The following is a 57,671-nucleotide window of genomic DNA, read 5'->3' as shown; positions in this document are numbered from 1 at the left end:
GCTGCAGCAGTGATTCCATGCGGGTCATTGAAGCCGCAATTAAAACCCATCATTTAAACCGGGTAGTGATCGGCGGCTGTTCTCCCAGAACCCATGAAACCAAGTTTCAGGATCTGATGCGCCGGGCAGGATTGAATAAATACCTGGTGGAGATTGTCAACTTAAGGGATCAGAATACATGGGTCCATATAGGGCAGCCCGAGGCGGCATTGGACAAGGCCTATAAACTGCTTCAAATCGGCATCAGCGGGGTTCGCAAAAATCGGTCCCTGGTGGACCATACCCTGCCCATGAACCAGAATGCACTGGTTGTCGGAGGGGGTGTCACCGGCATGACCGCAGCACTTCAACTGGCCGGCCAGGGCGTTAAAGTGTATCTTGTGGAACGCAATGCAGAACTGGGAGGGATGGCAACATCCATCAGACGCACCATTGAAGGCGATGATGTGAGGTCGTTTATCACTCAACTGGTAAAAGATGTGACGAAGCATAAAAATATCCAGGTGCTGACCCGGTCCATCATTGTGGATCATTCCGGCGTGCCGGGACTGTTTAAAACCGGTATCCAGACAGGCCTGAGAATGAACTACATGCAGCTGGCCCACGGGGTGACCATCTTTGCCACCGGGGCAGTGGCCAACCGACCGGATGTATATGGTCTGGGAACCCATGATAATATTACCACCCAGCTTGAACTGGACGCCTTGATTGAAGATGATCCGGAAAAGATCAAAGCCATGAACCAGGTGGTGATGATCCAGTGTGCCGGCTCAAGGGAAGCAGATAATCCCAATTGTTCACGGGTCTGCTGCCAGGCAGCCATGAAAAATGCGTTGCGCATTAAGGCCATCAGCCCGGATACCCAGATTTTTATCCTCTACAGGGATATTCGCACCTATGGATTTTATGAAGATTATTACAAACAAGCCAGAGACCTGGATGTGAAATTCGTCCGGTTTTCCGTGGACAATAAACCCGAGGTCTGGATTGAAAATGATCAGGTGTCCGTGTTTGTGGATGATGTGATCCTTGGCAGAAAGATTCAGATTGAAACAGATTATGTTGCCTTGAGTACGGGAATGGTTGCGGATGATGAAACCACGGAAGATCTGGCCATGATGTTTCACCTGCCCCGGACCACTGACAATTATTTTCTTGAGGACCATGTGAAACTTCGACCCGTTGACATGTCTGTCCGGGGGATTTTCATCGCAGGGACAACGCATTCGCCCAAAACCATCCGGGAGAGTATCACCCAGGCCTATGCTGCTGCAGGACGGGCACAAACACTGCTGGCCAAAAAGGAAATCAATCTGGGGGCAGCCATTGCCAAGGTAGATGGTACTAAATGTGCCGCCTGTCTGGTCTGTGTTCGTGCCTGCCCATTCGGTATTCCCTTTATTAACGAGGACGGCTATTCACAGATTGATCCGGCCCAATGTCAGGGCTGCGGCATTTGTGCTGCAGACTGTCCGGCAAAGGCAATCCAGTTGCTTGCCTTTGAAGATGATCAGATTTTGGCCAAATTAGACGGCTTGTTTGGAGGGTTGAACTAATGGAAAATTTTGAACCGGAAATCGTCGCATTTTGCTGTCATTATTGCGCGTATACGGCTGCTGATATGGCGGGCAGCAAACGAATATCCTATCCGCCAAATGTAAAAATTATCCGTGTGCCCTGCACCGGAAAAGTGGATGCCATCCATATGATGAAAGCCTTTGAAAAAGGCGCGGACGGTGTGTATGTGGCCGGATGCCTTGAAGGGGACTGCCATTTTAAAAATGGAAATACCCGGGCTGGCTACAGGGTTGCGTATGTACAAAAGATCCTGGAAGAACTTGGCTGGGAAAAAGATCGCCTGGCAATGATCACCATGTCTGCGGGAATGGGGGAACGCTTTGCCCGCACTGCGCGTGAATTTACGGAAAAGATCAAGGAACTGGGACCCAGTCCCATTAAACAGTTCAATACAGACACCCATCAGCAGGCAGCCGGCTGATGATTAAATCTTCGGAGATAAGAATATGATAACAGCAGAACAAAAACCATTAAAAGAAATCATAGAATATATTTCACCCTATAACCGGATTCTTCTGGTGGGTTGCAATGAATGTGTGACCGTATGTGCAGCCGGTGGTAGAAAAGAGGTTGGACTTCTGGCATCAGCCCTGCACCTTAATTGTTTAAAGCAGGGCAAGACCATTGAGATCAAGGAACTTACCCTTGAAAGACAATGCGATCCTGAATATGTAGAAGAACTCGTGTCTGAAATCGGCCGGGTGGATGCCATTGTTTCCATGGCCTGCGGATGCGGTGTCCAGAGCGTTGCGGCCCGGTACAAGGAAACCCCTGTGTTCCCTGCCGTCAATACAAAATTCATGGGGGCATCGGTGGCCCAGGGAATCTGGGAAGAGAGATGCAAGGGATGCGGCGACTGCATGCTGGGAATCACCGGCGGTATCTGTCCTGTGGCAAGATGTTCCAAGCATCTGCTTAACGGGCCTTGCGGCGGAACGTCCTATGGTATGTGTGAGATTTCCCCGGATGTTGAGTGTGCCTGGTGTTTGATCTGGGAAAGATTAAAGGCCCTGGGAATGGAAAAACGGTATGAAGAAATTATGGAAGCAAAAGACTGGAGACCGGCAGGTGGCGGCGGACCCAGAAAAATAATCAGAGAGGATTTGTCATTATGAAAACTGAAAGCAGACTGGAAAAAGTATTGGCATCAGGCGCCCTTGCGGTGACCTCTGAGGTTGGTCCTCCCCGCGGTGCACTTCCTGAAAAAGTACGGCAAAAGGCCACACTGATAAAAGATCATGTGGATGGTATCAATGTAACCGACAACCAGACCGCCATGGTAAGAATGTCCAGCTGGGCAGCGGGTGTGATTATCAAACAGATGGGACTGGATCCTATTTTGCAGATGGTCACACGGGATAGAAATCGCCTGGCCATGCAAAGCGATATTATCGGGGCTTATTCCATGGGAATCAATACCATGATGTGCCTGTCGGGCGATCATGTAAAATTCGGTGATCATGCCAATGCCAATGGGGTGTTTGATATAGATTCCGTTCAATTGGTCCAGACGGTTCGAAGAATGCGGGATGAAGGCAAATTCCAGGGGGGTGCAGACATTGATACCCCGCCGAAAATGTTTATCGGGGCTGCCGCCAATCCGTTTGCCGATCCGTTTGAACTCAGGGTCATGCGGCTGGCCAAAAAGATCAAGGCGGGTGCGGATTTTATCCAGACCCAGTGCATTTTCAATCTGGATAAGTTTGAAAAATATATGGAAATGATGTGTGACAGAGGTCTTGATCAGCAGGTGCATCTCCTGGCCGGGATCACCCCCATGAAATCCGTCGGTATGGCCAGATACATGAAAAACAAGGTGCCGGGCATGGATGTGCCGGATGATGTAATCAAACGGATGGCTGGGGTCTCTAAAGAAGAACAGCCCGAGGAAGGCATCAGAATCGCCATTGAATCCATTCAAAGATTAAAAGAAGTCAAAGGGGTACACGGATTTCATATTATGGCCATTGAATGGGAAGAAAAGGTCCCCCAGATTGTAGAAAAAGCAGGATTATTCCCGCGACCTGTGCTATAGGAATATAAAAATCCTTAAGACAATAAAAAGGAGTTAACCAATGAGTGAAAAAAAACTTATTTTAGTCGTAGATGATGATCCTGATTTGGTGGAAGCGGTTTCCATGAAATTAGAAGCCTCTGAGTACAGAGTTGCCAAAGCGTATGATGGTGAAGAAGCCATGGAAAAAATAGCAGAAGAGAAACCTGATCTGGTTATTCTTGATGTCATGATGCCCCGGAAAAACGGATGGGAAGTCTGTGAGGAGATTAAAAAAAGCGAGGCATTGAAAGATATTTCTGTTGTTCTCTTGACTGCGGTAGCTGATTCCGTGAAAACAACCAGTTATACCCATCATGATGGCAAAACAACCCTGGCAGATGATTATATTCCCAAACCCATTGATCTGGATAAGTTGATGGAAATTGTTGGGGATCATTGCGAGTAATCGTTTGAAGCTGTAATATTTTCGTTGAATTGAGACACTATTTTGGCGGGAGAGGTTTCCTTAATCTTTCCCGCCATTTTGATTCTTTTATGGTAAGGTTTTCGGATGATGGACCAGATTAAAATAAATGGGATTCGCCTGAATAAAAATTTTATTCAGATCACCCAGGGGGAATTTGATGTCCGGGATCAAACCGGCTACCCTCTGTATCAGACCATGGAAACCCATCGTCTGAACATGGTGTTTATGGTTTTGAACACCGTGGGCAGCCTGCCGTTTGTTTCAGGGTCTATTCCGTCTAAACATTTCAAAAAGATGCCCCGTCAGGCGGGGGACTGGACAAGTCACCCGAATGTCTGCACCGTGTCGATCTATCCCCACCATTACCGGTTGCAATTACTGGGGGGGCTCCTGTCATTTCTGGGCGGGCAGAAAATGTCATTTCAGCACATGGTGTCATCCAACGCAATGATCACATTTGTGGTGGATCAACACCATTGTGATGGGTTTGTAGAGATGATCTCATCCAATTTTGATCTGCCGGAATCCCACGTCCCGTTTGAACAGGAAGAAAATGATGAGCTGACACAGTTTTTGAAGAAAAAGTATCCGGAAACCCGGGCAACCTATGTTGAAGAGAAAATAAAGACCTATGGGGTGACCTTGGTGTCGGATTTGACGCTGGAAATGTATCCGTTATCATTTGATCAGGCGGTGGCGTTTGGTAAGCACCTTCAATCCCTGGAAGACAAAGCAGATACATTTTCCCATGTATCCGCCCATATGATGTATCCAGAGCAGATCCACCTGTTTCTGGTGACGGCAAAATCACCGGGTATGCCTGCCCGGCAGGCCTGCCCTGTTGAACTGCTCAGTTTCCACGGCCCTCATTTTGGGGACCGGCACAGTATTATCAGCCGGGCATTGAATTGTCTTGTCCAGAAATCCATTCCTGTTTTACAGACAGGGTGCACCGGTGCCAGTATCAGTATGGTGCTGCCCCGGGGGAAGGGGGCTGCAGCGAAACAGGCATTAATGGATGTGTTTGAAGGCCCATGATGCTGTAAACATAGCGGGTGTGGCAACAGCAGGATAATGAATGGCTGAAAGCGTGAATGGTGTGAGACGATGAAAAAAGAAGAGAACATGTCTGCAGAAGAAAAATACTGGCGTATGAGGGTTTTTGATTCCCTGCCATATCCCAGCGTTATCATTTCCCCGGATAAAACCCTGATGGGGGCCAATAAAACTTTTTATGAAGCGTTTAACCTTTCCTTTAAAGAGATTTTCGGGAAAAAATGTTATCATACGTTCCTGTATAAAAATACACCGTGTGACTCAGACCAGTGCACCATTTCAAAAGTCATCAGAGATAAAAAAAGCCACAGCTTTACCTTAAGACACCATTATCGATGGGAGAAGCGGGTGTTTTCGCCCATTTTGGATGAAAACGGGGACGTGGCCCATGTGATGGGGAGCATGCTGGATATCACCCAGACCAAATCCCTTGAAAATCAATTGCACGGCGTACAGGAATTTATCAGTCAGGTGATCCATTCGTCGGCCAGTGCTATTGTTGCTGCAGACCGTCAGGGCAATATCAATTTAATGAATTCGGTGGCCAAAGAGTTGTTTGGGGATTATAACGGCGGGGAAGGTAAAATCAGGCATACCGCCCAATTGTATCCACCGGGCAAAGCCCAGGAAGTCATGAGAATGCTTCGGGATGAAAAAGTCGGGGGCAAGGGAAAACTCCTGATTCCCAGGACCACCATCGTTAATTCCCATGGAAAGGAAATTGAAGTCGAGATGTCCGCTGCCATTATCTATGATGAAAAAGGCAATGAATCGGCTACAATGGCCATCTATAATGATTTGAAAGATAAAATCAAGGTGGAAAAAGAACTGGAAATGGCCCAGAAACAGCTTGCCCAGTCTGAAAAAATGGCATCCCTGGGTCAGCTGGCGGCGGGTGTAGCCCATGAAATTAATAATCCGTTGACGGGGGTGTTGTTTTATGCCAGTCTTCTGTTGGAGCGAAAGGATATTGATGAGGACATGCGGGAGGATCTGGGGTATATCCTTGAAGATGCCAACCGGTGCAAGTCAATTGTTAAAAGTCTCCTGGTATACAGCCGCAGTGCCGGTACCCAGAAAAATCTTGTTCAACTCAACGATATCGTTGAACAGAGCCTGACCTTGATCCGGGATCAAAAAAAGTTCAGGAATATTATCATTAAAAAAGAACTTTCCGATGAAATGATGCTCATTCAGGCCGATACCAGTAAGCTCAACCAGATGGTGATTAATCTGGTGATCAATGCCGCAGATGCCATGGACGGCGTCGGGACCATTACATTGACCACCTATAAAGAGAAGATGCTCAAACAGATTTATCTGGAAATTAAAGATACGGGAACCGGTATCCCCCCTGGAAATTTATCTAAAATTTTTGATCCTTTTTTTACAACAAAAGAAGTGGGAAAAAGTACCGGACTGGGACTGAGCATCGTTTACGGCATTGTTGAGGAGCACGGGGCAAAAATATCTGTGAAAAAAACCGGTTCCAAAGGGACAACATTTGTTGTTGAGTTTCCCATGTATGTGGCATCTCAAATCAATCCGTCTCTGTGTCAACCCTGAACCGATGAACAATGATATAAACAAAAAATGAAGTATAGGAACAATGACGAATCCATCCTTAGAGTCAATTAAAAATAGTGTGAAAGATATATTTTTTCAACCACGGGTTCTTGTCGTGGATGATGAAGTGCGTATTCAAAAGGCCTGTAAACGATTACTGACAGAAGAAGGCTGTGATGTTGAAGTGGCTGAAAACGGTATCAACGGGTTGAAAATGCTTGAAGAGAAACATTTTGATATTATTTTGCTGGATTTAATGATGCCCGGAATGTCCGGCCTGGATGTCCTGACAGATGTTAAAGCCCATCATCCCGACACCGTGGTGATTGTCGTGACCGGGTATGCCACCCTTGAACACTCCATCGAAACCATGAAAAAAGGGGCGTTTGATTTTTTATCAAAACCGTTTTCTCCGGAAGAGTTACGCCTGGTTATCGGCAAAGCCATTGAATTTTTACGGACACTTCAGGATATTGCAACGGAAAAATCCCGAATGCGGGTGATGATCAACACTTTGAGCGATGGCGTTTTAACCACCGACAACCAGAAACGGATTGCGCTGGCAAATCCCGCATTCTTAAAAGCCATTGGTTGCAGAAACACGTCGGTTCTCGGGCACCATGTATCGGAATTTATAACGGATCCCCGTTTGCTGGACATGATAGACCAGGCCATTAACCAGCCCGAATCCACCTTTGCAGAAATTACCGATGAGATCACCATGCCGTTTTCAAAAGAATCGGAAGGGGATGTCATCATTGGTGTCAGATGTCTTCCGTTTCGGGATCGCCTTAACCGGAACCTGGGATCCATTACGCTTCTCCACGATATCACGGCATTAAAAAAAGTGGATCAACTCAAATCGGATTTTGTTTCCATGGTGGCCCATGAAATCAAGAGTCCATTGAATTCGGTGTTAATGCAGTTAAATGTCATTTTAGACGGCCTGGCCGGGGACCTGACGGAAAAACAAAAAGAGTTGCTGCAACGCAGTTCGGATCGAATCAAATCCTTAACCACGCTTTCAACCGAACTTCTGGATCTGTCCAAGATCGAATCCGGATTGATCAACCAGGATAGAGAAGACCTGGACCTGGTTAAATTGATAGCCGATCAGGTGGCCGGCTACCAGGAAAAAGCCGGGTCAAAATCCATTGATTTGATCATGAAAGAAACCCTTACGGAAATTCGGATGATGGGAAACCGGACAAACATAGAAGAAGTGGTGTCCAATTTGATATCCAATGCCATCCGGTATACCCCGGAAGATGGCCAAATTACGGTCTGGGCATGTGAAAAGACCGATTGTGCCGTCATTAACGTGTTAGATACCGGTCTTGGAATTCCGGCAAAGGATGTGGACCATATTTTTGATCGGTTTTTCCGGGTGAAGAACGAAAAAACACGGTATATCAACGGGACAGGTTTGGGACTGGCCATTGTAAAAAGCATTGTCGAAGCGCATCATGGTAGTATTGAGGTGGAAAGTGAAGTCGATCAAGGCACTTGCTTTTCTGTTTATTTTCCCAGATCCGCCTATAAGATTTGAATCCGGAAAAACAGCGTAAATCCATCCATATTGTGTTTTATATGAAAATGCGACATCAGATCCCCCGGCGGTCCGGGGCCGATCCGATCGCCCGTCGGGGAACGATGTTATCTTGTTTCAGGTCAGAGGTCATAAACAAATGAGGTGGGTAAAACATCTGATGCCGGGTATCCTCGGATGCCCGCCATACACATGCCCGGATAGGCCAGAAACAGGGACAATCCGGCAATGGACAGAAGGATAAACACAAAGCCGATAGGCTGCGGTTTGCTCATATCAAATCTCCGGAAAATACCTCGTCTGATGTTTTTAGGGCCCTGGTGCCCTTGGTTGTTGTCGTATGTTTGTTCATGCCCTTCCACAATGGAATATGACCTATTTGCTGCAGATGGTCCCATAAACGGTTTTGACCTGTTGGGAAGGCGCCCTGTCCAGGTATAAGGCCATCATTTTTTTACAGCGATGATATGCTCTTGCGGCTTCAGTGTGTTGACCGAGTTTGCCATGGCACACCATCAGGCGGCAATAGAGCGTTTCTGCCAATTCGTCTTTATCGAGACCCCCCTGATAACACGCAATAGCCTTGTTCCATTGGCCCCTGGCCTCCCAGTGCTGCCCCAATCTCCATACCAAATCTAAAAATCGGCGTTTAAACTTCTCCCTTTGGGAAATAAAACAACCTGCCCAGGACTCATCGTGTAAAAAATGGCCCTGATATAGATCCAGAGCCCGTTGGGCAAGGCGAATTGTCTCGTTAGACCTGGCATCGTCCGATTTGATTTTTAAAAGCCTGTCCACTTGATGATAAACCTGTTCAAAGGCCCAGGTATCTATCCAGCAATAGTGCGGGGCAAGCGTGACCCGGTGCTCCACCAGCAAAATGGACCTGTGTGAGAAGTAAATGCAGCTTGGAAAAAGTTAGATGATAATGACGAATCATCCGGCGGGCTTTTACCAACTGGGATTCCGCCTCGACATGCCGTTTGGACGCGTATAATACCAGGGCATGTAAAATGTAGCAGTCAGATGTGCTAACCGGCATACCCAATTTTTTTGTCAGATCGAGAGTTGTTTCTACATTTATGGCAGCTTTTCTGAGTTCTCCGGTTATCAGTGCCATTCTCGCTTTCTGGAAATAGTAACAGATTTTATCGAAGGAATTGAAAAAACCAACAGACGAATTCATCTCTTGGATATATTTTTGAGCTGTTTTAATCTTATTGACGTTCAGCAGATCAGAGATGAAATACATTGATAAAGCGCCATTATATAGTTTAATGCCGCTTTCCCGTGCCAGTTCAAGTCCTTCTGTTACGGCTTGGCGGCACCTGATATGCTTTCCTGTTATCATATAAAAATAAGCTGCCATCACTTTAGCCACCAGGCGCAAAAAAGGTGTTTCAAAAGGAAAGTCAAGCAGTTGCCTTGCTTCTATCAATGTCTTTTCCGCTTTTTTAATATCTGAAGTGTGCAGCAGATAATGAATCATCTGTAAAAGTAATATATGGGCTGTAATATTGATTGTCAGAGAGTCACTGGGGGGAAGGAGCGCCCGTTCAGACCATTTTTCCAGATCAGGATGTTGAGGCTGCCGGTAAATGATAGCCTTCAGCATCCGGCTGGCCACTTGTGCCTGAATCTCCTGATTGGGAAGCGTTTGGTAAATATCAATCAATGCATCAAAATTTAAGATCAGGTTATCAAGGTGACGGAGATCTTCTGCCTGGCCCTCTATGGCATCGACGATACCCGCCCATGACATCAAGATACCGACAGGATCATTGTGTGTTCTGACTAACTTAATGAAATAGGGGATATTTTATATGTCTGAACCGTTACATTGATTTTGAAAATATGGAAGATTGAGGGTAGAAAATCGACAAAGATTATTTTGAAGTGATATGTTTTCTTGCTGAACCCTATCATACAAATACTCCGGTATGCGATGATTGAGCAAATTGAACTGAATTTAAGTGTCTATATCCGAATCTGTAGTTGTCCCTTGAAAAGAGAGTCGAAGCGACCATAAGAAAACGAGTGTTCGAGCATGATCAATTGACGGTTGAATGTGAAAAACTGGGTGCGGTAAAAATCAAAGGGTTTGTTCTCAATGAAATACACGAAAATAAAATGTACGAATGGGCTCGATTATGTCAGGGGGTCACTTGTGTTGACAAGCAATTGATCAGGAAGATTCCAGCTGTTTAATCGATGGAACCTGTTGTTTAATCAAGACCGGCGCTATATCAATCCCCAATCCCCCTGAGTTTTTATGGCTATCCCTGATATCAGGCTGATCAGACAGATGACAAGCACGACGTAATCTTTTGGCTTTAATGTTAATTCAGACAAAACCGTCCACTCATTTTTATATCCAAACCCCCTGTTTAACAGCCCCATTGTTAATTGATCCGCCATAACAATTGAATTGATGATCAAAGGAATCATAATTGAGATGCGGACTTTAAAATGCCTGAGCCACCCGCCGCTGTTCATATCGATTCCCCGGGCGCGTTGTGCCATGATGATAAGGTCTCTTTTTTTGTCCAGTTCCGGAACAAAGCGAATGGCTGTTGTGATGATAAAAGACAGGGAATGCGGCAGCTTCAGCTTGATAAAGAGATTGATAAAATCATCCAGGGCCGTGGAGTCAAGAACAATAACTGTCAGGACTACCATAGTCACCAATCGAAATAAAAAGGTCACCCCCAGCATCAATCCGCCCCTGGTCAGGTTCAATTTTGTCCAGGCGGTGAACAGGATGGTCCTGTTTTCTTCGTGTACCATTCCGTCACTGCCTGTAAATCCTGTAAAGATGATGATCAGGATAAATATCGGGAGCAGGGGTAAGCGTTTTGAAAATAAGCGCGACAAGGACATGCCCATCATGAGGCTTGTGGATATGACAACCAGTCCCATGGTTAAATGGCAAACCGGGTGGTTGAATAAAAAAGACCAGAGTGTAAATTGAATGAATACAGCAAGCTTGGTTCTGATATCCAACGATGAAACAAGATTCGGTTGCGTGTCAAAAGGAGGATTCATTGATGAGCAGTCCTGCATTTTTCAGCGGTTGTTTTTCCAGAAAAGCCTGTTCTGTGTTTTCATCCAGAATGATTTTTCCATGGGTGAGCACAACCAGGCGGCGGGCATAGGTTTTAACCAGTTCCATGTCATGACTGATGAGAACAATTGCCGTTCCATGGGAATGCAGTTTCTCAATAATATTCATGATTTTCTGCCTGCCGCTTGAATCAAGTCCTGTGGTGGGTTCATCAACCACGAGTATTTTCGGCTTCAGTGCAACGATTGAAGCAACTGCTATCATTTGCCTGAGCCCCTTACCCAAAGTAAATAGGTGATGTTTTCGCACCGCGCTTAACCCAATATATTCAATGGTTTCATCCACCCTTGTTTTTATCTGGTACCTGGAAAACCCTCTGTTTGACAATCCAAACGCGATCTCTTTTTCAACAGAGGGTTCAAAAATTTGATGATCCGGGTTCTGGAAAACAAACCCGACTGAGTGTGACAATTCTTTCGACGTCAGTGTTTTTACCTGTTTTCCATCAAGCAGAATTGAACCGGATGTGCAGTCAATCAGGCCGTTCAGATGTTATACCAGACTGGTTTTTCCCGCACCATTGTGACCCACCAGTGCCAGAAAATCATTGGGATAAATGCTCAGATGGATATCCGTTAAAACCGGTTCAGACGGGGTATAGGAAAAATTAAGGTCCCTTACCTGCAGGATGGGCTGTCTCATGTCATTGTCTTGGTGTGAATTTTCATCAAATCCCGGCTGTTTCGGATACATGGGAAAAACAGGACGGCTGAAAAAAGAGTTTTGGGAGGACATCTCTTCTGGTTTGCCTTGCCATTTCATGCACCCGTCATTGAGAAGAATGACGGTATCAATCATGTGAATGATATCGTCGATTTTTTGTTCAACAATCACCATGCTCAAACCTGTTTTCATACCCATTCAGACCGACCAGGGAAAGGGATTTGTTTGTCCGGTTGCGCCAATGAAAATTCGATATCCTTGAGCGCAAAAGTGTCTGCGGTTTTATATCGAAATGAAACATGACTTAGTTCAATGGCCTGAACCATTTGACGGCCTTTTCGGTTAGATGAGCCTTCCGGCATGGACCCCTTTATAGGCTACAACCGCCACCACAACGTTGATGAGTGATCCTGCAACCAAAAACGGCATAACGCCCAGAGCAGCTCCCATTCCGCCCACAAAGACCAGTGTGAATGCCGAAACAACGCCATTCAGCAAGACCGCAATCACAGTGCCCGGTATCATGCCGAATTTATGGGTCACCCAGCGAAACGCCACTGCCCACAGACCCATTTGTACCGCAATAAAAATATGCAGGGGAAGACCCAATGGGAAGCCCACGATACCCGACGTTAAAAGGTGCCCGATAAAGATTACACTGACCCCTTCAACATATCCGAAGGCCAGGGCACAAAAGTATCCCGGCGCAGCATCCAGGCCAATGGTTCCCGCTGGACTGGGGATTTTTATCATGGCGCCAACTGCACTGAGTGCAATAAAGATGGCAATATAAGCAACTCTTTTAACCGAGAGTATGTTGGGTTTTAAATCTCCTGCGTGTTCCTGTTCCATTATCGTTTCCTCCAAGAATTTTCCATTGATACATTCATTGATGTTAAATGAAAATACCCACCTCAGATAAAGGCAGATTTTCAAAGCAGGTGATGTCCTGCGCTATACGACAGGTAAAAATAATGCAGGTTGATGGCCCCCCTGATTTGTTCAAATCGACCAGGGGAGTGCTCGTGGCTTTAAATATACAGTGTACACTTTGCGCCAGTTGATTGGCTTCAACTTGTATGCCTTTTGATCCCACCGGCAAAATGTCATGGATATCTGTCCGGTTTAAAAGTAAATTGATATGGCCGGCAGTTACAACTTCCAATGCACCTGCATCCAGAACTTCCTGTCCGACTTTTGGCAGGCCCAGACAATAAACGCGATCCCCTGGCTGTGATAAGGCAATACCTGATCAAGGTCTTTCTCCCCGACTGCGCCACACGAATCACAGGCCACAATCAGGCAAAGATCATTCTCCAGCAAGCAGACTTCAACATCTCGACCCTTATATCCCATGCCCTTGTCCATTACGGTTTAACATTAAAAAAAAAGCTCACAGCTATTTTCCTCAGCAGAAAAATAACCATGAGCTTTACCATCGTTCATGATGCCATTGCGATATCATACAGGCAGGCTTCCTGACTTAGCTTCAACAAACGCGTACGCCTTCCCGTTAACCAGTGGCATAATGTACCGTTCTCAGCTTACAGTGGCGGGACCGTTCGGGATTTTAACCTGATTTCCTTTTCCCCGTTATTCCGGGCACCTGTATCGCATGCAGTCAAACATTTTTATACAAAATTGTATATTTCCAGGCACAAAATTTACTAGGATACGGCTTGAATGTCAATATGGTTTTACACCCTTTGTTTACATCCGGCACAGAGGATATGGACACTTGCTTAAAAAAAGATTATGAATCCTTCACACCCATGATCCGGTTCAGGCTGCCGGAACTCAGGGGAACACAGATAAGGAAACGTTAAAATGAAGAAAAATAGCATCACTCAAAAAATAATCGTACAGGGTATCCTGTTTTTGCTTTTTTCCTTATCCAGCACTGTTTGTTTTCCAGACACCCCATCAAACGATCCACTGCGCATTGGAATTATTGGCGACCAGACCGGTACCGATAATATTGAAGCCGCCTATTCTGCCCTTGAAAAAGGCGTTGATATCTTATCAAAACAACATATTGAGATGGCACTGCATTTCGGCGACATCGGAGAAAGCCGGGAACCGGAGAAAACCTATGTCCATTTCACTATGACCAATCTGAAGCAGCACTGGATGGGATCCGGGATTATAACCGGCGTATCCTGTAAGCAAATTTATGTTTACCGGTTTTGAAGATTTCATGGGAATGCTTGGGTGTGGTACCTATGGTATACCCCTGGTTTTTGATCTTTTTTATCATCAACGTCAGATCTGCCGCTTTAATTTCCTGAACCGCTTCGTTCAGGGTTATTTCACGATCCCGTTCATTGCTGTCAACCACGGGAAGTGACATCAGTCTTTTCTTTAAAATATCTTCCGTGGAAAAACCAAGGCCAAAGAGGACGGTCCGGGCAGAATTAAATCCCTGCTCAGAAAAATTACAGAGCAACTGAATGGCATCTTCATTGTCGAGAAGCATGGGCTTTAACAGGAAATTTTTTTTTGTGAATTTTGACAGGGAAAAAATGATCGCACGAATCAATTTGTGCCGGGTGGCAACCTCTTCTTCGTTAACGTTTACAGCAGTGCCGATATCGACAAGCACGTCCATTGCCTCCGGCCCCAGTTGATAAATCTCCCGGGCGCCTGAATGAGCGGTTTCCGGGTCTTTTTTTACATCCATTGAGTGGATGATGTTTTTGATTTTCTTGTGCATAACCGTCCTTGATGGGCAAATAAACTTTTACATATTCAACAATATTTAACTTGATCCGATCAAAATTAACGTGTTCACATAAATTGTCAAGATAAACTTTATTTGGCCGTAAAAATTAATCGGAACCGGATTGCCATCTGTGAGATATTCGTCCTTTTACTTTTTTTACTTTTATATTATTTAATTCTTAATGGGGGTGAATATACCCGTATGGATATCAGCACAACAGGCCGGTTTGTTTCGCGGGCAGTTTCAGCCGTCCGGCCGGAAAAACATAGAATCGGATATTTTTTTTAAAAGGAGCTTTTGTGAATCATATTAACGGCACTTTCAAAAGCGTACGGGACAGCAACATTTATTACCAGGCCTGGCTCCCCGAGGGGAAGATAAAGGCCGTATTGTTTCTTATTCACGGTCTGGGCGAGTACTGCGGGCGTTACACAAACGTGGTCAACTACTTTTTACCGCTGGGATATGCCGTATACGGTCTGGACCACATTGGCCACGGCCGGTCGGACGGGGAGCCGGAAGTCATTGAGCGTTTCAGGGATTACACGGACACCCTGGCCCTGTATTACGATATGGTCAAGGGCTGGCAGCCGGACACACCTGTTTTCATATACGGCCACAGCATGGGCGGGTTGATATCCTGTTATTACCTTTTGGACCATCCTGGGGATTTCAAGGGTGCCATTTTATCGGCGCCGGCCATCAAAGCCAGTGACAAGATTTCATCTGTGACCATCCTCATGGGCAGAATCCTCTCCTGGATCGCGCCCAGGACCGGCGTGATGGGGATGGATGCATCCGGTGTTTCCCGCGACCCGAAAGTGGTCGAGGCCTATGTCAACGACGACCTGGTCTTCCATGGTAAAACCCCGGCAAGGCTGGCAGTGGAATTGCTGAAGGCCATGGGCCGCGTCACAACAGAGACCCATAAACTCATGCTGCCGTTTATTGTCGTGCAGGGGGATGAAGACAAACTCGTCGACCCGGGGGGCGCGCAGATGCTTTATGACAATGCCGGTTCCAAAGACAAGACCCTTAAACGCTACAGGGGATGGTATCACGAAGTCCACAACGAGCCCGAGCGCGCCACAATGTTCAAGGATGTGGAAACCTGGCTTGCAGCACACCTCTGAACCGTCGGCACTTTTCCCGGCATCCTTGGTAGCCTGGCGCTGACTGTCATCAAAATATGCCGGCACGGTAATGACGGCATCGGTTATGGTTTCACCAAGGGATTCCTCTACGGATTTGCGAATTTCCGCCAGGATATGAGAGGATACCTCTGCCGGGTTGTATTGTTTTCCCCTTCTATGATTCAGGGCAACTCATACGCTAAAAGAGGAACCAATAATAAACGGCTCTGATAAACCAATATTGGGGACTTAGGACCGCAGATGAAATAACACTTGGATAAAAGAATCATAAGTTTTATTATTACAAATTATTTTTTTTTAAAGAAACAAAGCAAACTGTGTGGAATTGTCTGCAATATAACTCAGATCAATGAGGTTATTTTATGGAAAATCATATCCTTTTGACAGGACTGTTCGTATTTTTTGCCAGGATCTGTGATGTTTCTATTGGAACTATTCGTACCATAATGACAGTACAGGGGAGAACGGTTATTTCATTTGTTCTTGCGCTTTTTGAGATAACCATATGGGTATTGGTGGCAAGTACTGTCCTCAATCAGGTCAAGGAAAAACCGATTCTTGTCGTGTTTTATGCATTTGGATATGCAACCGGAAATGTCGTCGGTATTCTTGTTGAGAGAAAAATGGCCTTCGGTATCATAATTTTAAAGCTCTTGACAAGAACTGCAGGTCAGGAAATGGCCGATATTTTGAGGAAAAAAGGGCAAGCCGTAACGGTTTTCACCGGAAAAGGAATGAGAGGTCCGGTCAGCGAGCTGTATATCGCTTGCCGAAGACGTGATTTGAAATGGATTCTGCCAGAGGTTAAAAAACTGGATGAACAGGTTTTTTATATTCTTGAACAGGCGCGTGATATCAGCAGGATTTTAAAACCTGTATCTACACCCTTGGGGGGATGGAGAAGCGTGTTCAAAAGAAAATGAATACATGCGAGTGTAACTTAAGAGGAGAAAAAGTGTTGATACCCGAGACAACAACGTATAAACAGCTGATTCGAAAATTTGTTGAATATAATGCAGTTGCTGCATCCGGTATTATCGAAAGCCTTGAAAACAAAGAGGCTGCAAAGGTCCTTGAAGGATTGTCTTCTGATCTTGCAATCCGTGTAATCCGGAATTTACAGATAAATTTTTTGGCCACTTTACTGGAAAATGTCTCTGATGATTTTTTGCAGAAGGTTATCCCCAAAATAGCTCCCCAATTGCTGACAGCGATATTCATGAATGTGTCGGCTGAATCCCGTACTCGGTTTAAACAGCATATTAATGCCGCTATCGAAACACAAATAAGGGACCTTTTGGAATACCCGGAGGGGAGTGTTGGAAGAGTTGTATCAACAGATTTTTTATCCTTTGATAAATCCTTGACAGCAAAAGAAACCATCAGCAAAATCCGATCCCTGTCCAAAAAACGCCTGCCAGTCTCCTATGGCTATGTCGTCGATGACCAAAAGAGTCTTATCGGGGTATTGAACATGCGGGACTTAATGCTGGCAGACGCTAAAGACACTCTGGAATCCATCATGCGCAAGGACGTGTTCTCCCTTCACTGTTTTACTGATATCAAAGATGCTGCGAACGAATTGGCAAAAAGGAAATACTTTGCCGCACCGGTCGTCGATTCTGAAAATTGTATGATTGGGATTATTAAAGCGGAAAGTTTGTTGAAAGGTGTTCAGGAAGGGTCGTCACGGGACATCCAGAAAATGTTTGGATCTGGCATGGGAACCCTTACCTTGGCGTTGTCATCGGGCTGGGTATGTTTTTTAACTTGATTTTTGCAGGATTGTCTGGAGCGGCAATCCCGCTTGTCATGAAAAAAATAGGAATAGATCCGGCTCAGAGTTCAAGCATTATACTGACAACAGTCACCGATATCCTGGGGTTTTTTGCCTTTCTTGGATTTGCAGTTCTGTTCCAGGCGCGTTTGATTTAATATGAAAAAAATATATTTTTTAAGGATATGAAAAAAGATGTTTGAATTTGATTACTGGAAACTTCTGGCAGGATTAGGGATTTTTCTTTTTGGAATGCATCTCCTGGAGGCCTCTGTCAAAGACCTCAGTGGAAAAGCATTCAGAAGAATTATACGCGATTATACGAATACAAGGCTGAAGGCGATTGCAAACGGGACCTTTGTCACTGCATTGCTACAGAGCAGCTCGGCTGTATCTTTAATGGTACTGGCTTTTGTCGGTGCCGGCATCATGAATATGGAAAATGCCATCGGTGTTATTTTGGGATCCAATATCGGCACCACTCTGACAGCCTGGATTGTTGCCACTCTGGGTTTCAAAATTAAAATTGAAACCTTTGCTCTTCCATTTATAGGCGTTGCTGCCATCGGCATCATATTGTTCAAACCCGGGACTCGACTTTATCATATCACCCGTTTAGTGATCGGTTTCGGGTTTCTATTTCTCGGACTTGACTATATGAAAACAAGTGTGGAAAGTTTTTCTGAACATATAAATCCTGATCAATTTCAAAATCTCGCTCTCTGGATGTATTTGATTATAGGAACGATAATAACGGCACTTATGCAGGCCAGTGCAGCAACAATAGCCATAACGCTAGCGGCCTTGAACAGCCAGTTGATGTCTTTTGAAATGGCCGCTGCCATGGTTATCGGTGCCAATATAGGTACAACAGTTACGGTACTTTTAGGGGCCATTGGTGGAGCACCTGCCAAAAAAAGGGTCGCAGCAAGCCATCTGCTCTTTAACCTCGTGACCGGACTTGTAGCGTTTGTGGGACTGCCGGTTATGGTAATGATCGTGAAAATTTTCATTGATGTTACAACTAACGGTCCTGTCGGCCTGGCATTGTTCCACACGATTTTCAATATCACGGGTGTGCTGCTTTTTCTGCCGCTTGTTCATTACTTGACACAGTATCTTGTCCGGCTTTTCCCGGAGCAGAAGACGGATTTAACTGTCCATATTGTCAACACACCTGTAGAAGAGGTAGAGACTGCTGTGGTTGCACTTAAAAACGAGATCATCCATTTGCTGCAGGAGGTCCAGCTTTACACGATGAAATCACTGCAGATCGATAAACGGCTTGTCTTTGAAGATCTCCTGCCATTCGAAAAGAGACTCAAAAAAAAACGATTGTCAGTTGACGACCTTTATGGATTCATCAAGAGCCTCCACACGGCTATCATCGCATATTATTCAAGGATACAGTCACATATTCTGGACCCTGCCATGGCCCAGGATCTGGAAAGTGCCATTATGGCCTCCAGGAACGTCATGAATGCCGCAAAAAATTTTAAGGGAATCCGGTCGGACTTGGATGAATTTGATTCTTCGGATTCAATCTTTCTTAACCGCCAGTACGCTCGATTCAGAAAACGGTTGATCACTCTGTACCATGAGATTAACAATATTCTGCTGCTACCGGACATGGAGCTACAGAAAGAGGGCCTTTTAAAAGCCTTTCATCAGGTGGAACGATCGGATAATGATTTCATAAAAAGCACAGTGCAGGAGTCCTCGAGCGGCACCCGTGAACAACTGGACCTGTCTACGCTTTTTCTGGTGAACCGTCTTTTTACTCAGGCCTGCCGGATGCTGCTTTTCAGTGTGAAGGATCTGAAACTGTCAGAGGAACAATCCCGTAATTTTGATAAAGCCATCGAACCCTGATATTGATAGTCGCTAATTTTATATTGTTTTATTTATATAGAGTATTGACCTTAATATTTTAGATAAAGTTAATCCATAAGAAGGAATAAAAAGCATGGTGATTTCAGAATTGCTGACATGGCGAACCATACTGGACATACTGGTCATAGCAGCCGGCATGTTTTTTTTGTATCGCACCCTTATCCGATTGGGGACATGGAAAATCGTTTCCGGTATATTGGTTGCCGCTTTCTTCTTTATTGTTGCCAGTTTGTTGGATTTAAAAGGCGTTGAGTGGATTTACAAGAATGTCAGCCAAGTCGCTGTTCTCAGTCTTGTTGTATTGTTCCATCCGGAGCTGAGAAAATTTTTTGAAAGAGCTGCCTCAATCAGGCGGGCAAATGGTGGACGGTACGATGAACAATTTGCCAGATTGATGGCTGAAAGTGCATGGCGGCTTTCCCGGAACGGTATCGGTGCAATTGTGGTCATCCCGGGTCGGGAAAGGTTAGAGGAATGGATCAAGGGGGGATTCCCTTTAAATGCGCACCCTAGTATGCCGCTTATCTTGAGTATTTTTGATCCCAATTCACCGGGTCATGACGGGGCATTAATCGTACAAAAAGGTACTTTTGAATCTTTTGGTGTTCGGTTACCTATCTCCCAGAGCGGAAAACTTTCAGACGATTATGGGACACGTCATCAGGCGGGCATGGGGCTCAGTGAAAAAACGGATGCGCTGATTTTGGTCGTATCTGAAGAACGTAGGCAGGTGTCAATTTTTCATAAAGGATCAATGTTTCCAATGCAAGAGGAGAATCAGATATTTGAAAGGGTTCTTTCCTACTGCCGGATTCCAGGTTTTTTCCAACAGAGTACGCCAAAAAAGCAGATACGAAAGACGTTTGGTTTAGAACTGTTAGGAAGCCTGGCCGTAGCTGTTTCTCTCTGGATAACCATCATCGCGGGGCAGGGGGAACGGCTTGAAAAAGTGATTACAGTTCCTGTTGAATATACAGCGACGTCTGAGGATGTAGTGATGACTGGCGAAAAGGCAAAAGAGGCAAGGCTCCACCTTGCTGGCACAAAATCTGATCTTGACGCCATCTCCGCGTCAGCAATGAGTGTCAAGATCAATCTTGCCAAAGCTGTCATTGGAAAACAGACGTTTCTCATTAGTGAAGAAAATATCCGGCTTCCCAGAGGTGTCAAACTCGTAGACGTAGATCCGTCAAGTGTGGAAATCAGGATCTCGAAACTTACCGAAGTAGAACTCACGTTAAAACCGCAACTGATAAGTGCTCCTCCTGCGGGTTTCAAATTGGTTTCAGTCAGTACAAAACCGGAAAAAATATCCGTTTTTATACCGTCAGGAACAGACAATGCAGCCGTTAAAAGCTTGACAACCACACCTATCTATCTGGATGGTATACGGGAAAACACAACTTTGTTCTGCAAGATCATTTCTCCACCTTCAATCCAGCCGGTCGACAAGCGCTGGCCTGACATTGAGGTGTTTTTAACGATTCAACCGGATTCAAAATAGAAAATACCGGGTTCTCCTTGAATCGTAAATTTTATATATAGTACTCTAACTTAGGCATTTTTTGGCATAATTTGTGCTTTTATTTTCCCAATTTTAAATTAGGATAAGAGATACTTGTTGTTAAGAAAAGTAAAAAAAATTCTTAGAACCCTGAAATATGGCCCACCATCGAAAACCGGAATTCGAGAGACTGTTTCCTCACAGACTATCCAGACCCTCCCTTGACTAAGTTCAACAATCTATTTATAAATAAAGACATCACCTGAGGTCGATTTAAATTGCCGACCCTAAATGGATTTCACAAGGAGACTAAAGATTAATGCCAGCCTGGAGATTGAACTACCTGTTTTTGTTGATGCTCCTTATGATATACCTGCCATCATTGGTATGGGCGGAACCCCAGACACCAGCCCCCCTGGAAGATAAAACGGCGCTGGTTCAGTTTGTGCAAGCCGTTGATGCGGCAACAAAAAATCTGGCTTCCCTGGAAAAGGAACTTGCTGAAGAACGGCAACGGCTTAAGGAAGAATCAAATCAGCATCAGATATACCGGACCCAGATCAATTCCCTGGGAAACTTTCTGCTGGTTCCGGATATCAGTATTTCCATAGTTGAAAAAGGGGTTGAAGAAGTTGAGCTTTCAATCTCCACCATCAAGGCAAAAATTCAAAGAGTAGTTGAAAAAGAGGTTAAAACCAGGCAGACGATTTCCGTGCTAAAAGATAAAATTGTTTTAATTGACCAAAGAATTGAGGAATTTAATTCTTATAAAGACAAGACCGTCATCAGGGAACCCGGCATAGAAGAATTCAAATCCTACCGGGCAATTTTGGAAAAACAAAAAGGGATTATCCTGGGTATTTTGGACCTGTTGTCTGCAGACATAAAAACCAGTAAAGACTTGCTTCAATCGTTTGAAGATATCCAGATGACCTTGAAAAAGGAGATCAAAGATAAAAAAGGGACGTTGCTGTTTCAACGGAATGAAATTGAATTTAAAGCCTTTTTATCGAAAGATCTTCTCGTTGAAATGACCCGTTCCATCGGGATCGTCAGACACTTATTCACCCGTGAATGGGTAATGTTGAAATGGTCCTCGCTAAAAGAACACTTTAATCTCAGCGGGGGGATGGCCATTTTTGGGTTTGTGCTGTTCAGCCTTTTCCTGCTCAAGGGACTATTCCTGTTAAAAAAGAAAGACACCTACAAGCGCATCATCAGCAAGCGGACGGGGTATCCCCTCATTGTCCTTGAGGACTGCCTGTACCTCATCTTCTGGATACTGCTGGCGACGACACTTTCAAAAACCCAGGCATACCTGGTCTTCCCCGATTTTATCAAATTCATGAAAACATTTTTAACCGTCATCCTGATGACGAAGATTGCATCTTATTCCATCCGTCTGATTGTCACTGAAAAGGGACCGTTACTTTTTAACGCCTTGTACGGGTGGCGCAATGCCTTTGTCTGGGGAATCCGGCTGTATGCGTTTGTTTATCTTTTGATCTATAGATTTTTTTCGCTGGAGCCCATATTTTTATCATCCATTCGGATTTTCTCAGAAGCCGTGCTGGTGACCGGCATCTTTTTGTTCTGGAGGGCATATGAAAAAAAGGACAGTCAAAACAGAGGCATCGGGGTTAAACTGTTGAGTGGATGGTCTAAGGCAGTGGTGGGGCTGGGTCTTTTTGCCGATATCTCAGGATATGGACATTTTGCCTCCTGGTGGTACTTGTCCTGGGGGATTTCCATCGTGATTATCTGTATCTGCTTGCTGCTGGTGTACTCAATGAAAGACATTGACCGTAAGTTCAAAGAAAAATTTGAACCGGAATCACGAAGTTCCTATGGTGTATCCTACCCATTTTACTGGATTTTGTCCAATGGGCTCTACTTTTTTATTGTTGCGTTGGCCCTGGCAGGGCTCGCGGTTTCATGGAGTACAAGTGATGCGTTTTTTGTATGGCTTTGGACGGTGTTTCACAAAAAATATGCCATCGGCAAAATTGAACTGAGTATGGTCGGGTTTACCTTTTCATTTGTCGTGATCTTTTCGACCTATTTTTTCATCCGGTTGTGGGAAAAAATCATGACCGATCATGTGCTGAAAGACAGTGGATTGTCCACCGGGGCACGGGAGTCTGTCATTACCATTTCAAAATATGCCATCTGGGCCATCGGCATCCTGATCAGTTTGAGCGTTTTTGGACTGAACACCACCTCCCTGGCGGTTGTATTTGGTGCCATGAGTATCGGGCTTGGATTTGGCCTGCAAAATATTTTCAATAATTTTATCAGCGGCCTGATTCTCTTGTTTGAACGCCCCATACAGGTGGGGGACGTTGTCGAAGTGGGGGGCATATGGGGGGAAGTAAAAAAAATCAATGTCAGATCGACACTGGTGCAGACCTATACCAATTCGTCGCTCATTATTCCGAATTCCGAGTTTATCAGTGCCCTGGTTACCAATTGGAGCCATAAGGATCCTTATGTCAGAAGGGATTTGATGGTGGGTGTGGCCTACGGGTCTGATACGCAACTTGTCAGGAAGCTGCTGTTGGAGGCAGGAAATTCCGTGGCAGGGGTACGCCAATATCCCCAGATCCCCAGGGTTCAATTCATTAATTTCGGTGACAGTTCACTTGATTTCCGATTGAGGTTCTGGTCTGTTATTGATGATTTTGTGGAAGCTGAAAGCCAGTTAAGATTTGAAATTGACCGGCTTTTCAGGGTCCATCATGTGGTGATCCCGTTTCCCCAGAGAGATGTTCATCTTCCGGGCCGACAGCCGGATAGCGATAAAGATGGCCTTGACGCTGCCCCAAACAACGAGTGACCATTTTCAATGGATGTCTTGGGGAATTTTATTAAATTTAAGGGACTTGTCCGCATTGAGCCTGCAACATGCAGAAGGACCCGACCGTTGATACATAAAGGAGGTGCCTGTTGGCACGATTTTTAAAAAACCGGGAAGAAAGCAAGGGGCAAAGCCCTGGTGCGTTAATCTTCATCGGAGATCAGAAAGTGGAGTCGATAGAGATACAGGTTATCGATTACGACGCAGTGGCCCTGACGGAGCAGACATTATTGGATATCAAAGAGGTTTCCCACTTCAAAGAAACGGATACTGTGACCTGGGTCAATATACATGGCCTGCATGACACTGACATCATGAATGATGTCGGTCAGGTGTTTAAATTACACCCACTTGTGCTGGAAGATATTTTAAACACGGGTCAGAGACCCAAAATTGAAGAATTTGATACCTATGTCTTCATTGTTTTGAAAATGATCCGATTTGACATGGAAACACAGACCATTGTCAACGAGCAATTGAGTATGGTTCTGGGTGATAAATATCTGCTGACATTCCAGGAACAATCCCGGGATGTTTTTGAACCTGTCCGGGAGAGAATCAGAAGGCAGAGATACCGCATTCGAGGGTCTGGGTCAGATTACCTTGCCTATGCACTCTTAGATACAGTGGTGGACAATTACATGTTCACCATTGAGGTGATGGGCGAAAAAATCGAAGACCTTGAAGACGAGATCCTCTTTGGTCATGATACGTCTGTCATGGAACGCATCAGTGCATTTAAGCGGGAAATAAATTATTTGAGAAAATCAATCCGGCCGGCACGGGAGGCGATTCTCAAAATAACCCGGCTGGACAGCGAGTTGTTTCACGAAAACACCATCCCTTTTTTGAAGGATCTTCAGGATCTTATCAACCAGTCAACAGAAGCCATTGATACCTATCGGGATCTTTTGACCGACCAGTTGAATATCTACAACTCTGTGATGGGAAACAAGATGAACGACATCATGAAAACCTTGACCATTTTTGCGGCCATTTTTATTCCCCTCACGTTCATCGCCGGTATCTATGGCACAAACTTTGAGTATCTGCCGGAGCTGCACTATAAATACAGTTATTTTATATTCTGGGGGGTTATGATTTTTCTGGCCGGGGCGTTGCTCGTTTTTTTCAAACGAAAGCGCTGGATATAGACCATCGACGGCTGGAATTGTTATTAACTAACTCAACTTTCGGGGTTGACCATTTTTACATGGGGTCAGGCTTTCTTTATGGCACTTTTTACCCATCTGGTTATGAAATAGTGATAAAAAGCACAATAAAAAAAGCCTGACCCCGTCGATTAAAGCTAAAGTCCGAAAGTTGAGTAAAATAAAAACACATAAAGGGGAAAGGATTCATGTCAGACGCTTTTTTAATACCGATGACCTGGATGGGGATTGCTTTTTGTATCAGCCAGTCTGCCATGTTTTCAGGAATGAACCTGGCTCTTTTCAGTATCAGCCGGCTGCGGCTTGAAGTTGAAGCATCTTCCGGGAACAAACAGGCACAGAAACTTCTTCGAATGAGGCAAGATTCCAATTTTATTTTAACAACGGTTTTATGGGGGAATGTGGGGATCAATGTCCTGCTCACCCTTCTGTCCAGTTCCGTTCTGGCAGGTGTCAGTGCCTTCCTTTTTTCAACGGTGTTGATCACTTTTGTGGGAGAGATTATTCCCCAGGCATATTTCTCAAGAAATGCACTTAAAATGACTGCCATACTTGCCCCTGTCCTCAGATTTTATCAGTATCTATTATATCCGGTCACAAAACCCTCTGCAAAACTTCTGGACTGGTGGCTTGGGAAAGAGAGTATTGAATATTTTCGTGAGCATAACATGCGGGAGATGATCAAAAAACACATTGAAGCAGATGAGGCAGATATAGACAGGATTGAGGGGTTGGGTGCCTTGAATTTTTTGGCCATAGACGATCTTTTGATCACACAGGAGGGCGAATCCCTGGATTTGATGAGTATTCTTTCGCTGCCTTCAAAAAACGGCCAGTTGATTTTTCCAGAATTCAAGCCAGAGGCATCCGATCCATTTCTTCAGCAGATTGAGCGATCCGGCAAAAAATGGGTGGTGTTAACAAATGAAGACAATACGCCTCAGCTTGTCCTGGATGCGGACGGTTTCCTCAGGCATACACTCTTTAAATCCCCTGTGCCAAACCCCTTCTGGTATTGTCACCGACCCATACTGGTTCAAGACGCTGCCACTAAGCTGGGGAAGGTCTTCCCTCGTTTCAAGGTTCAAGGCAACCGACACCAGGACGATGTGATTGCCCAGGATATCGTCCTGCTCTGGGGGACATCAAAACGCATTATCACCGGGGCAGATATCTTTGGCAGACTGATGCGGGGAATTTCCAGAAAAGAGATGCTTGAGAGTTAAAAATGACTATTTTTGATTGGGTGGGAAAACGCCTTGCATCATATCTGTCCCAGGAAGTTGAACGGGATATTCAGGTGGCAACAAGCAAACCGGATGACCTTGCCGCAACGCTTAAAAAAGGGGATGTTTTATTGGTTGATGGCAATAGTCGTATCAGTACGGCCATAAAATTTCTGACACAATCCACCTGGTCACATGCGGCCCTTTATATGGGTCATGGGGTTACCCGGGGGGGGAAAAATAAGAACGAGCCGCTTCTGGTGGAGGCCGATGTCAATGAAGGCGTCAGGACAGTTCCCCTGTCGATGTATTCACGATTTCATACCCGTATCTGCAGACCCGTGGGATTATTTGAAAAGGACATTGATGCCGTGATTGACTATGTGGTCAGCCGTATTGGACACACGTACGATCTTAAAAATGTTCTGGACCTGGTCAGGTACCTTGTTCACTCTCCTCCGGTTCCAAGAGGGTGGAAACGAAAACTTCTGGCACTGGGGAGTGGTGATCCCACCAAGGCCATCTGTTCCTCGATGATTGCCCAGGCGTTTCAGTCGGTTCACTATCCGATTCTGCCGGAAATGCTGTTAAAGGATTCCCCGGACCGGTCCTGCAAAAGGTGTTACAGGGAAATCCTTTTGATAAAACATCACAGCCTTTTTACACCAAGGGATTTTGATGCATCACCGTATTTTGAAATCATAAAACCAACCCTGTCAAAGGGATTTAATCCATACCAGATTGAATGGTCATCACTTTCTACACAAGATAACACGGTGATGTCCGCTTACCGGAATAAAACCCAGTTCGCTGTAATCAAAAAAACGGGTGAGAGATAACCTGAAACCCCTTTATCCTTGGAGGCCACAATTATGTTAAACTTCAATCTCAGCAAATCGCAGTTAACCCTTCAGAAAAAAGCCAGAAAATTTGCCCTTGAAACGGTGTTGCCGGAAGCATGGGATTATGATGCCAGGGATGAGACCCCGGTCCATATATTAAAAAAAGCGTTTACCGAAGGACTGTCCCATGGAGATATACCGGTTCAATACGGCGGGAAAGGGTTTGGCATTGTGGACGGCGCCGTTATTACAGAAGAAATTTCCGCTGCCTGTCCAGGCATGGCAACCTCTATTTTTGATAATTCTTTAGGGATGGAGCCCCTTATCCTGTCGTCCAACGAAGCGTTGAAAGAGAAATACCTCACTCAGTTTGCAAAAGACTTCAAGCTGATCAGTTTTGCCACGTCTGAACCCACCATGGGGTCCGATGTTTCCGGTATCCGATGCCTGGCTCAGCCGGATGGGGACGATTATATCCTGAACGGCACCAAATACTGGGTTACAAACGGTGGGATTGCCGATTACTTCAGTGTTTTTGCAACGGTGGACCCCGAGCAGAAACATCAGGGGATCTGCGGTTTTTTCATTGACAGGAAATGGCCCGGGATAAGGGTGGGGCAACCCATTCCCAAGATGGGTCAGCGAAGCTCAAATACAGTGGGTGTCCATTTTGACAATGTCAGGGTGCCCAAAGAAAATGTCCTGGCAGGACCCGGGGAAGGATTTCTTCTGTCCATGAAAACCTTCAGCCGGACCCGTCCGGTCATTGGCGCATTTGCCATTGGGGCGGCGCGGTCTGCCATGGAATATGCCTTGGATTATGCAGGAAAACGACAGGCGTTTGGCCAGAAAATAGGCGATTTCCAGGCCATCCAGTTTAAAATAGCTGAAATGTACCAGAAGATTGAAACGTCAAGACTCCTGGTATGGAAGGCGGCCTGGGAGGCGGATAACGGGATTGACCCGACCTTGAATGCCTCCATTGCCAAATTTTATGCCACGGAAGAGTGCATGGCCGTGGTCAACGAGGCCATGCAGGTATTGGGAGGGTACGGATATACAAACATGTTTCCTCTGGAAAAGCTCTATCGGGATATCCGGCTGCTTAGAATTTATGAGGGAACCAGCGAAGTTCAGAGAATGATCGTTGCCGGCTATGTGATGGGCGGATATAAACCCGTTATGCCGCCGATGGAAGACCTGCCCCTGCATCGGGGCAGTACCCCGTTAGAAAAGCGGTCTGAAAAAGCAGGAAACCGAAGCGCCTGGCGCTGTCGTATTTGTGGACATGTCCACTATGGGAAGCAGCCACCGGAAGAATGTCCCTATTGTTTTTTTCCGGGCAGCGCTTTTAAACCGGCAGGGGCTGACAAGCAAAAATGAACCTGTCTTTTTTATATATATTATGGACAACGGGGGTCATCATTTGTTACGGCTAAAAAAAACAATGGCTGTCCTGGTCGGCACTATGGTTGGACTGGGTTGTCTTTTGGTCTTTTTCAGTATCTTGTACCTGGAAACAGACGCTGCACAGATGCAGCTGCAAACACAGATCAATTCAAGGATTCCCGGTGAAATGTCCTGGAAACGGTTACGCGTATCCCCTTTTTCCGGGCGTATTGCCCTGGAGTCGTTCCGGCTGAACGGACCGGATAAACGAGAGGTGGCCCGGTTTGAACGACTGGCCTTGGATATTGCCTGGGTCAAGCTGCTTAAAGGCGAGATATCCGTATCGTCCCTTGTGCTTGAATCCCCCCGGGTGACTGTCCAGTCCGGCAAAGACGGTTCCATCGACCTTGTGGCTGCCGTGCAGACACCGGGTGAACCGTCTGAAAAACCCGAGGCACCATCTGGTCCGTTTCCTTTCAATGTCACGGTTGACAGCCTGGTGATAAAGGATGGCCAGGGGCAGTACAGCAATCCCATGGAAAGAATGGTTGTCTCATTTTCGGGGTTGGATATCGGGATAAGGGATGTGGATTTACAGGCCAAAAAAGCCGTGGTGCAAGTCGGTCTATCGGGTGGATCATTTGTTACACCTGACGTATCTACCGGTCTGGATCAATTTAAGACCCATGCGGTTTTTAATGATGGATCTTTGAGCGCTTTATCCCTGGACCTGTCCGGGAAGGGGCTTAAGATGGCAGTTACCGGATCCATAACAGACCTGCTGGGAACCCCTGTGTTTGGCATGACTGTCGACGCGCAAGCCACACTGAAGGAAATATCCGGCATGCTGACGCATGACCCAAAATGGTCCGGCATCGCCCAGGTACATCTTAAGGCCAACGGCAGTCTTGACCACCCAAAAATAGAACTCAAGGCCGGGTTCGGCAACGGTGTGATCCAGGGTCAGGTCATTGACCGGATAGACCTTGGACTGGCCCTTGAAGACCGGCTTTTCAAGCTCTTTCCGTCCCGGGTGGAAACACCGCTGGGGCAGGTTGTCCTTAACGGGGAGATGGATCTTGCCCAGGCGTTTCCAAACGGGTTTTTCCATGCGCAAAAAAATTTAAATGCCCTGTCATACAGCCTTTTTATGGAACAAAAAGGAACGGATCTGTCAAAATTTTTATCCGGGGAAAACCAGATGGGGGGCAGTGTATCGTCCCGGGTCCGCTTGAAAGGCAAGGGAATTGATCTTGAAACATTAACAGCAGACCTGGCACTTGATGTGACGGCCAACGGTTTCAATATAAAGGGGCTTGATACACCTGTGGACATTGACATGACCGCTGACGCCGGGTTTGGGAATCAAACGGCGATCCTGAGATCCGTTTCCGTCGTTACACCAGGGATTCACCTGTCCGGGGACGGTAAATTTGAGCCCGGATCGGGAAATTTTGCCGGGAACATTGATCTTGTGGTGGCGGATCTCTCTACCACACCCGGATTATCCCCCTTAAAAGGGACAGGGCAGGTCACCCTTTCGGCTAAACTGGCCGGGCCGTATCTCTCCCCTGGGATCAAACTGGATCTCAGGTCCGACCACCTGGGGATGCAGGATATTTTCATCGGGAACCTGGATATGACGGCTTCCATGGATCGCCAGGGCCGGGTATTGATTGATCGGCTGGCGCTGGAAAACCAGGGTTCCAAAATATCGGTTACCGGCTGGATAGACCTGTTCGTGGAGAAGTTTAAAATCAACAAAGCGTTGCCCAGGGATATCCGTCTGTCGTTTACCGATGTTGAGGTGTCTGATTTTTCAGCCAGGGCCGGTTTGAAAGGCGTGTTCAACGGCAGTACTCACCTGACCGGCACCATGACCGACCCGGAAGCAGCCGCCCAGGTATCTGGAAAAGGACTTGTGCTGGCATCATCCCCGGTGGGAGATGCTGATGTGAAGTTGCGGTTTTCCAACCGGACAGTGTTTATCGAGTCGCTTGGATTAACCCATAACCGGTCATTACTGAAAGCCAGGGGCAGTGCAACGGTGCTCAAAGAGGATTTCTCCCTTATGGAGATGCCTGAATTTACGGTTTCCCTCACAGGCGATTCCCTGTTCCTGGATGACTTCCTGGAGGGGATGGCGGGACAAGTGTCTGTGAACGCAAATGTCCAGGGCACACCGGAAGCGCTGTCGGGAACGGTGAACCTGACGGGCAGCCGGCTTGACCTGGGTGTCCAGAAAGTTGACGGATTTTCCCTGGAAACAGTGCTGGACGGACAGACCATCACTATCAACGATATGGATATCCGGGTATCTCCCCAGGCGGTTTTCAAGGGACGAGGCTGGGCCTCTTTAGCAGACAAGCAGCTTGATCTTGGTCTGTCCACCCAAACGTTTCCGTTGATGGCCATTGACCTGCTCAAAGATAAGGCGCTGACAGGCGGACAGCTGTCCCTGGACCTGACGTGTACCGGTACCATTGAAACGCCTGTTGTCAAAAGTCAGGTGAATATTAAAGGCCTGGAAATAAAAAACAAGTCCGTTCCTGATATAGATCTCTTTGTTGATATAAAAAACAGGATTGCCAGGATGAAAGGCAACCTGGGGCCGGTGATTGACGGTGAGTATCATTTTGACGATAAAACATTCCTGGCATCCGTTGACATGAATTCCGTTGACCTGTCCCCTTATTTCATTGTTGCCGGACAACCGGATTTTTCAGGCATGGTAAAGGGGTCCATACGGTCATCCGGGAGCCTTGATGATCTTCCCGGAATTCAGGGAATAGCGAATTTTGAAACGCTGTCCCTGCGGTTTCGGAACGATGAGATGGTCCGCATACCCGGTTTGAACCTGTCCCTGGAAAAGGGTAAAATACGCCTGCCTGAAACACGCATCACCCTTTTGGATCAAGGAGAAATTACCCTGAAAGGAGAGGGGTCCCTGGACTCGGATATGGACCTTCAACTCAAAGGGATGCTGCCCTTTCAAATGATCCGGCCGTTTGTGGAAGAGATACATCAAGCCTCGGGAAAGATACTACTATCGGCTGCATTAAAGGGGTCTGTTGCCGAGCCCCAATTTACCGCCGATGTGAAACTGGACAAACTGGGGATGTCTTTATCCGTCCTGGAACAAAACCTAAAGGGCATTGACGGTATTATTCGAATAACCCCTGAACGTATTGAAATCATTGACGTCAAGGGCAGCCTGGATGACGGAACCTTCGATCTTGCCGGACAGGTCGGGCTGAAAGGGTTTACACCGGACACGTATGACGTGCGTTTCAGGGGACAACAGCTTGCCCTGGATTTCCCGGAGATGATGACCCTCAGCCTGAACAGCAGCCTTTCCCTTATTGGAAATGCCGCCAGGTCAGATCTGAAAGGGGAAATCGTCTTGCTTGACGGACGATATTACAAGGATATCCAACTGGATCTGTTCAGTTCTTCCCCCAAAAAAAGACAGACTCAGCCGATTCAGGAAAAACAACCGGCCGGTTTACTGGAAACCATCCATCTGGACATTGATATCCGTCATCGAGATCCCTTCTGGGTGGACAATAACCTGGCACTCTTAAGCATCGGCTCTGACCTGAATGTTTTTGGAACAGCCGCAAAACCCTTGATCAGCGGTCGCGCCCAGGTCGATTCAGGAACCCTCTCGTTCCAGAAAAAAGAGTTTGAAGTCAGAAAGGGCATCATTGATTTTGTCAATCCTTATAAAATAGAGCCGTTCATTGATATACAAGGCGACATGGAGGTCAGTTCCTGGACCGTTTCTTTGAGCGTTTCAGGCACCCCGGACAACCTGGATTTCAAGTTGACATCAATCCCGGCGGAACAGCATGCCGACATCCTTTCCCTGATGGCATTCGGGAAACCCACCCGGGAACTTCGACAGTCAGACGGGGGCACTGGGTTTTCAGCCGGTGACATCCTGGCAGGATTTGTAGCAGAAACGCTTCAGAAAAATATGAAGGATGCCACTGGAATGGATTATCTGGAAATCAAACCCAATAGCACTGATAATAAAGGAAACCCTGGGGTTAATGTCGTTGTGGGAAAGGAACTGTCCCGGCAGATGATGGTTAAATACGGGGTGGATGTGAGGGACGGTGAGACGGTACAGCGGGTCACCACGGATTATAAAATATTGGAGAACTTTTTGATGAGTGGGTTTCAAGATACCGGAGGTGCGTTTGGTGGAGAAATTAAATACCGCCTGGAATTTCGGTAACACAGGGTTGAAAATAGCGGTAATATTAATACTGCTGGGGTGTTTTTGGGAAAACGGGTTGTCGCAAGCAGAACAACCCTTTCTTTCAGAAGAGATCATTTCAGGGATTGATATCCGCATTGACGGTGTCAAAGGGGATACCGGCATGTGGGAAACCACTGCCAGGGATCTGATTCCCCTTGGAAAAGGGGATGTGTATTCTCCCCAAAAGGTATTGGAAACCATTGGTCTCCTTTCTGAATCCCGGCTGTTTAGCCATATTGAGGTTCCGGATCCCCAAAAGACGGCGGACGGCAGGACACTTGTCTTTTTGCTGACCCCTTTTGGACGGGTCAAGGACATTCTGGTGGAAGGTGCGTTTCCGGTTTTTAAAAAAGAAGTGTTGCGGGTGATGACCCTTTATACGGGGGATGGATTTTCAGAAGACCGGCTTGATGAACAAAAATCCAGGGTTGAAGCATTATTTAAAAAACGCGGGTATATTGATCCAAACGTGATGGTGTCCGCCCAACGAGACCCTGGAGACGGCCATACCATTGTTCAGGTTCGGATTGAAAAAGGAGAGTTTTACCGGATCAGGACCGTGTCTGTGGAAGGAAACAACCGGTTTTCCGACACGCGATTGAAACTGAGAACAAAAACATGGAAATCCTCTCTATTGTTCGGCAGTGCCACCCGATTTGTTAAAAAAGACCTTGATGCGGATGTGAAGAATCTCGTCCGGTTCTACAGAAGCAAGGGATTTGCAGAGGTTACGGTTTCTGCAAAGGCCCCAAAAAATGACCGGACAAAAACCGTGGATGTGCTATTTCATATAATGGAAGGCCCTTTTTATACCATCGGGTTTGAAGGCAATAACCGGTTCTGGGATCGTACCCTTAAACGAGAAATGACCCTTTCCAAAGACGGGAACAAGAATGATTTTGCAGTGAGAAAAGGGGCTCGCAATATTCAGAAAAAATATAACCGAATCGGATATCTGGATGCTAAAATACAGACGCGCATCAATGAAACCAAGGCAGAAAAAAAATCAGTCCGGGATGTGACCCTGGAGATCAATGAGGGAAGCCCCACCCTTGTTTCAAAAATTATCATAAAAGGAAACCATGGGTTAGATGAAAAGAGGATAAGGGAACAGATGCTGACCCAGCCGCCTGGTTTTTGGGTGGACGGCGGATATTACCCGAAAACCCTTGATGAGGATATCACTGCCATCCGGGCGCTGTATTTAAAGGAAGGGTATGCCAATGCCCGGATTCAAAAGAAGATAACCATCAGTGATCCGCCGTCTAAAAATGGAGAAAATCTAAAATTTCTGGAAATAGAGCTGACAGTGGATGAAGGCCCCCGAACGCGCGTGGGAACGGTTAAATTTCAGGGACTTTCGGTGATGAATCCTGAATCGGCAATGAAAGTGATCGCTCTTCAACCGGGCCAGGTGTTTCGTGACTATATGATTGAAAGCGATGAGAACGCGTTAAAAAAATACATCTCCGAGATGGGATATCCCAATATCCAGGTGAAAGGAACCGTGTCTTTTAATGAAGACAGATCACTGGCTGATATTGCCTATGGTGTGGATGAAGGGACTTTTGTCACCGTTGGTCAGATTTATTATACCGGTAATTTCAGGACAAAGGAAAAAATTCTCAACAATGAGATGGCATTATCCCCCGGAGAACCGCTTTCCCTGACAAAGCTGCTGGAGAGTCGGCAGAACATGATGAATATGAATGCCCTTGATTCTGTTCGCTTCAGGACACTGGGTCTTAAGGAAAAGTTTGAGGAAGTGGATCTTGTCCTGGAAGTGGAAGAGAAAAAGCCCTATTTTTTTGAAGTTGGCGCCGGATATGACACGGAACGGCATTTTTATATCAACAGTACAGTGGGGGATCATAATTTTCTGGGAAGAAATCTTAATCTTGAAACAAGTGCTGAAGTCAGCCAGATCGGTTATAAGGGCATCATTTCATTGATGGAACCGCGATTTTTCAGCACCCGGATATCTTCCACCACAAAACTGGCTGCCGAGAAGCAGGAAGCGTTTAATACGGATTTTGGTATCCAGACCTATAGCCTTTCCCAGAGTTTTTACCAGCAGTTCCTGGAAAAAAAATTGACAGCCAATCTTGGATTCAGGTATGAGTACCGGGAGCAATATTTAACCGATACTACCGGTTCGACGACAGAAGTATCACAGGTGTATGATCCCCGGACCATCTTTGTGACAAGCCCTTCCCTTATCTACAGGACCACGGATTCCTTTGTCCGTCCTACGAAAGGGGTCTTTTCAGCCGTGTATACCGATATTTCAAAGGGGGTTGACAATACCCTGGATGATTATGTGAAGTATCGTTTTGATACTCGTTATTACTATACCCTGTTTGAACCGTTAACCGTTGCCATCAGGGGGAGATACGGGGTTATTCAACCCTATGGGGGCAATGAAACCATTCCCGAGGATCAGCTTTTTTTCCTTGGTGGTACGTCCACGGTTCGGGGGTTCGACGAAAATATGCTGGCTTTTGATGATTCCGGTAATGCAGTGGGGGGGCGGGAAGCCATCCTTGGCAGTCTTGAGGCGCGATACGATCTGGGATTGAACGTTGAGGGAGCCCTGTTTTATGATATGGGCCGGTTGCGGAAAACAAGTGAAAGCATCAGTTCACAGGATTTCCGCTCATCCGTGGGGGTGGGACTTCGATATATGACCCCCATCGGTCCCATTGGTCTTCTTTACGGCTGGAAACTGGATCCGCTGCCCGGTGAGAGCAGCGGCAGTTTACATTTTTCCATGGGGTATACATTTTAAAAGCGATACATTAAACCTGGTCAAAATATTTGGGACTCCAGCGTATCTTATCTACAATCGTGTTCAATCGTTCCGGATCATTCTGGTGCTTGAATTTTGAGAAAGCACAATCTTTTTGAGCAACATTTGCCTTAATGGCTTCTGCACCGACTCTTTTTGCAACTTCCAGGGAGACCTCTCTTAATTGATCCAGGGGGGGAAACAGGATACCGTTTTTAAAATCTTCTTCGCTGATAAATTCGGCAAGCGCATGGGCGGCGGCAGAAAAGAATACCGGAAGGACTTCTGTGGCACCCGAGGCCACAATACCCAGTCCGACGCCCGGGAAAATAAATGCATTGTTCATCTGTCCGATTCGATATGCCTGGCCGTTGTGATGGACCGGATCAAAAGGAGATCCTGTTGCCACAAGGGCTTTACCATCCGTCCATTCATAGACGTCTTTTGGCAGGGCTTCTGCTTTAGTTGTCGGATTGCTCAATGGCAGAATAACCGGTCTTTCCGTATTATTACCGACGGCGTCAACGATGTCTCGTGTAAACAGCCCGGCCTGCCCTGAGGTGCCGATCAAGACGGTTATTCGTTCATTTTTAACCGTGTTCAGAATGGTATTGTCCGCTGGTGATGTTAGCCAGGCAAGGGTTGCCGGATCCTTTGCAAATTTCATTTTATAGGGCTCAAGCGTTCTGTCAGAGGTGACAACGCCTTTTGAGTCCATGGTGAAAATTCTGGCGATGGCATCGTTTTTATCCATGCCCTGTTCCATGAGTTCCGTCTGGATCTGTTCAGCAATACCGACACCCCCGGCCCCGGCACCATTGACCAGGTACACCTGATCCGTCATTTTTTCTTTTTTTACTCGCATGGCGGCAAGGATTCCGGCCAGGGCCACTGAACCGGTTCCCTGGATGTCATCATTAAAGGAAATCAGTTCTTTAAGATAGGTGTCCCGGACCGTAAAGGCCTTTTGTTTTGAAAAATCCTCCCATTGACATAACGCCCGGGGAAAAACCTTTTTAAACGCCTTTACAAATTTTTCAATAAACGTGTCATATGCTTCCCCGCTGAGACGTTTGTGCTGCCATCCCAGATAGTTCGGATCGTTTAACAATCCTTCATTATCTGTTCCCACATCAAGGGAGATGGGAAGACAATGCCAGGGGGCGATGCCGGCACCCTGGGTGTAGAGCATCAATTTTCCAAGACAGATGGGGATACCGCCGGCTCCCTGGTCGCCAATACCGAGAATTCCCTGGTTGTCTGTGACAACTGCGATTCCGATTTCCTGGTCCGTATAGTTCCGCAAAATATGTTCTGCATAATCAATATTCCCCGGATAAAAGTGGATACCATTCGCCCTCCGGAACATTGAAGAATACTGTTGACAGGCAAGGCCCACTGTCGGGGTATAAATAATGGGCAAAAATTTTGTAACATCACTTGCAATGACGGCATGGGCAAGGACGACATTCCTGTCATACAGGCTTCGGATATAAATAAATTTTTCGATATCACTGGGTTTTTTTTCAACGATATCCAGGCTTGATTTGACTTGATCTTCAAGGGTTTTTATCCTTGGGGGCAGAAAACCGCTGAGTTTAAGTTTACGTCTTTCATCAATGGTAAAAGCCGTACCTTTGCAGATATAATTGTAGCGAAGGACATCAAACCCCCTCAGGTTAATGCGTGCCCCGGTTGTTTCTCCAAATTCGCCATAACTAAACTCGTAATGATTGATTTCCATGACTAAAAAAAATTCCTTAATTACAATTTAATAAAAAAGCTGTGAAAAAACAGCAGTGTAAATTATATCATAAATAAAGGCAGAAAGGTAAAATAAAACTGAAGGCGTTTCATCAATTGAAAAATATTCATTCTTTTGCATGACGGTTTCCTGCCATGCAAAAGAACATTGAAGTGTTAGTTTTTAATCATTTGCCGCAAAACATAGTGAAGGATCCCGCCATTTTTAATATAGTCGATCTCGATATCTGTGTTGAGTTTAGCAATGACGTCAAACCTTATCTGTTTGCCATCTTTTAGCGCGCTAACCGTTAAAAGACCATTGGGTTTAATTTGATTTACCTGTCTGATGTCAAAGATTTCATCCCCTTTAAGCCCCAATGATTCAAAGGATTCCCCTTCTTTGAAGATCAGTGGCAGAACCCCCATGCCCACAAGGTTGGATCGGTGGATTCGCTCAAAGGAGGTGGCAATGACTGCTTTTATCCCTAAAAGGCGGGTCCCTTTAGCGGCCCAGTCCCTTGAAGATCCGGTGCCGTATTCTGCGCCGCTGAAAACCACCAGATCGGTGTGTTCATCCCGGTATTTTTGGGAGGCATCAAACACGTAACACTGCTCATTTTCCGGAAATTTAACCGTGAGCCCACCCGTATCAGAGACCAATCGGTTTTTTATCCGGATATTGGCAAAGGTCCCTCTCATCATGACGTCATGGTTTCCCCGGCGAGATCCGTAGGAGTTGAAGTCCCAGGGTTTTACCCCGTTTTCAATCAGATACTTTCCTGCCGGGTAATCCACAGGAATGGCACCGGCCGGAGAGATATGATCCGTGGTCACGGAATCGCCTAAAACAAGCAGGGCTCTGGCGTCTTTGATATCCTCAAGATCCGTCAGATCCAGGGAAAAGTCCTGGAAAAAGGGGGGATTGCGAATGTAACGGGACGCTTCATCAAACTTGAACGTGGTGCTTTCCTCAACTTCAAGTTCCTGCCAGAGTTTGTCCCCTTTAAAAATATGGGCATACTGGTCTTTGAAGAACTTTTCGTGGACATAGGTTTCGACAAAATGATTGATTTCATCGGCTTCCGGCCAGATATCCGCCATAAAAACCGGCGTTCCCTCTTTTGAAATCCCCAGGGGCTCTGTTTTAAAATCGATATCAATTCTTCCGGCTATGGCATAGATGACAACAAGGATAGGTGACATTAAAAAATTGCCCGTGACATCCTGGTGTATTCTTGCCTCAAAATTCCGATTCCCCGAAAGAACCGACATGACATCCATCTCATTGGTTTTAATGGATTCTTCAATAAACGGATCAAGGGGGCCGCTGTTCCCGATACAGGTCATACACCCAAAACCGGTATTGTTAAACCCAAGCGCCTGGAAATAGTCCATTAACCCGGAGCCTTTCAGGTAATCCAGGACCACCCTGGAACCCGGGGACAGAGACGGTTTTACATACCAGGGTATGGACAGGCCTTTTTCAACGGCTTTTTTAGCAGCAAGGCCGGCACCGATCATGGTATAGGGATTGGAAGTGTTGGTGCAGGAGGTAATGGCCGCGATGACGACACTGCCGTTGGTGAGGGCCTGGGGCTTATTTTCAGGATTGATTTGAAGGGCTTTTCGATTCCCAAGGTCAAATATCTTTGTGGCCCTTTCTTTTACCCCGGAAAGGGAGATCCTGTCCTGGGGTCTTGAGGGGCCTGCAACTGAGGTTTCAATCAAAGAAAGATCCACGTCGATTCGTTTGGAAAATTGAATCTCATGGTCGTGGGTGTTAAATAATCCGCAGGCCTTGCAATAGGTTTCAACCCGGGCGGCTGTGTCCGACCGGTTTGTTTTTCTCAGGTAATTTAAGGTATGCTCATCAACCGGAAAGAAACCGGCGGTGGCCCCATATTCCGGTGACATGTTGGAAATGGTGGCCCGGTCCGTCAGTGTCAGATACCTTAACCCTGGGCCGGTATATTCAACAATTTTTTCCACCACATTTTCTTCACGAAGGATATGGGTCACATACAGGGCAATATCAGTTGAAGTGATTTGTTGTTTGGGTTTACCAATGAAATTGACCCCGATAATTTGGGGAAGGTTCATATAATAGGGTTGGCCCAGCATGACGGCTTCCGCCTCAATCCCACCGACGCCCCACCCCAGCACGCCCAATGCATTGATCATGGTGGTGTGGGAATCGGTGCCCACAAGGGTGTCCGGAAAGGCCTGGAGACCCTCCGGGGTCTGTTTGGTTGAAACAACCGTGGCCAGGTATTCAAGGTTGATCTGGTGACAAATTCCGGACTCCGGCGGGACAACCCTGAAATTGTCAAAGCTTTTCTGGGCCCATTTTAGCAGCTGATATCGTTCTTTATTCCGTTCATATTCTTTCTGGGCATTTAGGAAGAACGCATTTTTTTCTTTAAAATGATCCACCTGGATGGAGTGGTCAATGACCAGATCAACAGGGACCAGGGGATTTATTTTCCTGGGATCATCGCCGGCTTCATGGACCGCATTCCGCATGGCGGCAAAATCAACCACAGCCGGAACCCCTGTGAAATCCTGCATCAGGACTCTTGCCGGATAAAAGGGTATCAGTTCAGAGGTTTGCGCACAGGTGCCATAAAAGTTTGCCGCCGCGACAATGTCTGACCATTGAATAATGTTTGCATCCATATTTCGAGCCAGGTTTTCAATCAAGACCCTGGCTGCAAACGGAAGGGTGTTGATTTTTGCCAGGCCCATTTCTTCGAGTACATTGATATTGTAAACGATAAACGCCTGTTGGTTCATCATAAGGGTTTGCTTTAAACTGGGATCGGTCATTTGTCTGCTCCTTGGTGGTTTAATTTTTTTCTTGTGTTCTTAAGTCTTTTTTTAAAATTTTACCCACATTGGATTTGGGCAGCTCATGGCGGAACTCAACCTCAACCGGTAATTTGTATTTGGCCAGTTTTGTATTGCAGTATTCAATGACCTCATGCGCTGTCATTTCCTGATCTTCTTTGAGCACAATAAAGGCTTTTGCCGCTTCTCCGCGTTTTTTATGGGGGATACCCACACAACAGGCCTCAAGGATTTTGGGGTGTTCAAACAACACTTCTTCGATATCCCTTGGATAAACATTATACCCCCCGGAGATAATCATATCTTTAATGCGGTCCACAATATAAAAATACCCGTCCTCATCCATTTTGGCCACATCCCCGGTGCAGAGAAATCCATCCGGGGTCAGGGTTTTTTTCGTTTCCCCGGGGTTTTTGAGATATCCTTTCATGACTTGGGGACCCCGGATGAGAAGTTCACCGGATTCGCCAATGGGCATTTCCCGGGTGTTATCTTCCAGGTCCACAATTTTACAGTCGGTATTCGGAATTGGAACACCAATACTGCCGGGTTTCCTCACCCCGTTAAAGGGATTGACATGGGTGACCGGTGTGGATTCTGTCAGACCAAATCCTTCAACGATGATTGAACCGGTTTTTTCCTGGAAATTGTTGATCACATCCAGGGGCAGGGGGGCACTGCCGGAAAAACAGCCTTTGATACTGGTCAGGTCTGTATGGTCCAGATCAGGGTGGTCCAGGATACCGATATACATGGTGGGAACCATTGGGGCGAAGGTCACCTTGAATTTACTGATGGCTTCCAGCAATGGCTCCGGCTGGGGTTTGGGGACCAGGACGTTGGCCCATCCCATTTTAATGGCCAGGTTCATTGAAATTGACATGCCGAACACATGAAAGATCGGCAAGGCTCCCAGCATGACTTCAGCACCTCTTTTAAAGGTTGTAAACCAGACTTCACACTGCTGGATCTGGTAGCTGATGTTTCTATGGGTCAGTATGACCCCCTTTGACACCCCTGTTGTACCGCCGGTATACTGGTACATGGCCACATCATCCATGTCCACGTCTGCCTGGGTATAATCCGGCGGGGTTTTGGCGATGAGTTCTTTGAATTTATATAGATCCGGTGCCGGTGATACCTCTGCTGCCAGGCCTTTCCTTTTGGCCACCAACGGGAACAAAAGCCGTTTGGCAAAGGGCAGATAATCGCCGATTGAGGTATAAACAATGGTTTTAATCGCTGTTTTTCCCCGAAGTTTAACCATCCGGTTGGCCAGAAGATCCAGTGTAATCAAAAACGTGGCATTGGAATCAGTAAACTGGTGTTCCAACTCCCTGTCAGAATATAAGGGATTATTCAACACCACAATACCACCGATTTTAAGGGTGGCATAATAGGCCACAACACAGGGAATAACATTGGGCAGCAGTATGGCCACACTATCGCCTTTTTCCACCCCGAATCCCTTTAAAGCAGCAGCAAATTTTGCCACCATCTCATTGAGTTCTTTGAATGAAAGGGTAAACCCCTGGAAAATCAAGGCCGGGTGATCCGGGAAGGTCTGGGTGGATTCTTCCAGATATTGAGGCATCAGCACCTCCTGGAAGTCCACGGAATGGGTTACCCCTTGTTCATATGCGTTGAGCCATATCTTCTGTGCGTAGTCATTTCGGTCGGACACTTTCATTTCCTCTCTATTCTATGGTTTAAAAGCGATCTTTCATTTTGCGGGGGGATTAATCCAGCAGCGAAGATCCGGATTGACGTTTTTTTGACGAGATATTCTGCCCGATAATCCATCCCAGGAGCAGCACACCCACTCCGGCAAGGAACCATTTGATCATGTCTCTTTTAAACTGATCTTTATGGCTTTCCTCCAGTTGCGCAAGGTGGGCAGACAGTCGGCTGTTTTCCTTCTGAAGGTGGGTGTTTTTTTTCATCAATTCCTGAACATTTTTGGGTGGGTCCATCCGGAGGGGAGGGCTTCCCGGTTTGTCAGCGCTTTTTTTTAAATCAGCTTCAAGGGATTTGATGGTCTCTTTCAACGTCTGATGGGTGGATTCCAATTGTGAAATTTTATTTTCAAGTGCTTTGTTTTTTTGCTGTAATTGATCTATAATAAGGGTCTTTGGCGGTTCAAAAACAACAAACTTTTTATCGATCCAGCCGATTTCCCCGGATTGAAGTTCTACCTTGTAAAATCCGTTTTTTTCCTCCAGAATCGTCACCGGGGTATTGCTTTTTAATGTTTTTATCACCGCCTGGGTGTTGCCGGGGCCCTGTCGGAAACTTAACAGCAGCATATCCGAAACATATCCGGTTTCAGCAGGAGAGGGGGGGGGAAACAAACAAAGGATCATGGCCCCTATCATCAAATGAAAAAGTAATTTTTTCATATTTTTTGTGCCTCCATTGGTTTTTCTTGTTTCAATAGCAATCCCTGCCCCATTTTACAATAAAAAACTCTTGCAAAGAGTGGCATAACCGGAGTATCAATCAACCCTATGGTATAAAAAATTGAAAAACAGAGCCAAAAATAAATGAATCAGGCCTTTTATTATAAACTGTGTATCACCAATATCCTCAAAGGAGTTGAAGAGGGACTTTCCAAGTTTTCAAATCCCAGCAAGGTGGCATTAATTTATGCTGCACGAGAAGAGGACCCAATCTCTGTTCTGGATCCCCATAATATTTTGAGAGGTCATGAAACAAGACTAAAAGAAATTTATTATGATAACTGGGATGAGTGTCGTCAGGCAATCAAAAAAAAAATTTCGGGTCAGCCCCAGGGATATATACTGCCCGAAGAGAATCTGGCATTGTCGGGATTGATCTCTTATGGTGGATGCGCCAATGAATTCTTTTATCAGATGTGGTTGACAGATCATCATCCGGACATGTGTTCGATCCATCCCACGGAAAGGTGGCTGGAGCAGGCGGCATGCTTACTGGCCAATGATTATAAGTCCGGAATAGCAGCCATGAACTCCTCTGATTATGTTCTGAAAAATTATTCCCTGCAGGCGATTGCCGATTATATTGTGGATGAAAGAGATAAACATCTTGAATTTGACAGTAAAATTCAGATTCCGCCCATTTTAAACGATATTCTCAATATTTCCAAAACCCGGGAAGAGGGCGCGTGGGCCAGGGGGACGCTTTTTTTTACAGATCCGCAAAGAATTAATGACGTCTCTTTTATTACCCGGATACAAAAGCACGAACGTCCTGTTATCAGCAATGTAAAGCATATCCGGAAACTTCTGGTGGCAGTTGAAAATTCAGACAGAAAACTGGTATCAGATGGGTGTACCATTATCGGAATTGCAGACAGTGATATCCCTGCCTATGCCATAACCGCTGATTTCAGGGGGGATCATGGGTTTTTGAAACTGGGAAATGAAAAAATTGCGTCTTTTTTTGACGGCAGCTTTCATTCCACCACCCGGGAAGCAAAAATGGTGGAACTTGAGGAACTTCTGCTGGATTCAAATATTGATATGGAAAGTCCCATGCACCTGTTTCAAATTGTTTCACAACTGGTTCACAGTGCCGGGAGCGGGCGGTATGGATGCACCCTGGTGATCGACCTTAATGAAACACCGGTGCCGTTATCCGGTCATGTACTGGAGCCCTCCCTCAGCCTTCTGGAACCCAAGAATTTTAAACTTGCCAGGTCTCTTTTAAAGATCGATGGTGCTGTTCATATTACATCAAATCTGCGTATTCATGGATTCGGATGTTTGCTGGATGGAAAAACCATCAGCTGGGAAAACATGGCAAGAGGGGCAAGGTATAATTCTGCGTTAAGATTTTCTGCTGCGCACAACCATATCATTATTGTGGTTGTTTCGGCAGACAGGCCGGTATCCATTATTTATAATGGAATTGAAATAAATGCTTTCAGTCATTGGCGGCCGGTGTATCAATTTACACCGGAACCGGTGAGGCTGGAAAAATATTTGAATGGAGTAATATTATGACACATGACCACGATCACAACCACGACCACACGCATTCCCACGACCATGATAAAGACCACGGTCACGGTCACGACCACGACCACGGTCACGACCACGGGCATTCCCATGATCACGGCCCGGGTCATTCCCACAGCCATGACCATGGTCCCGTCCATGAATTGACCTTTGAGCAAAAACTGGAGACCTTGTTTGCGCATTGGATTGATCACAATGAAAGCCATAAGGATACGTTTTTTACCTGGGCCGGGCGGGCAAAAGAAGCGGGATTGGAAGCGGTTGCCGCAGATATTGAACAGGCAGGACAATTGTCTGAAAAAGTGACCCTTCTGCTCCGGGATGCATTGGAAAAGGTTAAAAAGATCGTTTAGGTGATTCTTTTTGAATACAATTGTGATATCAGCATACCCGCCATCATCAGTGCGCATCCCATAATGGCACGCCCGGACAGGATTTCATTTAAAATGAACCAGCCGCCAATGGCAGCCACAACCGATTCAAGACTTAAGATAATGGCTGCATGGGATGCCGGGCTGTTTTTTTGTCCGTAAATCTGGAGGGAATATGCCACGCCCACAGACAAAACACCGCCATACAGGAGCGGGATGGACACCCGTAAAATATCTGAGATCACAAACGTTTCAAAAATACCGGCTGTCAAAAGGCTTAAAAAAGCACACACCATGCATTGAACCAGTGAGAGGTGTGCCACGTTAAACCGATTGGACAGCCTGCCGATAATGATCAGGTGAAAGGCGAAGCAAACAGCTGAAAACAGGACCAAAAGATCTCCAAGACCCATGGTCATATTTTGGGTGACACTTAAAAGATACATGCCGATACTGGCCAGAACGGCTCCGATCCAGCTGGCCGCAGTGGTTTTTTCGTTTTTGATAAACAGGCTTAAAAAGGGGACAAAGACCACGTAAAGCCCGGTGATAAATCCTGCTTTGCCGGCGGTTGTATACACCAGGCCCACCTGCTGGAAGGAGATACCGCCAAATAGAAAAAGTCCTGAAATGATCCCTGACTTGATCAGGCCGTCAGTGTTTTTGCCGGATACCCTGTTGCGGGGTAAAAAAACAATGGGCAGTAAAGAGAGGCATCCTAAAACAAACCGGATACCATTAAAGGTAAACGGACCGATATGCGCCATCCCGATTCTTTGGGCCACAAAGGCCAGTCCCCAAATGGTTGCCACAAACAATAAAATAAAATCTGATTTAAACGTGTCTGATTTCATGGTATCCAAAAAACTAGGTTGTTCCGCAGTGGTTGCGGTATTAAAAAAAAGCATGTTCTAATATTAAAAACAAGGGTTCGTCAAGAAAATAAAATGAATACCGACGGGACAGATCAAAAAGAAATGGCCGGACAGAGATTGATGCTGGGATTTAATGGGATTGAATTGAATCAGGAGTTAAAACATGTGATCGGGGATATCAAAGCCGGCGGGATCATTTTGTTTAAACGAAATATTGTGTCTCCGCAACAGGTGACGTCCCTTTGTAACGACTGCCAGGATTATGCCGGGTCCTGCGGCTTGCCGCCGCTGTTTATCGCCACAGACCAGGAAGGCGGGACAGTGGCAAGACTGACAGAACCGTTCACGGTTTTCAAGGGCAATCCGTTTATCGAATCTGTCCGGGATGCTGAAAATTTTGCCGCCATCACAGCACAGGAACTGAACCAGGTCGGGATCAATATGAATTTTGCCCCGGTTCTGGATGTTGCGCCGGAAGGGGGGAGCAGCATCATGACCGACCGGGCTTTCAAGGGGACTGCCAACCGCGTGTCCCTGCTGGGCAGGCAAGTGATCCATACCCTGCAGGGCAAGAATATTATGGCAGTGGCCAAGCATTTCCCGGGTATCGGCAGGACGGTAAAGGATTCCCATTATCACCTGCCGGTGCTGGACATTGATCTTGAGACCCTGAAACGGTCTGACCTGGTCCCTTTCAGGGATGCCATAAATGAAGGGGTTTCAGGGATTATGATGTCGCATATCCTATACCCCTTGCTTGACCATCAGTGGCCGGCAAGCCTGTCTCCGTTGATTGCCCGTGATTTGCTGCGCAACCAGATGGGATACGACGGGCTGGTGATGACCGACGACCTGGACATGAAAGCCATTGTCCATGATATGACCACCTGCATCCGACAGATTTTGACCTCAGGGATTGATATGGCCCTGATCTGCCACAAGGGCCCTGATATTGATGTGGCGTATCATGAAATCATACGGCTGCTCACTGAAGATGAATCCCTTTTTTTGATGGGCAAAATATCTGTGGAGAGAATATTGCGATACAAGAAAAAATTTCTGGGAAAATGGGCTTAATCTATTCGTGTTCTTGAAAATACATCATGGTCAAGGGCACACAATGCCCCTTGCTGAATCATGGTATAGCCCCTTGCTGCGATCATGGCGGCATTGTCTCCGCACAGCGCCACAGGCGGGGCAAAGATGCTGATGCGGTTGTCTTTTGCTTTACCGGACAATTTATTCACAAAGGTCTGGTTGGCAGAGACCCCCCCGGTAACCCCAATGCGCCGACATTTTTTATGCAGGGCAGCATTGATGAGTTTTTGTGACAGCACATCAATGACCGCTTGTTGAAATGAGGCGGCGACCTGTGCCTTTTCATCGTCCGTGGTGATGGAATGATCGTGTATATACCGTGCCACGGAGGATTTAAGACCGCTGAAACTGAAGTCAAAGCTGCCTTTGTCCAGCATTGTCCGGGGAAAGGAAATGGCTTCCGGGGATTTGGTTTTGGCAAGGGCTTCAATGATCGGACCGCCGGGATAGCCCAACCCCAGCATTTTCGATACTTTGTCAAAGGCTTCTCCGGCCGCATCATCCCTTGTTTGTCCCAATAGTTCAAAGTTATCATGGGAGGTGACATGGTAAATATTGGTGTGTCCGCCGGAGACCACCAGGGCGATAAACGGGAAATCCGGTTTTTTGTCCATGAGAAATAAAGAATAGATATGGGCTTCCAGGTGATTGACGCCGGCAAACGGAAGTTTTCTTGCCCAGGCAAAGGATTTGGCAAAACAAAATCCCACCAGAAGTGCGCCGATGAGTCCGGGTCCCCGTGTTGCAGCTACGCCGTCTATATCCTCAAGGGTGATGCCGGCCTTATGTATGGCCTCATCCACCACCGGTGTAATGGCTTCAATGTGCATGCGGGATGCAAGTTCCGGTACAACCCCACCATATTTGTGGTGCACCTCGATCTGGGAGGCGACAACTGAAGATAAAATAATGGTGCCGTCCTGAACAATTGAAGCAGCCGTTTCATCACAGGAGGATTCAATCCCGAGGACTATCATGACACCTTAAAGGATCAGACCCATTGGACCTGGGGTTCATCGTTTTCCCGGGTTTCTATTTCACCGATAACATATGCGTTTTCGTTCATTACCACGAGTCTGTCCATGACATCCTGGGCAGATGTCTCAGGTACGGCAATCACCATGCCGATGCCATTGTTAAATGTCCGTTGCATCTCTTTATCCGATACAGACCCCTCTCGTTGAAGGATTTTGAAAACCGGCGGGACATCCCAAGCATCTTTATGGATAATGGCTTTACAGGTTTCAGGGATCACCCGGGTGATATTTTCATCAATGCCGCCACCGGTGATATGGACCAGGCCATGAACGGGCAGGTCTCTTAACAGGCTGATAATGGTGGGAACATAAATGATGGTTGGCTTTAAGAGTTCTTCGCCAAGGGTCGTGCCAAGGTCATCAAGCCTCGTGTGAATATCATACTTGCATTTGTCAAAAAATATCTTTCTGACAAGGGAAAATCCATTGGAGTGAACACCGTTTGATGCAAGCCCAATGAGTTTATGATTGTTCCTGATGTAGGATCCATCTATGATTTTATCATTGTCCACAAGCCCCACGGCAAATCCGGACAGATCATATTCCCCATTCTGATACAGTCCCGGCATTTCAGCGGTTTCACCGCCGATGAGGGCGCATCCGGCTTGATTGCATCCTTGTGCAATGCCCAATAGAATTTTTTCCGCCACCTCATTGTTTAATGTCCCCATGGCCAGGTAATCAAGGAAAAACAATGGCTTGGCACCTTGAACAATGATATCGTTAACACACATGGCCACAAGATCAATCCCAATGGTGTCATGTTTGTCCATCATGAAAGCGATTTTAAGCTTGGTGCCAACCCCGTCGGTTGAACTGACCAGAACCGGATTGGCAACATTGGAAAGATTCAAGGAGTAAAGGCCTCCAAATCCCCCTATCTCACCCATCACACCGGTTCGGGGAGTGGATTTTGCAATGTCTTTAATCCGATCAACCAGCTTGTTTGCTTTGTCTATATCAACACCTGAATCTGCATACGTCAAGGGGTTGCTCATTTATGGTCACCTTCCTCAATTTCATTGATTAAGCCTTCTAAAACCCTGCAATAATAACCAGAATCGCCTGAAAAGTCAAAAGCTTTTTGACATCGTCTATCGAATATTGTATTTACACTCATTTTAAACTTTAAGTGAATATCGGAGAATCTAAAGCGAATGAAAACAATCAATATTGGAATTTTAGGATATGGTGTTGTTGGCGCTGGTGTGGCAAAGCTTTTAAAACAGAAAAAACAATTGCTGGAATCACGAACCGGAGCTGTTTTAAACCTTAAGACCATTGCTGATATTGATATCACCACCGACCGAGGGGTTGACCTTGGCACAACAGCCCTGGTTTCCGATGCAAATGAGATTATCCATGACCCTGCCATTGATATTATTGTGGAAACCATTGGGGGCGACACCATTGCCAAAACCTTTATTTTAAACGCCCTGGAAAATAAAAAGCACGTGATCACCGCCAACAAAGCCCTTTTAGCCAGGTTTGGAAATGATCTTGTCAAGACCGCCAGGGAGAATCAGGTTGACCTGGCCTTTGAGGCCAGTTGCGGCGGGTGTATGCCCATTATCAAATCGTTGCGGGAATCCCTCGTGGCCAATGATATCAATGTCATGTCCGCCATTTTAAACGGGACCTGCAATTATATCCTGACGAAAATTTCCAAGGATGGTTCTTCTTTTGAAGACGCGTTAAAGGATGCCCAGGACCTGGGGTTTGCCGAGGCTGAACCGTCATTGGACATTGATGGATTTGATACCGCCCATAAACTTGCCATTTTAAATTCTCTTGCCCACGGCATGGAAATTAATTTAAATGACATTCATGTGGAAGGCATCCGCAATATCACACCAATGGATATTGCATTTGCAAAGGAATTCGGGTACACCATCAAACTTCTGGCCATTGGAAAAATTCATGGAAACCATGTGGAAGCAAGGGTGCACCCCACCATGATATCTGATTCAAATCCCCTGTCCCACGTTGATCAATCCATGAATGCCATAGCCATTGAGGCTGATGCCACGGGACAAACCATGTTGTACGGTCATGGTGCCGGCATGATGCCCACGGCCAGTGCGGTTTTAAGTGATATCGCAGATATTGCACGCAACATTATTTCAGGCATCAAAAGGCGGGTCCCGATTCTGGGATATCCTGAAGATAACATCAAATCGATACCCATTCTTCCCATGGAAGAGCTCCATACCCGATATTATCTTCGGTTTGAAGCCCAGGATCATCCGGGGGTGCTGTCTAAAATATCCGGCATCCTGGGAAAAAACAATATCAGTATTAAATCGGTCCACCAAAAAGGCCGAAACACCAATGGTAAAGTGCCGATTGTCATGATCACCCATATTGCAAAGGAAGCATTAGTGCAGGCGGCGCTGAAAGAAATCTCAACAGCCGATTCAGTTGTGGGGGATCCTGTTGTGATTAGAATCGAAGAAACGGACCAGGAGTAGCATAGCGTATGAAAATTTTAGTGGCAGATTTGGAAGGGGTGTTTTTACCGGAAATATGGATTAATGTTGCAAAAAAAACCGGGATAGAGGAGCTTAAACTGACCACCCGGGATATCAGTGATTATGATGTGCTGATGACCAAACGGCTATCCTTATTAAAAGAAAACAACTTAAAAATCCAGGATATCAGGGACGTCATTGCCACCCTGGACCCCCTGGACGGTGCACTGGAAACGTTAAACTGGATCAGGGAGCAGTCCCAGATTATCATTTTATCGGACACCTTTGAAGAGTTTGCCAAGCCGTTAATGGCAAAGTTGAATTTTCCCACGCTCTTGTGCCACAACCTGACCATTGATAAACAAGGCAATATCACGGATTACAATATCCGCATCGACCACCAGAAAAAAGAGGCGGTAAAGGCCTTAAAAGGATTGAATTATCATGTGATTGCTTTTGGAGATTCCTATAATGATATCGGGATGATCACCGAAGCAGACCAGGGATTCTTTTTTCGCCCGCCGGATTCGGTGATCACAGATTTTCCTGAAATTCCGGTGACAAGAACCTATTCGGAACTTAAAACCATGATCGGCACATTGTTAACTTCATGATCATCAATATTGACGATTTTAAAACGGTAAAAGTCCTTGTCATCGGTGACCTGATGATTGATGAGTACCTGTGGGGCAGTGTGGACCGGATTTCTCCGGAAGCACCGGTCCCGGTGGTGTGCGTACAAAGAGAAACCCATGCGTTAGGGGGGGCGGGAAATGTTATCAATAATCTTGTCTCCATGGGAGCAGAGGTTCAGGCCATTGGCACGGCGGGAACGGGCAGGGCCGGCCAGATGATATTTGAGAAGCTGGAAGAACTGGGGATTGAAACCGATGGCATCATCAGCGAGCCGGAACGGCCCACCACCCGGAAAACACGGATAATTGCATCCAATCAGCAGGTCCTGCGAATTGACAAGGAAATAAAGAGGGATATCAATGGTACCACCCTTAAAAAGCTTTTAAACATTATTGAGAGCAAAATTTCAGGGGTGAACCTGATTATTATTTCAGATTATAATAAAGGGTTGGTCACCAGAGAACTGGTCCAACAGACGGTTCAGCTGGCAAAGCCATATAAGGTCATGACCCTGGCCGACCCCAAATCGCTTGATTTTTCCAAATATGAGCAGGTCTCCATCCTTACCCCCAATAAAAAAGAGGCCGGTCTTGCCGCACATATGGATATTCAATCGGACCGGGATCTTGTTGCTGCCGGTTGGAAAATCATGGATCAGGTTCGGTTGGAAAGACTGCTCATCACCTGCGGCAAAGACGGTATGGTCCTGTTTGAGAAAGGAAAGGTCCCCTATACCATTGAGTCCAAAGCCCGACAGGTATTTGATGTTTCCGGTGCCGGGGATACCGTCATCTCGCTTCTGGGACTGGGGCTTGCCATCGGTGCCACCTTTAAAACCAGTGCACGGGTTGCCAATTCCGCAGCCGGAATCGTTGTCGGAAAGGTCGGAACGGCAACGGCATCCGTTGATGAATTAAAACAAGCCCTGGCAAATTAAAAAATATCCCCATTAAAAAATTAAAAACTTGACAGCAATAAAACTATTCTATATATTGCCTTTTGTTGATGCGGGGTGGAGCAGTCTGGTAGCTCGTCGGGCTCATAACCCGAAGGTCGTTGGTTCAAATCCTTCCCCCGCTACCAAAAATATTCAAAGCCTTGCCACGCAAGGCTTTTTGTATTTTTAGACCCCCGTTTTTTGATTTTGTGGACAACTTGTCCACAACGCTTGTCCACAAAAATCAGAAAATGGGGGTTTTATGATTCCAAAGTCACCATCCTATCTCAAGCGTGTAGGCACAAAATACCATTTCAGGTTTCGTTTCCCAAAAAAATACTGTAATTATCTATCCGGTGAACTTATTTTAGGTTTACGGACAGGGAACTTATTCAGGGCCAGAGCCTTGGCATCCATGCTTGCCAATGAAACGCAATATTTTATTAAAAAGGAGGCCGCACACATGGCAGCCACAAAAAAAGAGATCAAAGCGGCTTTGGGTGCATATCTAAGGGCAAAGCTTGACTTGAATGAAGACGACCGCAGTACCCGTGATTATGTGGTGCCCGGAAGACCAGAGAAACTGCAAAGCCCGGATGGACAAATATTACACATATATCCCCCTGGTGCTGTAATCCCTGAAAAAGAAGGCTTAGAAATTACAGCCCTGACCTATCAGGATCATTTAACGGGAGCTGAAACCATCCCCCAGGATGAGGCGATACAGTCTTTTTTGAAGGCATCAGGTATGCCTGATATAAAAAAAGATGATCCGATATATCAGTTTGCAGGCCGTGAACTTATAAAGGTAAAGCAGGCCATGAATAGAATCGAGCAGGAACGTTCACAAGGCCTTTATAACAGCCCCACAGAGCTTTCTATTCTTTCAGCATATCCTGAACAGCCACAAGGCCCGGTTATTGAAGAAAAAAAAGAAACACGGCTTATTTCGGAAGTGGTTGAACAATATATTTCTGAAAATGTTTCAGATGGCAATTGGAAGGCTTCAACCCTAAAGGAATATAAAGCCCATTTGATCCAATTTACAGAAATGGTGGGGGATTGCCCTTTGGTTGACATGACCCATGAAACCACCAGGGCCTTTTTTGATGATTTAAAGAAAATTCCTACCAACCGGAAAAAAGCAATAGCTTATCGTGATAAATCCATTATGGAATTATTGGAAATGGAAATTCCCAAGGAAAAGTTAATTTCTGGAAAGACGATCAATAATATTATGACAAGCCTTTCAGCTTTTTATAATTGGTGTGTTGTCCGGGAATACATGCCCCAGGATTACACCCGGAAAATGCGGATAAAAATTGAAAAAAGAGCAGACGAACTGAAAGACTCCTTTACCGAATCGGATTTAAAACAGCTTTTTGCTAATTTAAGCCCTTACAATGACAATCCCGGCCAGATCCACAGATGGTGGATACCCATGATAGGGCTTTATACGGGGGCCAGGCTTGAGGAAATATCACAACTTCATGTCAGCGATATCAGGCAGGAACGCGGTGTGTGGGTTTTTGACGTTAATGATTTGGATAATAAAGAACTCAAGAACAAATCTTCAAGGCGGCTTATTCCCATACATAATTCTATAATGAAATCCGGTTTCCTTGAATATCATGATAAGATAAAGGTTGAGGGCCACAAACGCTTGTTCCCGCATTTAAAACCAATGAAGGGTAAATGCGGGCATTACATCAGCCGATGGTTCAGCCCATATCTTGAAAAGTTGGGGATAAAGACAGCAGCCCATAATGTTTCGTATCATTCTTTTCGACATACCTTTATTACCGGGGCTAAACACATAGGGCTTGAGGAAAGCCATGTGAGTCAGCTTGTGGGTCATGCTACCACATCAATAACCTTTGGCCGTTATGGGAAAGGTTATGATGTGGCCAGACTCAAAGAGATTATTGATCAGGTTGTTTTTTCGTTATAGACCATTCCCGGCCCTGATACATCCATTCAGGGCCGGGAATGACCTTGGTAATGACCTATTCATACACAATCCACCCCGAACTAAAAACAAGCAGAACCCTATCAACAAAGCCTTTCAGCCCATTATACCCCCCCTTATACTGAAAGGTGAGCGCAGGCGAACCCCTCTATTATTTACAGCAGGATATAAGCCCCTTCTATAGACACATGTTCCCTTGGAGATCAAAGAACGCCTACTCCCTAATAAGCCCCTTTTCTATATCAACCTGGGAGCGGAGCGACCAGGGGCACACTTTACTGTGATTCCCCATGTGCTGGCTTTCTTTTTCCCTTTGGAGATCAAAGACGCTATCCATTTTTCATAACCTGATATTCCCTGTTTTTATTTCCCCTGTTTATTCAAGTGGTTAGAGCAGTTAAAATTAACGGCTCTAAATTCCTCACTGCCGGGGCCTGCATCAGGGCTTTTTCCATGGCGTTAAAAACTGCAATGAATTGTTCCATAAATAAACCGGCCTTCTTTCCGGAGAACCTTGAAACCAGAAAGGTGAAGCCGTCTTTTGTGATTTCATAACTTGGCCTAAGTTCCCATTTTTTATCAATATATTCAACGCCCCTAAAATTAGGGAGGTGAAATTTAGCATTGCAATTAAGGTTTTTAATCTTTTTTAATACATCATCATGCCGTTTCCCATACACCTCGGCAACCTTCAAACTGGTGGTAGTGAGCCTGCCGTCTTCGTCCAAGGTAACAAGGCCTTCCGGCAATTCAATGGACGGTATCGGCATGGATTTATTTTTCCCTGTTTATCCAGATAGTTAGACACCTTAATTTTAAGGTGTCTAACCACTTTTACTAAAAAGTCGAATAAAGTGTTGACACTTTGACAAAATATAGTAAAAGTTTACGTATAATTTTAGAATGTGTCAACATTTTTTTAAACTTTTTATTATTTATTTCAGTAGCTTATAAAAAATAGTGCTTTACATAGTATTTCGAATAGATTACTTTTCTAACATGGTTAAGATCAAATTTTATTTATCCAAAAAGGAGAAAAGTATGAAACGTATTCAGATCGTATCAGATGAAATTGTGTCCTTAAAAGAAGACTTTGAATCAACCTCAAACCCTGACACCTATGTCCGCCCAAACGGTGATACAGCGGTGCTTATGGGCGACGGGCATTGCCTTCTTATTAGAAATGATGACAACCCGGTGACAGTCATGTAACACAAAGCACCATATTTTAATTTATCAATGGCCCTGGAAAGTAAAATCCAGGGCCATTGATGTTTTTAAGTAAAAGTTAATTAGTTGTTTTTTTATACAAAGATATTTTGGAGGGAATCTAAAATTTTTATTAGGCACTTTAAAAAAAACCATTTCCATAGAAGCCCGTCATTAAAGGGCTTGAGATTTGACCACCTGGAAAAATTGCCTAATAACCCCGTTTATATAGGGATGTTGAAAAAATAAAAGAAATTTAACACATGAAAGAGGTTCCCCAAAATGAAACCAGAACAGAATAATGAGACGGTGCAAATCTTCACAGCGGGTATGACTTCCATTAGCCCGCCGGATGAACTTACCGCATCAAAAAAACAGATGGATGGTAAAATGAAAATACAATCTGAACACAAAAGAGGGATCGTTGATTGCTTTTCAAAATCGTCACAATGTAATTTCAAAGTGGTTCTGACAAAATCAGCACCGTTTATGGCGCATTTTATAAGCCTGAATCCACATGACGCATTCTTTTTCGGTCATAAAGGGGCTAAGGCCAGGATTAAGCGTTTTGATACCATTAGAAAGAAGGTAATGGCATGGCTTGAGGAAAGAAATATTTCAGGATTTGTCAAGGTCGAGTATGAATGTCGAAAATCAGGATATTTCATAGGCCAGACCTTGCCGCATATGCACATTGTAGCCACCAAAGAATTTGAAAAATACGATAAAGAGTTTAAAGATTTCTGGTTGGGGAACCAAGAACTGGAAAAGCCGGGATATTATAGTTATTTGGATAAAGCAGCCGCCAAAAGCTATGATTCCCGGCCTATTCAGACCAATACAAAGGCATGGATACCCTACTTTTGTAAACCCCACGATAACCGGGCACTTTTGGCCCTGGACGGCTATTACATAGAAAAGGGCCGTAGAAAAGAATACCACGCCGGTTTCTCAATTGGTAGAGCATGGTTTAAAATCGGTATCCCGCCCGTAGAAGTAGTGCCCAAACAAGAATTGAACCCAACCGAAGGCAAAATATTTAGACGGCTATTAAAAAATTATATAGCAGCCCAGGTCAAAAATCACAGCAACGGGAAGCGCACCATTTCCACCGGTCGAAAACTAAGCATTATGAATCAGGGAAACGGAGTAAATGCGTTTATCGGTAAAGTCGATGCCTACCGGCTGCTTGATTTGGCCAGGGAGCTTGCAAGGACAAAAGCAGCCCCTAAACGGTGTGCATTGCATACCCACCATAAATGCCATGGGTTTGCAGCAGAAGGGCAAGAGTTCTGCCCCGACTGTTTGCGTAAATTGGGCACTTACATGGCCGCCATTTGGTTGAAATTTTATGAAGACAGAAAAAAGGCAGCATAAGGAAAAAATATGAAACAACAAGCGATTGAAATAATTATTAAAACCACTGAGAAGAAACTTAAATCCGATAAAATTAAAAAGCAGATTATAATTACACAGCTAAACCATTCCCCCGGTGAAACTCCATGTAAAATGGCCGATTTTGGGTGTCAAAGGCTTGCAGCCGATGGAGAGTGGTTTTGTCCTGCCTGCCTGCGGAACATTGAAAAGGTGATTCCATCAGAGGAAACAACCGAATAAAATGGCCCTTCCCACAAAAGGAAAAGTGTCACCTGGCTTAGTCAGGGATAAAAGCGGTATTTTGCGCTCCAAATTGCTTTTGCAAGCCGAAGAAAACAGCCCGGCAGGTTTTATGGCATGGCTGAAATATTTTGAACCCAGGGTTTTAAATTTAAAAAACAAATATGAAGTCTTCAAGCCCACAGCCCACCAGCAACTTTTAATAGACAAATGTCTTGCTGCAAAGGGCCGTGGATTTATTTACAATTTGGTTTTGAATATCGAACCACGCCGTCATGGGAAAAGCACCTTGTTCATGCTGGTTGTTCTATGGCTTTTGACCACAAGAGACAATTTCACTATTCAGTTACTTGGAAACGAAGAGAGTCACAGCCGCCGCACCCAGTTTAACCGGCTTGTGAAAACGATTGAACGTAGTCCTAAATTATGGGCGCTTGTGGCCGAGAAGAAGACTCTTGAGATATCAAAAGTTGAAATTCGCCGGATTCATAAAAAGAGAATTACAAGCGTTATCCAATCAATGCGGGGCTTAAATATGGCCGCCAGCTTTGGCGACAGGTGCAACCTGTTATGGGTATCCGATTTCCATGCCTGCCCTGATACATCAGTATTCAATGCATGGCAGGCCAGCCTTTTGGATAGCCAGGACACACTTATTTTGGTGGATTCCAACACCGATGGTTTCGGCGGTCATGTCCATAACCTGCAAGAGGCCTGTGAGATTGACCCGGATATGGTCTGCAATCACCTGTTTTATAAAGATTGGGACGATTACAATAAACGGGCACCCAAATGGATTGATAGGAAAAAAGCAAAGGCCCTTGAAAAAACCTTACTGCCCGACGAGTTCAAGCGGGATATTTTGGGCATCAGAACCCAAAGTATTAACAATCTGTTTTCCCATAACATTATCACCGGCATTCAGAAGGATTACCCGTTACCTGTAACACCCGAACAGGTTAAGGAATTGACTCAGGGCCGTGAATATTTTGTGGGTGCTGGTTTGGACAGGGCAAAGAATTTGATTCAGACTTCAAAATCCGATGCCAGTATATGGACGGTTGTTCTAAAAATTCAAAATCCAGGCAAAGAGTCGCAGTTTGTAACTTTGAATCAAGTCAATTTTAAGGTCAATACGGAAAAACTGATTGTAAAACAAATTCTGAAAGACCATGAACGCTACAATCTAAACGCCGTGACCCTGGAAAATTATGAAGTATCCGGCCTTTACCACCGCTTAGTGGAGC

The 57,671-nt window shown here is 45.7% G+C and carries 51 protein-coding genes, 1 tRNA gene, 1 pseudogene and 1 riboswitch (1 of these 54 running past the window's edge); of the genes and pseudogenes, 34 read left to right on the top strand and 19 right to left on the bottom strand.

Translation table 11 applies throughout. The features are described from left to right. From Q1Q15_RS19145 to Q1Q15_RS19110, 8 genes are all read left to right on the top strand, one after another. A protein-coding gene (locus tag Q1Q15_RS19145; RefSeq protein ID WP_300463626.1) for an FAD-dependent oxidoreductase crosses the window boundary here: on the top strand, nt 1–1,556 show its 3' portion. 1,483 nt of this gene lie to the left of the window's left edge; 1,556 of the gene's 3,039 nt are visible here — the last part of the coding sequence; its start codon lies off the left edge, out of view; its stop codon occupies nt 1,554–1,556. Beyond that, on the top strand, nt 1,556–1,999 hold the full coding sequence (locus Q1Q15_RS19140; protein ID WP_300463623.1) for a hydrogenase iron-sulfur subunit: 444 nt from the start codon (nt 1,556–1,558) through the stop codon (nt 1,997–1,999). The genes Q1Q15_RS19145 and Q1Q15_RS19140 overlap by 1 nt, the downstream gene beginning before the upstream one ends. Nucleotides 2,000–2,024: 25 nt before the next feature. Beyond that, complete coding sequence (locus tag Q1Q15_RS19135; RefSeq protein ID WP_300463620.1) at nt 2,025–2,693, top strand: methylenetetrahydrofolate reductase C-terminal domain-containing protein; 669 nt, start codon at nt 2,025–2,027, stop codon at nt 2,691–2,693. Continuing rightward, the gene (locus Q1Q15_RS19130; RefSeq protein WP_300463617.1) at nt 2,690–3,613 is read left to right on the top strand and encodes a methylenetetrahydrofolate reductase; all 924 of its coding nucleotides are present in this window, start codon (nt 2,690–2,692) and stop codon (nt 3,611–3,613) included. Before Q1Q15_RS19135 ends, Q1Q15_RS19130 begins: the two co-directional genes overlap by 4 nt. A 40-nt stretch (nt 3,614–3,653) precedes the next feature. Continuing rightward, nucleotides 3,654–4,040: a response regulator gene (locus Q1Q15_RS19125; protein ID WP_300463614.1), complete on the top strand. Its 387-nt coding sequence runs from the start codon at nt 3,654–3,656 to the stop codon at nt 4,038–4,040. A 105-nt stretch (nt 4,041–4,145) separates the two neighbouring features. Next, on the top strand, nt 4,146–5,099 hold the full coding sequence (locus Q1Q15_RS19120) for a hypothetical protein (RefSeq protein ID WP_300463612.1): 954 nt from the start codon (nt 4,146–4,148) through the stop codon (nt 5,097–5,099). Nucleotides 5,100–5,168: 69 nt separating this feature from the next. Beyond that, entirely contained in the window at nt 5,169–6,683 is a 1,515-nt protein-coding gene (locus tag Q1Q15_RS19115) for an ATP-binding protein (RefSeq protein WP_300463609.1), read from the top strand. A 43-nt stretch (nt 6,684–6,726) separates the two neighbouring features. Further along, complete coding sequence (locus Q1Q15_RS19110) at nt 6,727–8,232, top strand: response regulator (RefSeq protein ID WP_300463607.1); 1,506 nt, start codon at nt 6,727–6,729, stop codon at nt 8,230–8,232. A gap of 122 nt (nt 8,233–8,354) precedes the next feature. Here the strand turns inward: Q1Q15_RS19110 and Q1Q15_RS19105 are convergent, their stop codons facing one another. The 9 genes from Q1Q15_RS19105 to Q1Q15_RS19065 all read right to left on the bottom strand — a co-directional run bounded on the left by Q1Q15_RS19105 (nt 8,355) and on the right by Q1Q15_RS19065 (nt 13,375). Beyond that, nucleotides 8,355–8,507, bottom strand: coding sequence for a hypothetical protein (locus tag Q1Q15_RS19105; RefSeq protein ID WP_300463605.1), 153 nt, complete (start codon nt 8,505–8,507; stop codon nt 8,355–8,357). A gap of 100 nt (nt 8,508–8,607) precedes the next feature. Then, the gene (locus tag Q1Q15_RS19100) at nt 8,608–9,105 is read right to left on the bottom strand and encodes a bacterial transcriptional activator domain-containing protein (RefSeq protein ID WP_300463604.1); all 498 of its coding nucleotides are present in this window, start codon (nt 9,103–9,105) and stop codon (nt 8,608–8,610) included. Continuing rightward, entirely contained in the window at nt 9,047–9,994 is a 948-nt protein-coding gene (locus Q1Q15_RS19095; RefSeq protein ID WP_300463602.1) for a hypothetical protein, read from the bottom strand. Before Q1Q15_RS19095 ends, Q1Q15_RS19100 begins: the two co-directional genes overlap by 59 nt. 479 nt (nt 9,995–10,473) lie before the next feature. Continuing rightward, nucleotides 10,474–11,277 (bottom strand): energy-coupling factor transporter transmembrane component T, encoded by an 804-nt coding sequence (locus Q1Q15_RS19090; RefSeq protein WP_300463599.1) that lies wholly within the window; start codon nt 11,275–11,277, stop codon nt 10,474–10,476. Then, a complete protein-coding gene (locus tag Q1Q15_RS19085) occupies nt 11,261–11,833 on the bottom strand; it encodes an ABC transporter ATP-binding protein (RefSeq protein ID WP_300463645.1) in 573 nt (190 codons plus the stop codon). The genes Q1Q15_RS19090 and Q1Q15_RS19085 overlap by 17 nt, the downstream gene beginning before the upstream one ends. A gap of 15 nt (nt 11,834–11,848) precedes the next feature. Beyond that, nucleotides 11,849–12,217: a hypothetical protein gene (locus Q1Q15_RS19080; RefSeq protein WP_300463596.1), complete on the bottom strand. Its 369-nt coding sequence runs from the start codon at nt 12,215–12,217 to the stop codon at nt 11,849–11,851. A gap of 144 nt (nt 12,218–12,361) precedes the next feature. Continuing rightward, nucleotides 12,362–12,871 (bottom strand): ECF transporter S component, encoded by a 510-nt coding sequence (locus tag Q1Q15_RS19075; RefSeq protein WP_300463593.1) that lies wholly within the window; start codon nt 12,869–12,871, stop codon nt 12,362–12,364. A gap of 43 nt (nt 12,872–12,914) precedes the next feature. Next, nucleotides 12,915–13,184: a hypothetical protein gene (locus Q1Q15_RS19070; protein ID WP_300463590.1), complete on the bottom strand. Its 270-nt coding sequence runs from the start codon at nt 13,182–13,184 to the stop codon at nt 12,915–12,917. After that, nucleotides 13,172–13,375, bottom strand: coding sequence for a hypothetical protein (locus Q1Q15_RS19065; protein ID WP_300463587.1), 204 nt, complete (start codon nt 13,373–13,375; stop codon nt 13,172–13,174). Before Q1Q15_RS19065 ends, Q1Q15_RS19070 begins: the two co-directional genes overlap by 13 nt. A gap of 94 nt (nt 13,376–13,469) precedes the next feature. Then, nucleotides 13,470–13,644: riboswitch (cobalamin riboswitch) on the bottom strand. Between the two features lie 202 nt (nt 13,645–13,846). Between Q1Q15_RS19065 and Q1Q15_RS19060 the strand changes: the two genes are divergently transcribed. After that, nucleotides 13,847–14,209, top strand: a complete 363-nt coding sequence (locus Q1Q15_RS19060) for a hypothetical protein (RefSeq protein ID WP_300463585.1) — start codon at nt 13,847–13,849, stop codon at nt 14,207–14,209. On the opposite strand, the gene Q1Q15_RS19055 is transcribed toward Q1Q15_RS19060, so the two are convergent. Beyond that, nucleotides 14,163–14,732, bottom strand: a complete 570-nt coding sequence (locus Q1Q15_RS19055; RefSeq protein ID WP_300463582.1) for a hypothetical protein — start codon at nt 14,730–14,732, stop codon at nt 14,163–14,165. The two genes, Q1Q15_RS19060 and Q1Q15_RS19055, sit on opposite strands and share 47 nt — an antisense overlap. Before the next feature lie 308 nt (nt 14,733–15,040). On the opposite strand from Q1Q15_RS19055, the gene Q1Q15_RS19050 reads away from it, so the two are divergent. After that, nucleotides 15,041–15,874 carry an alpha/beta hydrolase gene (locus Q1Q15_RS19050; protein WP_300463580.1) on the top strand — a complete coding sequence of 278 codons (834 nt, stop codon included), beginning with the start codon at nt 15,041–15,043 and terminating at the stop codon, nt 15,872–15,874. 12 nt (nt 15,875–15,886) lie between these two features. Here the strand turns inward: Q1Q15_RS19050 and Q1Q15_RS19045 are convergent. Next, nucleotides 15,887–16,048: pseudogene (locus tag Q1Q15_RS19045) on the bottom strand (Hsp70 family protein); the annotation flags it as partial. Between the two features lie 209 nt (nt 16,049–16,257). On the opposite strand from Q1Q15_RS19045, the gene Q1Q15_RS19040 reads away from it, so the two are divergent. The 12 genes from Q1Q15_RS19040 to bamA all read left to right on the top strand — a co-directional run bounded on the left by Q1Q15_RS19040 (nt 16,258) and on the right by bamA (nt 35,610). Then, nucleotides 16,258–16,818: a DUF5698 domain-containing protein gene (locus tag Q1Q15_RS19040; protein WP_300463577.1), complete on the top strand. Its 561-nt coding sequence runs from the start codon at nt 16,258–16,260 to the stop codon at nt 16,816–16,818. Nucleotides 16,819–16,853: 35 nt separating this feature from the next. Further along, nucleotides 16,854–17,669: a CBS domain-containing protein gene (locus Q1Q15_RS19035; protein ID WP_300463575.1), complete on the top strand. Its 816-nt coding sequence runs from the start codon at nt 16,854–16,856 to the stop codon at nt 17,667–17,669. Continuing rightward, the gene (locus tag Q1Q15_RS25550) at nt 17,654–17,830 is read left to right on the top strand and encodes a magnesium transporter (protein WP_363321018.1); all 177 of its coding nucleotides are present in this window, start codon (nt 17,654–17,656) and stop codon (nt 17,828–17,830) included. Before Q1Q15_RS19035 ends, Q1Q15_RS25550 begins: the two co-directional genes overlap by 16 nt. Before the next feature lie 37 nt (nt 17,831–17,867). Then, nucleotides 17,868–19,544: a Na/Pi symporter gene (locus tag Q1Q15_RS19030; RefSeq protein ID WP_300463572.1), complete on the top strand. Its 1,677-nt coding sequence runs from the start codon at nt 17,868–17,870 to the stop codon at nt 19,542–19,544. A gap of 94 nt (nt 19,545–19,638) precedes the next feature. Next, entirely contained in the window at nt 19,639–21,069 is a 1,431-nt protein-coding gene (locus tag Q1Q15_RS19025) for a diadenylate cyclase (protein ID WP_300463569.1), read from the top strand. Between the two features lie 319 nt (nt 21,070–21,388). Continuing rightward, nucleotides 21,389–23,905, top strand: a complete 2,517-nt coding sequence (locus Q1Q15_RS19020; protein ID WP_300463567.1) for a mechanosensitive ion channel domain-containing protein — start codon at nt 21,389–21,391, stop codon at nt 23,903–23,905. 110 nt (nt 23,906–24,015) lie between these two features. Then, entirely contained in the window at nt 24,016–25,080 is a 1,065-nt protein-coding gene (corA, locus tag Q1Q15_RS19015; RefSeq protein ID WP_300463564.1) for a magnesium/cobalt transporter CorA, read from the top strand. A 206-nt stretch (nt 25,081–25,286) separates the two neighbouring features. After that, entirely contained in the window at nt 25,287–26,324 is a 1,038-nt protein-coding gene (locus tag Q1Q15_RS19010; protein ID WP_300463561.1) for a CNNM domain-containing protein, read from the top strand. A 2-nt stretch (nt 26,325–26,326) separates the two neighbouring features. Next, nucleotides 26,327–27,163, top strand: a complete 837-nt coding sequence (locus Q1Q15_RS19005) for a YiiX/YebB-like N1pC/P60 family cysteine hydrolase (RefSeq protein ID WP_300463559.1) — start codon at nt 26,327–26,329, stop codon at nt 27,161–27,163. A gap of 33 nt (nt 27,164–27,196) precedes the next feature. Then, nucleotides 27,197–28,549, top strand: coding sequence for an acyl-CoA dehydrogenase family protein (locus Q1Q15_RS19000; RefSeq protein ID WP_300463556.1), 1,353 nt, complete (start codon nt 27,197–27,199; stop codon nt 28,547–28,549). Then, nucleotides 28,464–32,798, top strand: a complete 4,335-nt coding sequence (locus tag Q1Q15_RS18995) for a translocation/assembly module TamB domain-containing protein (RefSeq protein ID WP_300463553.1) — start codon at nt 28,464–28,466, stop codon at nt 32,796–32,798. The genes Q1Q15_RS19000 and Q1Q15_RS18995 overlap by 86 nt, the downstream gene beginning before the upstream one ends. Next, nucleotides 32,764–35,610: an outer membrane protein assembly factor BamA gene (bamA, locus tag Q1Q15_RS18990; protein WP_300463642.1), complete on the top strand. Its 2,847-nt coding sequence runs from the start codon at nt 32,764–32,766 to the stop codon at nt 35,608–35,610. The genes Q1Q15_RS18995 and bamA overlap by 35 nt, the downstream gene beginning before the upstream one ends. Nucleotides 35,611–35,620: 10 nt before the next feature. Here bamA and Q1Q15_RS18985 read toward each other — a convergent pair whose 3' ends face one another. The 4 genes from Q1Q15_RS18985 to Q1Q15_RS18970 all read right to left on the bottom strand — a co-directional run bounded on the left by Q1Q15_RS18985 (nt 35,621) and on the right by Q1Q15_RS18970 (nt 42,602). Further along, nucleotides 35,621–37,354 carry an NAD-dependent malic enzyme gene (locus tag Q1Q15_RS18985; RefSeq protein ID WP_300463550.1) on the bottom strand — a complete coding sequence of 578 codons (1,734 nt, stop codon included), beginning with the start codon at nt 37,352–37,354 and terminating at the stop codon, nt 35,621–35,623. 176 nt (nt 37,355–37,530) lie between these two features. After that, nucleotides 37,531–40,182: an aconitate hydratase AcnA gene (gene acnA, locus Q1Q15_RS18980; RefSeq protein WP_300463548.1), complete on the bottom strand. Its 2,652-nt coding sequence runs from the start codon at nt 40,180–40,182 to the stop codon at nt 37,531–37,533. 19 nt (nt 40,183–40,201) lie between these two features. Then, nucleotides 40,202–41,887 (bottom strand): long-chain fatty acid--CoA ligase, encoded by a 1,686-nt coding sequence (locus Q1Q15_RS18975; protein WP_300463545.1) that lies wholly within the window; start codon nt 41,885–41,887, stop codon nt 40,202–40,204. 55 nt (nt 41,888–41,942) lie between these two features. Continuing rightward, on the bottom strand, nt 41,943–42,602 hold the full coding sequence (locus Q1Q15_RS18970) for a TIGR04211 family SH3 domain-containing protein (protein ID WP_300463542.1): 660 nt from the start codon (nt 42,600–42,602) through the stop codon (nt 41,943–41,945). Nucleotides 42,603–42,746: 144 nt separating this feature from the next. Here Q1Q15_RS18970 and Q1Q15_RS18965 point away from each other — a divergent pair, with 144 nt between their 5' ends. Then, a complete protein-coding gene (locus Q1Q15_RS18965) occupies nt 42,747–44,189 on the top strand; it encodes a DNA integrity scanning protein DisA nucleotide-binding domain protein (protein ID WP_300463539.1) in 1,443 nt (480 codons plus the stop codon). Then, on the top strand, nt 44,186–44,557 hold the full coding sequence (locus Q1Q15_RS18960) for a hypothetical protein (protein ID WP_300463537.1): 372 nt from the start codon (nt 44,186–44,188) through the stop codon (nt 44,555–44,557). The genes Q1Q15_RS18965 and Q1Q15_RS18960 overlap by 4 nt, the downstream gene beginning before the upstream one ends. On the opposite strand, the gene Q1Q15_RS18955 is transcribed toward Q1Q15_RS18960, so the two are convergent. Then, complete coding sequence (locus tag Q1Q15_RS18955; protein WP_300463534.1) at nt 44,554–45,429, bottom strand: DMT family transporter; 876 nt, start codon at nt 45,427–45,429, stop codon at nt 44,554–44,556. The genes Q1Q15_RS18960 and Q1Q15_RS18955 overlap by 4 nt on opposite strands. Nucleotides 45,430–45,522: 93 nt before the next feature. Between Q1Q15_RS18955 and nagZ the strand changes: the two genes are divergently transcribed. Beyond that, nucleotides 45,523–46,527, top strand: coding sequence for a beta-N-acetylhexosaminidase (gene nagZ, locus Q1Q15_RS18950; protein WP_300463531.1), 1,005 nt, complete (start codon nt 45,523–45,525; stop codon nt 46,525–46,527). Here nagZ and tsaD read toward each other — a convergent pair. Both tsaD and purM read right to left on the bottom strand, forming a co-directional pair. Further along, complete coding sequence (gene tsaD / locus Q1Q15_RS18945) at nt 46,524–47,525, bottom strand: tRNA (adenosine(37)-N6)-threonylcarbamoyltransferase complex transferase subunit TsaD (protein ID WP_300463528.1); 1,002 nt, start codon at nt 47,523–47,525, stop codon at nt 46,524–46,526. The two genes, nagZ and tsaD, sit on opposite strands and share 4 nt — an antisense overlap. Before the next feature lie 14 nt (nt 47,526–47,539). Further along, a complete protein-coding gene (purM, locus tag Q1Q15_RS18940; protein ID WP_300463525.1) occupies nt 47,540–48,583 on the bottom strand; it encodes a phosphoribosylformylglycinamidine cyclo-ligase in 1,044 nt (347 codons plus the stop codon). A gap of 159 nt (nt 48,584–48,742) precedes the next feature. Here purM and Q1Q15_RS18935 point away from each other — a divergent pair, with 159 nt between their 5' ends. From Q1Q15_RS18935 to Q1Q15_RS18915, 5 genes are all read left to right on the top strand, one after another. After that, entirely contained in the window at nt 48,743–50,056 is a 1,314-nt protein-coding gene (locus tag Q1Q15_RS18935; RefSeq protein ID WP_300463523.1) for a homoserine dehydrogenase, read from the top strand. An 8-nt stretch (nt 50,057–50,064) separates the two neighbouring features. Then, nucleotides 50,065–50,670: a bifunctional phosphoserine phosphatase/homoserine phosphotransferase ThrH gene (thrH, locus tag Q1Q15_RS18930; RefSeq protein WP_300463522.1), complete on the top strand. Its 606-nt coding sequence runs from the start codon at nt 50,065–50,067 to the stop codon at nt 50,668–50,670. After that, nucleotides 50,667–51,629, top strand: a complete 963-nt coding sequence (rfaE1, locus tag Q1Q15_RS18925) for a D-glycero-beta-D-manno-heptose-7-phosphate kinase (RefSeq protein WP_300463520.1) — start codon at nt 50,667–50,669, stop codon at nt 51,627–51,629. Before thrH ends, rfaE1 begins: the two co-directional genes overlap by 4 nt. A 69-nt stretch (nt 51,630–51,698) precedes the next feature. Beyond that, a tRNA-Met gene (locus Q1Q15_RS18920) sits at nt 51,699–51,775 on the top strand. A 317-nt stretch (nt 51,776–52,092) separates the two neighbouring features. Continuing rightward, entirely contained in the window at nt 52,093–53,580 is a 1,488-nt protein-coding gene (locus Q1Q15_RS18915) for a site-specific integrase (protein ID WP_300463518.1), read from the top strand. Between the two features lie 398 nt (nt 53,581–53,978). Here the strand turns inward: Q1Q15_RS18915 and Q1Q15_RS18910 are convergent, their stop codons facing one another. Further along, the gene (locus Q1Q15_RS18910) at nt 53,979–54,326 is read right to left on the bottom strand and encodes a Rha family transcriptional regulator (protein WP_300463515.1); all 348 of its coding nucleotides are present in this window, start codon (nt 54,324–54,326) and stop codon (nt 53,979–53,981) included. 313 nt (nt 54,327–54,639) lie between these two features. Between Q1Q15_RS18910 and Q1Q15_RS18905 the strand changes: the two genes are divergently transcribed. The 4 genes from Q1Q15_RS18905 to Q1Q15_RS18890 all read left to right on the top strand — a co-directional run. After that, nucleotides 54,640–54,810: a hypothetical protein gene (locus Q1Q15_RS18905; RefSeq protein WP_300463513.1), complete on the top strand. Its 171-nt coding sequence runs from the start codon at nt 54,640–54,642 to the stop codon at nt 54,808–54,810. A 279-nt stretch (nt 54,811–55,089) separates the two neighbouring features. Beyond that, nucleotides 55,090–56,184: a hypothetical protein gene (locus tag Q1Q15_RS18900; RefSeq protein WP_300463510.1), complete on the top strand. Its 1,095-nt coding sequence runs from the start codon at nt 55,090–55,092 to the stop codon at nt 56,182–56,184. Between the two features lie 9 nt (nt 56,185–56,193). Then, nucleotides 56,194–56,424, top strand: coding sequence for a hypothetical protein (locus tag Q1Q15_RS18895; RefSeq protein ID WP_300463507.1), 231 nt, complete (start codon nt 56,194–56,196; stop codon nt 56,422–56,424). Nucleotide 56,425: 1 nt separating this feature from the next. Then, a partial coding sequence (locus Q1Q15_RS18890; RefSeq protein ID WP_300463504.1) for a hypothetical protein occupies nt 56,426–57,671 on the top strand: 1,246 nt, incomplete at its 3' end.

It is taken from the genome of Desulfobacula sp. (genome assembly GCF_030145145.1).
GTDB lineage: Bacteria > Desulfobacterota > Desulfobacteria > Desulfobacterales > Desulfobacteraceae > Desulfobacula.
This window is presented reverse-complemented; position numbering and strand designations above follow the sequence as displayed.

Excerpts from the sequence above, each read along its gene's own strand:
- Q1Q15_RS19140 (WP_300463623.1), top strand. The coding sequence starts at position 1,556 with ATGGAAAATTTTGAACCGGAAATCGTCGCATTTTGCTGTCATTATTGC.
- Q1Q15_RS19135 (WP_300463620.1), top strand. The coding sequence starts at position 2,025 with ATGATAACAGCAGAACAAAAACCATTAAAAGAAATCATAGAATATATT.
- Q1Q15_RS19130 (WP_300463617.1), top strand. The coding sequence starts at position 2,690 with ATGAAAACTGAAAGCAGACTGGAAAAAGTATTGGCATCAGGCGCCCTT.
- Q1Q15_RS19125 (WP_300463614.1), top strand. The coding sequence starts at position 3,654 with ATGAGTGAAAAAAAACTTATTTTAGTCGTAGATGATGATCCTGATTTG.
- Q1Q15_RS19120 (WP_300463612.1), top strand. The coding sequence starts at position 4,146 with ATGATGGACCAGATTAAAATAAATGGGATTCGCCTGAATAAAAATTTT.
- Q1Q15_RS19115 (WP_300463609.1), top strand. The coding sequence starts at position 5,169 with ATGAAAAAAGAAGAGAACATGTCTGCAGAAGAAAAATACTGGCGTATG.
- Q1Q15_RS19110 (WP_300463607.1), top strand. The coding sequence starts at position 6,727 with ATGACGAATCCATCCTTAGAGTCAATTAAAAATAGTGTGAAAGATATA.
- Q1Q15_RS19105 (WP_300463605.1), bottom strand. The coding sequence starts at position 8,507 with ATGAGCAAACCGCAGCCTATCGGCTTTGTGTTTATCCTTCTGTCCATT.
- Q1Q15_RS19095 (WP_300463602.1), bottom strand. The coding sequence starts at position 9,994 with ATGTCATGGGCGGGTATCGTCGATGCCATAGAGGGCCAGGCAGAAGAT.
- Q1Q15_RS19090 (WP_300463599.1), bottom strand. The coding sequence starts at position 11,277 with ATGAATCCTCCTTTTGACACGCAACCGAATCTTGTTTCATCGTTGGAT.
- Q1Q15_RS19080 (WP_300463596.1), bottom strand. The coding sequence starts at position 12,217 with ATGGGTATGAAAACAGGTTTGAGCATGGTGATTGTTGAACAAAAAATC.
- Q1Q15_RS19075 (WP_300463593.1), bottom strand. The coding sequence starts at position 12,871 with ATGGAACAGGAACACGCAGGAGATTTAAAACCCAACATACTCTCGGTT.
- Q1Q15_RS19065 (WP_300463587.1), bottom strand. The coding sequence starts at position 13,375 with ATGGGATATAAGGGTCGAGATGTTGAAGTCTGCTTGCTGGAGAATGAT.
- Q1Q15_RS19060 (WP_300463585.1), top strand. The coding sequence starts at position 13,847 with ATGAAGAAAAATAGCATCACTCAAAAAATAATCGTACAGGGTATCCTG.
- Q1Q15_RS19055 (WP_300463582.1), bottom strand. The coding sequence starts at position 14,732 with ATGCACAAGAAAATCAAAAACATCATCCACTCAATGGATGTAAAAAAA.
- Q1Q15_RS19040 (WP_300463577.1), top strand. The coding sequence starts at position 16,258 with ATGGAAAATCATATCCTTTTGACAGGACTGTTCGTATTTTTTGCCAGG.
- Q1Q15_RS25550 (WP_363321018.1), top strand. The coding sequence starts at position 17,654 with ATGTTTTTTAACTTGATTTTTGCAGGATTGTCTGGAGCGGCAATCCCG.
- Q1Q15_RS19030 (WP_300463572.1), top strand. The coding sequence starts at position 17,868 with ATGTTTGAATTTGATTACTGGAAACTTCTGGCAGGATTAGGGATTTTT.
- Q1Q15_RS19025 (WP_300463569.1), top strand. The coding sequence starts at position 19,639 with ATGGTGATTTCAGAATTGCTGACATGGCGAACCATACTGGACATACTG.
- Q1Q15_RS19020 (WP_300463567.1), top strand. The coding sequence starts at position 21,389 with ATGCCAGCCTGGAGATTGAACTACCTGTTTTTGTTGATGCTCCTTATG.
- Q1Q15_RS19010 (WP_300463561.1), top strand. The coding sequence starts at position 25,287 with ATGTCAGACGCTTTTTTAATACCGATGACCTGGATGGGGATTGCTTTT.
- Q1Q15_RS19005 (WP_300463559.1), top strand. The coding sequence starts at position 26,327 with ATGACTATTTTTGATTGGGTGGGAAAACGCCTTGCATCATATCTGTCC.
- Q1Q15_RS19000 (WP_300463556.1), top strand. The coding sequence starts at position 27,197 with ATGTTAAACTTCAATCTCAGCAAATCGCAGTTAACCCTTCAGAAAAAA.
- Q1Q15_RS18995 (WP_300463553.1), top strand. The coding sequence starts at position 28,464 with ATGGGAAGCAGCCACCGGAAGAATGTCCCTATTGTTTTTTTCCGGGCA.
- Q1Q15_RS18985 (WP_300463550.1), bottom strand. The coding sequence starts at position 37,354 with ATGGAAATCAATCATTACGAGTTTAGTTATGGCGAATTTGGAGAAACA.
- acnA (WP_300463548.1), bottom strand. The coding sequence starts at position 40,182 with ATGACCGATCCCAGTTTAAAGCAAACCCTTATGATGAACCAACAGGCG.
- Q1Q15_RS18970 (WP_300463542.1), bottom strand. The coding sequence starts at position 42,602 with ATGAAAAAATTACTTTTTCATTTGATGATAGGGGCCATGATCCTTTGT.
- Q1Q15_RS18965 (WP_300463539.1), top strand. The coding sequence starts at position 42,747 with ATGAATCAGGCCTTTTATTATAAACTGTGTATCACCAATATCCTCAAA.
- Q1Q15_RS18960 (WP_300463537.1), top strand. The coding sequence starts at position 44,186 with ATGACACATGACCACGATCACAACCACGACCACACGCATTCCCACGAC.
- Q1Q15_RS18955 (WP_300463534.1), bottom strand. The coding sequence starts at position 45,429 with ATGAAATCAGACACGTTTAAATCAGATTTTATTTTATTGTTTGTGGCA.
- nagZ (WP_300463531.1), top strand. The coding sequence starts at position 45,523 with ATGAATACCGACGGGACAGATCAAAAAGAAATGGCCGGACAGAGATTG.
- tsaD (WP_300463528.1), bottom strand. The coding sequence starts at position 47,525 with ATGATAGTCCTCGGGATTGAATCCTCCTGTGATGAAACGGCTGCTTCA.
- purM (WP_300463525.1), bottom strand. The coding sequence starts at position 48,583 with ATGAGCAACCCCTTGACGTATGCAGATTCAGGTGTTGATATAGACAAA.
- Q1Q15_RS18935 (WP_300463523.1), top strand. The coding sequence starts at position 48,743 with ATGAAAACAATCAATATTGGAATTTTAGGATATGGTGTTGTTGGCGCT.
- thrH (WP_300463522.1), top strand. The coding sequence starts at position 50,065 with ATGAAAATTTTAGTGGCAGATTTGGAAGGGGTGTTTTTACCGGAAATA.
- rfaE1 (WP_300463520.1), top strand. The coding sequence starts at position 50,667 with ATGATCATCAATATTGACGATTTTAAAACGGTAAAAGTCCTTGTCATC.
- Q1Q15_RS18915 (WP_300463518.1), top strand. The coding sequence starts at position 52,093 with ATGGCAGCCACAAAAAAAGAGATCAAAGCGGCTTTGGGTGCATATCTA.
- Q1Q15_RS18905 (WP_300463513.1), top strand. The coding sequence starts at position 54,640 with ATGAAACGTATTCAGATCGTATCAGATGAAATTGTGTCCTTAAAAGAA.
- Q1Q15_RS18900 (WP_300463510.1), top strand. The coding sequence starts at position 55,090 with ATGAAACCAGAACAGAATAATGAGACGGTGCAAATCTTCACAGCGGGT.
- Q1Q15_RS18895 (WP_300463507.1), top strand. The coding sequence starts at position 56,194 with ATGAAACAACAAGCGATTGAAATAATTATTAAAACCACTGAGAAGAAA.